56 protein-coding genes (1 of these 56 only partly in view) are annotated in these 55,064 nt (G+C 68.4%); 23 read left to right on the top strand and 33 right to left on the bottom strand.

Annotation, left to right across the window (positions count from 1 at the left end):
• Positions 1-108: 108 nt before the first annotated feature.
• A complete protein-coding gene (locus QHF83_RS01180) occupies positions 109-1,263 on the top strand; it encodes a PAS domain S-box protein (RefSeq protein WP_282415862.1) in 1,155 nt (384 codons plus the stop codon).
• A gap of 1 nt (position 1,264) precedes the next feature.
• Here QHF83_RS01180 and QHF83_RS01185 read toward each other — a convergent pair whose 3' ends face one another.
• Together QHF83_RS01185 and QHF83_RS01190 are read right to left on the bottom strand one after the other, a co-directional pair.
• Positions 1,265-2,080 (bottom strand): hypothetical protein, encoded by an 816-nt coding sequence (locus QHF83_RS01185; RefSeq protein ID WP_282415863.1) that lies wholly within the window; start codon positions 2,078-2,080, stop codon positions 1,265-1,267.
• 18 nt (positions 2,081-2,098) lie between these two features.
• Positions 2,099-2,428 (bottom strand): hypothetical protein, encoded by a 330-nt coding sequence (locus tag QHF83_RS01190; protein ID WP_282415864.1) that lies wholly within the window; start codon positions 2,426-2,428, stop codon positions 2,099-2,101.
• A gap of 194 nt (positions 2,429-2,622) precedes the next feature.
• On the opposite strand from QHF83_RS01190, the gene QHF83_RS01195 reads away from it, so the two are divergent.
• Positions 2,623-3,045, top strand: a complete 423-nt coding sequence (locus tag QHF83_RS01195) for a hypothetical protein (RefSeq protein WP_282415865.1) — start codon at positions 2,623-2,625, stop codon at positions 3,043-3,045.
• Between the two features lie 3 nt (positions 3,046-3,048).
• On the opposite strand, the gene QHF83_RS01200 is transcribed toward QHF83_RS01195, so the two are convergent.
• Both QHF83_RS01200 and QHF83_RS01205 read right to left on the bottom strand, forming a co-directional pair.
• Entirely contained in the window at positions 3,049-3,342 is a 294-nt protein-coding gene (locus tag QHF83_RS01200) for a DUF6496 domain-containing protein (RefSeq protein WP_282415866.1), read from the bottom strand.
• 48 nt (positions 3,343-3,390) lie between these two features.
• Entirely contained in the window at positions 3,391-4,023 is a 633-nt protein-coding gene (locus QHF83_RS01205) for a glutathione S-transferase family protein (protein ID WP_282415867.1), read from the bottom strand.
• Between the two features lie 101 nt (positions 4,024-4,124).
• Between QHF83_RS01205 and QHF83_RS01210 the strand changes: the two genes are divergently transcribed.
• The gene (locus QHF83_RS01210; protein ID WP_282415868.1) at positions 4,125-5,363 is read left to right on the top strand and encodes an ATP-binding protein; all 1,239 of its coding nucleotides are present in this window, start codon (positions 4,125-4,127) and stop codon (positions 5,361-5,363) included.
• 1 nt (position 5,364) lies between these two features.
• Here the strand turns inward: QHF83_RS01210 and QHF83_RS01215 are convergent, their stop codons facing one another.
• Positions 5,365-5,928 carry a zinc ribbon domain-containing protein gene (locus QHF83_RS01215; protein WP_282415869.1) on the bottom strand — a complete coding sequence of 188 codons (564 nt, stop codon included), beginning with the start codon at positions 5,926-5,928 and terminating at the stop codon, positions 5,365-5,367.
• 151 nt (positions 5,929-6,079) lie between these two features.
• On the opposite strand from QHF83_RS01215, the gene QHF83_RS01220 reads away from it, so the two are divergent.
• The 4 genes from QHF83_RS01220 (at position 6,080) to QHF83_RS01235 (ending at position 8,858) form a co-directional block, all read left to right on the top strand.
• On the top strand, positions 6,080-6,541 hold the full coding sequence (locus tag QHF83_RS01220; RefSeq protein WP_282415870.1) for a hypothetical protein: 462 nt from the start codon (positions 6,080-6,082) through the stop codon (positions 6,539-6,541).
• Positions 6,538-7,131 (top strand): hypothetical protein, encoded by a 594-nt coding sequence (locus QHF83_RS01225; protein ID WP_282415871.1) that lies wholly within the window; start codon positions 6,538-6,540, stop codon positions 7,129-7,131. The genes QHF83_RS01220 and QHF83_RS01225 overlap by 4 nt, the downstream gene beginning before the upstream one ends.
• Before the next feature lie 58 nt (positions 7,132-7,189).
• Positions 7,190-7,867: a tetratricopeptide repeat protein gene (locus QHF83_RS01230; RefSeq protein ID WP_282415872.1), complete on the top strand. Its 678-nt coding sequence runs from the start codon at positions 7,190-7,192 to the stop codon at positions 7,865-7,867.
• 427 nt (positions 7,868-8,294) lie between these two features.
• Positions 8,295-8,858, top strand: coding sequence for a YdeI/OmpD-associated family protein (locus QHF83_RS01235; RefSeq protein WP_348980417.1), 564 nt, complete (start codon positions 8,295-8,297; stop codon positions 8,856-8,858).
• Positions 8,859-8,865: 7 nt separating this feature from the next.
• Here the strand turns inward: QHF83_RS01235 and QHF83_RS01240 are convergent, their stop codons facing one another.
• The 3 genes from QHF83_RS01240 to QHF83_RS01250 are packed head-to-tail and all read right to left on the bottom strand — an operon-like array spanning position 8,866 to position 11,921.
• Positions 8,866-9,702, bottom strand: coding sequence for a hypothetical protein (locus QHF83_RS01240; RefSeq protein WP_282415874.1), 837 nt, complete (start codon positions 9,700-9,702; stop codon positions 8,866-8,868).
• Between the two features lie 9 nt (positions 9,703-9,711).
• Positions 9,712-10,767: a nitronate monooxygenase gene (locus tag QHF83_RS01245; RefSeq protein WP_282415875.1), complete on the bottom strand. Its 1,056-nt coding sequence runs from the start codon at positions 10,765-10,767 to the stop codon at positions 9,712-9,714.
• A gap of 20 nt (positions 10,768-10,787) precedes the next feature.
• A complete protein-coding gene (locus QHF83_RS01250) occupies positions 10,788-11,921 on the bottom strand; it encodes a hypothetical protein (RefSeq protein ID WP_282415876.1) in 1,134 nt (377 codons plus the stop codon).
• A gap of 186 nt (positions 11,922-12,107) precedes the next feature.
• Here QHF83_RS01250 and QHF83_RS01255 point away from each other — a divergent pair, with 186 nt between their 5' ends.
• Complete coding sequence (locus tag QHF83_RS01255; RefSeq protein ID WP_282415877.1) at positions 12,108-14,210, top strand: serine/threonine protein kinase; 2,103 nt, start codon at positions 12,108-12,110, stop codon at positions 14,208-14,210.
• 3 nt (positions 14,211-14,213) lie between these two features.
• On the opposite strand, the gene QHF83_RS01260 is transcribed toward QHF83_RS01255, so the two are convergent.
• From QHF83_RS01260 to QHF83_RS01280, 5 genes are all read right to left on the bottom strand, one after another.
• Positions 14,214-15,236, bottom strand: coding sequence for a M23 family metallopeptidase (locus tag QHF83_RS01260; protein ID WP_282415878.1), 1,023 nt, complete (start codon positions 15,234-15,236; stop codon positions 14,214-14,216).
• 96 nt (positions 15,237-15,332) lie between these two features.
• The gene (locus QHF83_RS01265) at positions 15,333-15,605 is read right to left on the bottom strand and encodes a DUF2277 domain-containing protein (protein ID WP_282415879.1); all 273 of its coding nucleotides are present in this window, start codon (positions 15,603-15,605) and stop codon (positions 15,333-15,335) included.
• 14 nt (positions 15,606-15,619) lie between these two features.
• Positions 15,620-16,900: an RNA polymerase sigma factor gene (locus tag QHF83_RS01270; protein ID WP_282415880.1), complete on the bottom strand. Its 1,281-nt coding sequence runs from the start codon at positions 16,898-16,900 to the stop codon at positions 15,620-15,622.
• Between the two features lie 107 nt (positions 16,901-17,007).
• Complete coding sequence (locus tag QHF83_RS01275) at positions 17,008-17,448, bottom strand: YciI family protein (protein ID WP_282415881.1); 441 nt, start codon at positions 17,446-17,448, stop codon at positions 17,008-17,010.
• A 71-nt stretch (positions 17,449-17,519) separates the two neighbouring features.
• A complete protein-coding gene (locus QHF83_RS01280) occupies positions 17,520-17,951 on the bottom strand; it encodes a YciI family protein (RefSeq protein ID WP_282415882.1) in 432 nt (143 codons plus the stop codon).
• A 180-nt stretch (positions 17,952-18,131) separates the two neighbouring features.
• On the opposite strand from QHF83_RS01280, the gene QHF83_RS01285 reads away from it, so the two are divergent.
• Both QHF83_RS01285 and QHF83_RS01290 read left to right on the top strand, forming a co-directional pair.
• Entirely contained in the window at positions 18,132-18,479 is a 348-nt protein-coding gene (locus tag QHF83_RS01285) for a metalloregulator ArsR/SmtB family transcription factor (RefSeq protein ID WP_282415883.1), read from the top strand.
• Positions 18,480-18,482: 3 nt separating this feature from the next.
• Positions 18,483-18,947, top strand: coding sequence for an SRPBCC family protein (locus QHF83_RS01290; RefSeq protein ID WP_282415884.1), 465 nt, complete (start codon positions 18,483-18,485; stop codon positions 18,945-18,947).
• On the opposite strand, the gene QHF83_RS01295 is transcribed toward QHF83_RS01290, so the two are convergent.
• Positions 18,948-19,811: a crotonase/enoyl-CoA hydratase family protein gene (locus tag QHF83_RS01295; protein WP_282415885.1), complete on the bottom strand. Its 864-nt coding sequence runs from the start codon at positions 19,809-19,811 to the stop codon at positions 18,948-18,950.
• A gap of 196 nt (positions 19,812-20,007) precedes the next feature.
• On the opposite strand from QHF83_RS01295, the gene QHF83_RS01300 reads away from it, so the two are divergent.
• Positions 20,008-20,859 carry a viperin family antiviral radical SAM protein gene (locus QHF83_RS01300; RefSeq protein WP_282415886.1) on the top strand — a complete coding sequence of 284 codons (852 nt, stop codon included), beginning with the start codon at positions 20,008-20,010 and terminating at the stop codon, positions 20,857-20,859.
• A gap of 4 nt (positions 20,860-20,863) precedes the next feature.
• Here the strand turns inward: QHF83_RS01300 and QHF83_RS01305 are convergent, their stop codons facing one another.
• Together QHF83_RS01305 and QHF83_RS01310 are read right to left on the bottom strand one after the other, a co-directional pair.
• Positions 20,864-22,132, bottom strand: coding sequence for a sigma 54-interacting transcriptional regulator (locus QHF83_RS01305; protein ID WP_282415887.1), 1,269 nt, complete (start codon positions 22,130-22,132; stop codon positions 20,864-20,866).
• Positions 22,129-23,895 (bottom strand): serine/threonine protein kinase, encoded by a 1,767-nt coding sequence (locus tag QHF83_RS01310; protein WP_282415888.1) that lies wholly within the window; start codon positions 23,893-23,895, stop codon positions 22,129-22,131. The genes QHF83_RS01305 and QHF83_RS01310 overlap by 4 nt, the downstream gene beginning before the upstream one ends.
• A gap of 164 nt (positions 23,896-24,059) precedes the next feature.
• Between QHF83_RS01310 and QHF83_RS01315 the strand changes: the two genes are divergently transcribed.
• The 3 genes from QHF83_RS01315 to QHF83_RS01325 all read left to right on the top strand — a co-directional run bounded on the left by QHF83_RS01315 (position 24,060) and on the right by QHF83_RS01325 (position 25,632).
• A complete protein-coding gene (locus tag QHF83_RS01315; RefSeq protein ID WP_282415889.1) occupies positions 24,060-25,013 on the top strand; it encodes a penicillin-insensitive murein endopeptidase in 954 nt (317 codons plus the stop codon).
• A 72-nt stretch (positions 25,014-25,085) separates the two neighbouring features.
• Positions 25,086-25,277, top strand: coding sequence for a hypothetical protein (locus tag QHF83_RS01320; RefSeq protein ID WP_282415890.1), 192 nt, complete (start codon positions 25,086-25,088; stop codon positions 25,275-25,277).
• An 85-nt stretch (positions 25,278-25,362) separates the two neighbouring features.
• Positions 25,363-25,632: a hypothetical protein gene (locus tag QHF83_RS01325; RefSeq protein WP_282415891.1), complete on the top strand. Its 270-nt coding sequence runs from the start codon at positions 25,363-25,365 to the stop codon at positions 25,630-25,632.
• A 17-nt stretch (positions 25,633-25,649) separates the two neighbouring features.
• Here QHF83_RS01325 and QHF83_RS01330 read toward each other — a convergent pair whose 3' ends face one another.
• From QHF83_RS01330 to QHF83_RS01345, 4 genes are all read right to left on the bottom strand, one after another.
• Positions 25,650-26,552: a hypothetical protein gene (locus tag QHF83_RS01330; protein WP_282415892.1), complete on the bottom strand. Its 903-nt coding sequence runs from the start codon at positions 26,550-26,552 to the stop codon at positions 25,650-25,652.
• A 66-nt stretch (positions 26,553-26,618) separates the two neighbouring features.
• Complete coding sequence (locus tag QHF83_RS01335) at positions 26,619-27,629, bottom strand: hypothetical protein (protein ID WP_282415893.1); 1,011 nt, start codon at positions 27,627-27,629, stop codon at positions 26,619-26,621.
• Between the two features lie 29 nt (positions 27,630-27,658).
• Positions 27,659-28,960, bottom strand: coding sequence for a FecR domain-containing protein (locus QHF83_RS01340; protein ID WP_282415894.1), 1,302 nt, complete (start codon positions 28,958-28,960; stop codon positions 27,659-27,661).
• A complete protein-coding gene (locus tag QHF83_RS01345) occupies positions 28,936-29,607 on the bottom strand; it encodes an RNA polymerase sigma factor (protein WP_282415895.1) in 672 nt (223 codons plus the stop codon). Before QHF83_RS01345 ends, QHF83_RS01340 begins: the two co-directional genes overlap by 25 nt.
• A 155-nt stretch (positions 29,608-29,762) precedes the next feature.
• Between QHF83_RS01345 and QHF83_RS01350 the strand changes: the two genes are divergently transcribed.
• The gene (locus QHF83_RS01350; protein WP_282415896.1) at positions 29,763-30,692 is read left to right on the top strand and encodes a PAS domain-containing protein; all 930 of its coding nucleotides are present in this window, start codon (positions 29,763-29,765) and stop codon (positions 30,690-30,692) included.
• Here QHF83_RS01350 and QHF83_RS01355 read toward each other — a convergent pair.
• The 3 genes from QHF83_RS01355 to QHF83_RS01365 form a co-directional block, all read right to left on the bottom strand.
• Complete coding sequence (locus tag QHF83_RS01355; RefSeq protein ID WP_282415897.1) at positions 30,676-31,944, bottom strand: VCBS repeat-containing protein; 1,269 nt, start codon at positions 31,942-31,944, stop codon at positions 30,676-30,678. The two genes, QHF83_RS01350 and QHF83_RS01355, sit on opposite strands and share 17 nt — an antisense overlap.
• Before the next feature lie 31 nt (positions 31,945-31,975).
• Positions 31,976-32,554 carry a hypothetical protein gene (locus QHF83_RS01360; protein WP_282415898.1) on the bottom strand — a complete coding sequence of 193 codons (579 nt, stop codon included), beginning with the start codon at positions 32,552-32,554 and terminating at the stop codon, positions 31,976-31,978.
• An 80-nt stretch (positions 32,555-32,634) separates the two neighbouring features.
• The gene (locus tag QHF83_RS01365; RefSeq protein WP_282415899.1) at positions 32,635-33,618 is read right to left on the bottom strand and encodes an aldo/keto reductase; all 984 of its coding nucleotides are present in this window, start codon (positions 33,616-33,618) and stop codon (positions 32,635-32,637) included.
• A 158-nt stretch (positions 33,619-33,776) separates the two neighbouring features.
• Here QHF83_RS01365 and QHF83_RS01370 point away from each other — a divergent pair, with 158 nt between their 5' ends.
• Complete coding sequence (locus QHF83_RS01370; RefSeq protein ID WP_282415900.1) at positions 33,777-35,099, top strand: serine hydrolase domain-containing protein; 1,323 nt, start codon at positions 33,777-33,779, stop codon at positions 35,097-35,099.
• On the opposite strand, the gene QHF83_RS01375 is transcribed toward QHF83_RS01370, so the two are convergent.
• From QHF83_RS01375 to QHF83_RS01385, 3 genes are read right to left on the bottom strand one after another with little or no spacing between them, the layout of a single operon-like run.
• Positions 35,100-36,683, bottom strand: coding sequence for a response regulator (locus tag QHF83_RS01375; RefSeq protein ID WP_282415901.1), 1,584 nt, complete (start codon positions 36,681-36,683; stop codon positions 35,100-35,102).
• Between the two features lie 8 nt (positions 36,684-36,691).
• Positions 36,692-38,710 carry a response regulator gene (locus tag QHF83_RS01380; protein WP_282415902.1) on the bottom strand — a complete coding sequence of 673 codons (2,019 nt, stop codon included), beginning with the start codon at positions 38,708-38,710 and terminating at the stop codon, positions 36,692-36,694.
• Positions 38,707-39,396 carry a cobalamin-dependent protein gene (locus QHF83_RS01385; RefSeq protein WP_282415903.1) on the bottom strand — a complete coding sequence of 230 codons (690 nt, stop codon included), beginning with the start codon at positions 39,394-39,396 and terminating at the stop codon, positions 38,707-38,709. Before QHF83_RS01385 ends, QHF83_RS01380 begins: the two co-directional genes overlap by 4 nt.
• Before the next feature lie 443 nt (positions 39,397-39,839).
• Between QHF83_RS01385 and QHF83_RS01390 the strand changes: the two genes are divergently transcribed.
• A complete protein-coding gene (locus QHF83_RS01390) occupies positions 39,840-41,486 on the top strand; it encodes a ribonuclease J (protein WP_282415904.1) in 1,647 nt (548 codons plus the stop codon).
• A gap of 41 nt (positions 41,487-41,527) precedes the next feature.
• On the top strand, positions 41,528-42,202 hold the full coding sequence (locus QHF83_RS01395; RefSeq protein ID WP_282415905.1) for an HAD family hydrolase: 675 nt from the start codon (positions 41,528-41,530) through the stop codon (positions 42,200-42,202).
• Positions 42,203-42,238: 36 nt separating this feature from the next.
• On the opposite strand, the gene QHF83_RS01400 is transcribed toward QHF83_RS01395, so the two are convergent.
• A complete protein-coding gene (locus QHF83_RS01400; protein ID WP_282415906.1) occupies positions 42,239-42,823 on the bottom strand; it encodes an alpha-ketoglutarate-dependent dioxygenase AlkB in 585 nt (194 codons plus the stop codon).
• Between the two features lie 122 nt (positions 42,824-42,945).
• On the opposite strand from QHF83_RS01400, the gene QHF83_RS01405 reads away from it, so the two are divergent.
• The 3 genes from QHF83_RS01405 to QHF83_RS01415 all read left to right on the top strand — a co-directional run bounded on the left by QHF83_RS01405 (position 42,946) and on the right by QHF83_RS01415 (position 46,587).
• Complete coding sequence (locus QHF83_RS01405; protein WP_282415907.1) at positions 42,946-43,587, top strand: glutathione S-transferase family protein; 642 nt, start codon at positions 42,946-42,948, stop codon at positions 43,585-43,587.
• A 207-nt stretch (positions 43,588-43,794) separates the two neighbouring features.
• Positions 43,795-44,970 (top strand): ATP-binding protein, encoded by a 1,176-nt coding sequence (locus QHF83_RS01410; protein ID WP_282415908.1) that lies wholly within the window; start codon positions 43,795-43,797, stop codon positions 44,968-44,970.
• 117 nt (positions 44,971-45,087) lie between these two features.
• Complete coding sequence (locus QHF83_RS01415) at positions 45,088-46,587, top strand: NAD(P)/FAD-dependent oxidoreductase (RefSeq protein WP_282415909.1); 1,500 nt, start codon at positions 45,088-45,090, stop codon at positions 46,585-46,587.
• Here QHF83_RS01415 and QHF83_RS01420 read toward each other — a convergent pair.
• The 6 genes from QHF83_RS01420 to QHF83_RS01445 form a co-directional block, all read right to left on the bottom strand.
• The gene (locus tag QHF83_RS01420) at positions 46,584-48,311 is read right to left on the bottom strand and encodes a S53 family peptidase (RefSeq protein ID WP_282415910.1); all 1,728 of its coding nucleotides are present in this window, start codon (positions 48,309-48,311) and stop codon (positions 46,584-46,586) included. The genes QHF83_RS01415 and QHF83_RS01420 overlap by 4 nt on opposite strands.
• Positions 48,308-49,756, bottom strand: a complete 1,449-nt coding sequence (locus QHF83_RS01425; RefSeq protein WP_282415911.1) for a SagB family peptide dehydrogenase — start codon at positions 49,754-49,756, stop codon at positions 48,308-48,310. The genes QHF83_RS01420 and QHF83_RS01425 overlap by 4 nt, the downstream gene beginning before the upstream one ends.
• 30 nt (positions 49,757-49,786) lie before the next feature.
• Positions 49,787-52,027 (bottom strand): TOMM precursor leader peptide-binding protein, encoded by a 2,241-nt coding sequence (locus QHF83_RS01430; protein WP_282415912.1) that lies wholly within the window; start codon positions 52,025-52,027, stop codon positions 49,787-49,789.
• 27 nt (positions 52,028-52,054) lie between these two features.
• Positions 52,055-52,375: a hypothetical protein gene (locus QHF83_RS01435; protein ID WP_282415913.1), complete on the bottom strand. Its 321-nt coding sequence runs from the start codon at positions 52,373-52,375 to the stop codon at positions 52,055-52,057.
• Between the two features lie 113 nt (positions 52,376-52,488).
• On the bottom strand, positions 52,489-53,379 hold the full coding sequence (locus tag QHF83_RS01440; RefSeq protein WP_282415914.1) for a PAS domain-containing protein: 891 nt from the start codon (positions 53,377-53,379) through the stop codon (positions 52,489-52,491).
• Between the two features lie 277 nt (positions 53,380-53,656).
• Positions 53,657-54,061 carry a hypothetical protein gene (locus tag QHF83_RS01445; RefSeq protein ID WP_282415915.1) on the bottom strand — a complete coding sequence of 135 codons (405 nt, stop codon included), beginning with the start codon at positions 54,059-54,061 and terminating at the stop codon, positions 53,657-53,659.
• Positions 54,062-54,257: 196 nt separating this feature from the next.
• Between QHF83_RS01445 and QHF83_RS01450 the strand changes: the two genes are divergently transcribed.
• Positions 54,258-54,662, top strand: a complete 405-nt coding sequence (locus tag QHF83_RS01450; protein ID WP_282415916.1) for a CBS domain-containing protein — start codon at positions 54,258-54,260, stop codon at positions 54,660-54,662.
• Between the two features lie 41 nt (positions 54,663-54,703).
• Positions 54,704-55,064, top strand: partial view of an aminoglycoside phosphotransferase family protein gene (locus QHF83_RS01455; RefSeq protein ID WP_282415917.1) — the 5' end (the start) only. Its footprint extends 746 nt past the window's final position; 361 of the gene's 1,107 nt are visible here — the first part of the coding sequence; the start codon lies at positions 54,704-54,706; the stop codon falls past the right edge of the window.

Consider the following 55,064-nt stretch of genomic DNA (forward strand, 5'->3'; position numbering starts at 1 on the left):
GTCAAATGGTTGGCGTGCTTTCGTGTGACAGATCGCGTAGATACGATCCATCTTTCGATACGCCTCGATTGACAACGGTTCTACTATCTGCGCAATGTCCATCGGCGCATGGGAACCGCCCGAGACGTACGCGCCCTTTCCTACGAGCGTTTCTTCCAGACCTCCGCTGACCTCCTCGCCGTGCTGGATCGGGAGGGGCGCTTCGTGCACGCCAACCAGGCGTTTCGCGACGTGCTCGGGTACCTGGTGGAGACGCTCCTCGGGCAGCCCTTCTCTGCAATCGTACATCCCGACGATACCGCCGATGTGCGCGCCTTTCTCGCGGGCGGCGGGGAGGGGGATACGACGCTCCGGGTCACGAAGCGGCTTTTGCATAGAGACCTCAGCGCTCGGACGGTCGCCCTCGCGCTGCGGCACGTGGCCGAGGACGAGGCGTTTTATGTGACCGGACGCGCGGCGCACGAGCAGGGCGACGCGGTGGTGAGCCGGAGGCGCGAGGAGGTGCTGCAGAAGATGCAGGCGACGGCCCGGGTCGGCGGCTGGGAAGTCGATAACCGGACCGGAGACCTTTACTGGACCGAGGAGACCTACCGCATCCACGAGGTGCCCCCGGGGTTTCGGCCGGTCATCGAGACGGCCATCAATTTCTATACACCCGAGGCGATTCCCATCATCACCGCCGCTGTGCAGGGATGCATGCGAGGCGAGGCGTACGACCTGGAACTGCAGATCCTCACAGCGACGGGAAAACGCCTGTGGGTGCGCGCCTCGGGGCATCCGGTGTTCGAGGACGGCCAGGTGATCCGGCTGATCGGAGCCTTCCAGGACATCGACGATTTCAAGCGTCGCGAGCTCGAGCTCGAGGAGAAGCTCGCGATCATCGAGGAGCAGCGCACGGCCATTCACGCGATGTCCGCGCCGATCATCCAGGTATGGGACGGCGTGCTCGCGCTCCCCGTGGTGGGGAGGCTCGACGAGGCGCGCGCCTCGGAGATCACCGGGCGTATGCTCTCCGCCGTGGTGGCGCACGCGGCGCATCATGCGATCCTCGACCTGACCGGCGTGGAGAGCGTCGACGAGGCGACGGCCGATCACGTGGTGCGGATCATTCATTCGATCCAGCTCCTCGGCGCGCAGAGCATCGTGACGGGCATCCGGCCGGCCGTGGCGCAGACCTTGATCTCGCTCGGCGCCGGATTTGCCGGCGCGCGGACGGTCAGTCACCTCCGCGAGGCCATCAAGATCTGCATGCGCGGCAAGTGATTCAGACCTCGGTTCGAAGGAGCCACGCCTCGTAGGCGGGTACGCCGAGGCCCGCGAGCGACGGGAGGATCACCGTATCGATCCGGCGATGGAAAGCCTCGCTGCGGGCGCGCGCGGGCGCGAGGCCGAGGTCGCCGCAGAGCTCGTCCTCCGCATCGGAATCGGAGGCGCCGTGCGCGCGATCGTAGTGGGCGAACGTTTGCGCGAGGTCGGCCGCCAGCCATTCCTGCTCGTCGTCCGTGAGCCGCGGCAGCACGAGGCGCGCGAGCGCCCAGCCGAAGCGGTCGTGCAGGATCTCGTCGCGGAGCAGGATCCGGAGCACCGCCTCGATACATGGATTTTTCGCGTGGGCCAGAAGGACCCGCAGAATGGCGACCGAGGCCGACTCGCCCACGCAGAACATCGACGTCGTCCAGCGCGCCACGAAGAGGTGCGCGGGCAGGTCGTTCCGGTGGAGGCGCAGATCGTTCGGCTTCAAAGTGAACCCCGCGTGCCCGCCGAGCGCGTCGGCGACGCGCGCGCAGAGCTCGGTGTGGCGGGCCTCGTCGGAGAGCAGGCGCGACGCGGCGGTCGTCACTTCGAGGGGCAGGCCCACCTCGGCGAACCGCGCGATGAGCTCGCCGAACACGATCATCGAGCGGTACTCGGCGACCGTCCGCGCCGCCCACGCGCTCCGGGCGATCTCCACGTCCTCGGCGTCGAGATCATCGGCCCTCAAACGATCCCACGGCGGCACCTCGTAGCCGCGATCCAGCATGCGACGGTGGAGCGTGCCGAAGAGCCGCTCCGTCGTCCCGAGGGGAACCGGCGTTCGCATGGGCGGCGTTTGTCCGGGTCAGCGCTGGTTCGGCGCCGTATTGATCGTCTGGCCGGGATCCGGCGGGGTGAGCTTGGCGCCGGTGTCCGAGGGCGGCGTGTTGACGTGGTGGATCGTCGGTTTGCTCGTGTCGGGCGCCGTCGGCGTGGGCTCCGCCGTCGGGGCCGCGGGGGGCTCGTTGTCCGTGGGCTCCGGCTCGGGGCGCCGCTCGTTGATCGTCTCCTCGGGCGGGCCGCCCATCCGATCGTTGATGATCGGCTTGGCGCACCCGGCGGCCGCCGTGGTGAGGGTCGCTGCGGCGAGGAGACGCGCGCGGATGCGTGCGAGGCGGGCCGGATCGATCGACATGGTTCCCCGAGGCTACCTGCACCGGGCCCGGAGGAGCAAGCCCGTTCCGGGCGTCGGCCCGTGGGCTTCGAGGCCGCGGCGAGGCGCATCGAGAAAAATCGACCGCGCCCTGTCACGCCTGCCGGGGGCTCGTGTTCTCTGCTCATGAAAGGACGGCGAAGAGGCTGTCCGGAATGAAACGAAAGGAGCGAGCCATGAGTGGTTTCAGCCTGGTTCAGTTCATGTGCGAGGGTGGGTTCGGGATGTGGACGGTCCTCGCCGCCGGCTGTGCGGCCGTCGGCGCGGCCGTGCGATATGCGGCGGCGCCCGACCGCGACAAACTCGCGTTCACCGCGGCGCTTTCGGTGACGACGCTGATCGCCACGATTGCCGGGGTCTGGACGAATGTCGGCGCGGTGATGTCTTTCCTCGAAGATTCGGCGCGTGTGCCCGACGCGGAGGTCACGCGGGTCCTGTTCACGGGCCTCAAGGAGGCTGGGCGGCCGGGGACGCTGGGCGGACTGCTCTTGACCCTGGTCGCAATCGTGGTGTCCGTGGGCGTGCTTCGGCGCGCGCGGCTCGGCGCGAAGGGCGGCGAGGGCGCGAAGGGGACGGAGGGTCGGGCGGCGATCGCGTGACCGTCAGGCCGCCTTCTTGCGGAGCGGGCCTTCTTTCTTCCCTTTTTCGAGATCACGTTTGGCTTGCCGCCGCGTCCGCGCCTTGGCTTTGCCCGGCGCGGGCGGCGGCACGGCCACGCCGGCGCGGCGCGCCTTGGACAGGGCGATCGCAATGGCTTGCTTGGGGTTTTTCACCCCGTGCTTGCCCTCCTTGACGTGCTCGATTTCCTCGCGGACGAACTCGCCGGCCTGCGTGCTCGGCGCCTTGCCCTCGCGCTGGTCCTGCCGGGCTCGCTCGATGGTCTTTTTCTCGGGCATGGGGCCTCCGCGCATCGCGTGGGGCCCGGCGTGGGCGTCCGCAAGGCGTTAGCTGGTCGCGTTCGGAAATTGCGTGAAGACCCGCGCCACGATCGGGTTCGTCTCGGCCCGCTCCGCGGCGGCGATGCAGCGCGGCGCGACCTCGCGAATTTTCTCGCGCCCGGGGCGCCAGCGGGACATCATCGCCGCGTACACGTCGAGGATCGTCATGGTCTCGCCCAGCAAATAGGTGCCAGGCGAAATCCCCTGCTCGATCGCGCGCCAGCAATCGAGCGTCCGCTGCACGGTCGCCGCCTTGAGCTCCTTCTGCGCGCCCTCGTCCTTCACCCACCGCGCGGGGAAATCGCCGACGGTGTACATCGGATAGATGCTGGACACGAAATACACGAGCCAGCGCAAGAACACCGGCCGTTTCGGGTCGCCGGGCGGCGGGGCGAGCTTCGTTTCCGGGTGGCGCTCGAGGAGCCAGAGGAGAATGGCCGCGCTCTCGGTGAAGACCGTGCCGTCCTGCAGCACGACCGTGGGCACCTGCGCGAGAGGATTCAGCGCGCGTAGCTCGTCGAGCGCAGGGCCCGGCGTCCAGGGCTCGACCTCCCGGCGCTCGTAGGTTTCTCCGAGGAGATCACACGCGGCCTCGACAACGACCGAGCCGCATCCCTTGCATCCGTAGATCGTCAACATGGGGGCTTTTTGGCGCGGATCGTGGCGCGATGCAAGTGCCGCGCGAGGCCGCCGGCGACAAACCGTGGAGGGTGCTCCCGCGGGAGGGAAGGAGGTCCTCTTTGGATCTGGATCCGATGTTCTTGCAGCGCGCGCTCGAGCTTCGCAGCAACGCGATCGGTTATCACCTGGGGCGAGAGCTCGAAGCCTGGGCGAGGCCGCGTGCCGTCCTCGAATTGCTGGGCAACGAGATCGACCTCCTTTCCTTCGCGCGCGCCGGGCGCTGCGAGGCGACGTTTCGCGAGGACATCCGCAACGACGCCGGCGTTCGCTGGGCCCAGCGCGGCCGAATCGAACACGAGCACGGGACCTCGTGGCTCCGCGTCATGTGGGAGGGGCACGCGCTCGAGGCGATCAGGATAGACTATACGCACGACCGTTCGAACACATTTACCCATTTCATCGTGGCGGAGAACATGGACACGGCGCGTGCGTTCGCGACGGCCCTGGCCGATTTCTGCGCGCTCCCCCCGAACGCGGCGCTCGTGTTTTCGAACGGGTGCTGGAGCCGGGATCGGTCCGGTTTCACGGCGATCCAGAACGCTCGCGCCGAGGACCTCGTTTTCCCCCCGGGGTTTTTCGAATGCATCCGCGGTGACGTGCGCCATTTCATTTCGAGTCGCGAGACCTATGCGAAATACGGCATCGCGTACAAGCGCGGACTGCTCTTCGCCGGGCCCCCTGGAAACGGAAAGACCGCTTGCATCCGCGTGCTCTTGCGCGAGCTCGGGCTACCTTGCCTCGTCGTCCGGAGCTTTCAGTCGCGGTATGGCGAGGTCGAGCAGAGCGTCGCGACCGTGTTCTCCAAGGCCAAGCGGGCCGCGCCCTGCGCGCTCGTGCTCGAGGATCTCGACGTCCTCGTCCGCGGCACCGCCCTTTCCGCGCTGCTCGAGGATCTCGACGGCCTCAGCGGCGATACCGGGATCTTGACGCTCGCGACGAGCAATCACCCCGAAGAGCTCGATCCGGCCCTCGTCGACCGTCCGAGCCGCTTCGACCGCGTCTATCGCTTCGAACCTCCGGCGACGTCCGAGCGACGCCGTTATTTCGAGCGCTGGAACGAGCGCCTCGAACCCGAGCTGCGCCTCGACGCCGCGGTCATCGCCGATCTCGTGGAGCGCACGGGCGATCTGTCGTTTGCTTTCCTGCAGGAGCTCATCGTCAGCGCGATGGTCCGATGGGTGGCCGAGCCACACCGCCACCCCATGCCCGAGCTCCTCCGCAGCGAGCTCGATTCGCTCCTCGCGCAGCGCGGCGCCGCGACGGCATCGCCGCCTCCGCCGCAGCGCCGCGAGCCTTGATCTAGGGGCTACACTTCCAGACCTCGTTCAGGTCCTTGGCGAGCGAGTACAGGGCGACGTTCGCGTGCTCGTAGAACCCGTTCGCGTACGGGTTCGGACAGCCCGCCATTCGTTTGGCCTTGCTCACCTGCTCCGGCACCTCGCTGTGCCAGAAGAACAGGTTGTAGATCGGAATGAAGATCTTCCACGGCTTGAAGTTGTCGTCCTGCGTGTAGGCCTGCAGCTCGCTCAGCATGGCCCACGCGACGTACACGCCGTAGAAGCAAAAGAAGCTGAAAATGAGGACCATCGTCGGGTCCCGCGTCGTGCCCTTCGGGCCGACCATCCCGCTGTGCGCCGTCGGCACCATGCCGAACTGGGCGGGGGCCGCGTAGTTGCCGAACCCTTGCGGCGGCGGCCCCCAGCCCTGCTGCGGCGGGGCGCCCCAGCCGGGCTGCGGCGCGCCGGGATATCCTTGCGGCGGCGCGCCCCATCCCTGGGGAGCTGCTCCCTGGAGGCGATTGCCGCACTTGATGCACGTGGGCGCGCCATCGGCGTTCGGCGTACCACAGGTCGGACAGAACACGCACCAACCTCCCTCGGGGGATTCGCGGAAAAGCGCGCAAGCACCGGCCTGCGTCGCCCTCAGAGCGTACCGAGGAAGCTCTCGCTTCACAAGCAGGAGATGGCCCCGGCCGCCGAGGTCTGCTCCTCTGCCCGGAGGAGGTCGATCGTTCATGAGACGTACAAGCGAAACGCCGCGTATCTTCGTGTTCGCCGCGCTCGTCGGGAGCCTCGCCGCGGGCGCGGGCTGCGCGGACGAGCCCACCCCGCGCTCCACGAGCGCCCCCGCGGCGGCTTACGAGGTCGTGCCCCAATGGTTGAAGCCGCCGGCCGGACAGACCCTCGGCGAGGCCGTCGGGGTCGGCGTCGACTCGCACAACCACGTCTTCGTGTTCCACCGCGCGGATCGGGGCTGGGGAAACGAAGAGATCATCGACAAACCCACGATCTGGATGGTCGAGGCCGATTCGGGCGAGGTGCTCGCCTCGTGGGGGGAAAACGTCTTCCTCGTGCCGCACGGGCTCGGCGTCGACAAGAACGACCACGTCTGGGTGACCGACGTCGGGCTCGATCAGATCTTCGAGTTCAGCCACGACGGCGCGCTCCTCCAGACCATCGGCAGGGGGCACGAATGAGACCTCGGTTTTTCCTGTTCCTCCCGGCGCTCGTCGTCGCGTGCGGCAGCCCGCCCGACGAGTTCGGCAAACCCACCGACGTGTTCCTCACGCCGAACGGCGAGCTCTATGTTTCGGATGGATACGAAAACACCCGCGTGGCGCGGTTCGATGCGCGGGGCATGTTCCTCGACGCGTGGGGCGATCCGGGGAGCGAGCCGGGGCATTTCGACATTCCGCACGGCATCGCGTCCGACGGAAAGGACCGCGTGTACGTCGCGGATCGTGGCAATGCGCGGCTCCAGATCTTCGACCTCGAAGGCACGCTCGTCGACGTCTGGAGCGGGCCCGAGATCGGGCGGCCCTGGGGGGTCGAGGTGGCCCCGAACGGGCACGTCTTCGTGATCGACGGCGGCGACCAGCTCGAAGACGCGCCGTCGGGGCGCGCGCTCGAGCTCGATCGTGACGGCAAGGTGATCACGAGCTGGGGCAGCTTCGGCCGCGAGGAAGGGCAGTTCGACACGGGGCACGATATCACCGTCGGGCCGGACGGCAGCGTGTACGTGGTCGAGCAGGTGGGGCGACGCGTGCAGAAGTTCCGCCCGAAATGATGCCTTGATATCGTGACCGCCTCTTTCCACACGCTGCGAGGGTTGGTAGATTCACCCTGTGACCCAGCGCTTCCTGCTCCTGCTCTCCGCATCGGCCCTGCTTGCCGGCTGCGGAGCAGATCCCTCCCCGCCGTCCACGCCGCCGCCCCCCGCGCCCGATGCGACGCCGGACAAGGGCCACATGGTGTTCATCCACGGCGCCGGCAATGGCGAGCGTTCGGACGAGATCACCAGGCACGAGGAGGGGTGCCAGAAAAATGACCTCGCGAGCTGCCATGCGCTCGGGCTCGCGCTGATGACGCCGAAGGACAAGCAGGGGGACAACAACAAGCGCGCGTTCGCGGCCTTCGAGAAGGGGTGCTTCGGCGGGTATGCGGCGAGCTGCAACGGCCTCGGCGTGATGTACCACCATGGGATGGGCGTCGCCCGCAACCTCGTTCGCTCGATGGAGCTCTATAAAAGAGCCTGCGGGGGCGACGTGAGCACGGCGTGCCTGCACGTGGCCATGGCCTACGAGAGCGGCAACGACGCCGTCGTGGCCGATTGGCCGTCGGCGGTCTCCTATTACGAGAGCGCCTGCAACCTCGGCGCGTCGCAAGGCTGCATGACGGCGGGCAAGGCGTTTGCAGAGGGCGACCGGGTCGAGCGGGATCCGGAGAGGGCGCGCAAGCTGTACGACCGCGGCTGCCAGGAAGAAAACGAGGACGCGTGCAAGGCGCGCGACGAGCTCAAGTAAAATCGACGCAGTGCCACACCTCGTCGGGCGGCCGCGCGCAGTAGCCGATACGCGCGCCGAGCGAGAGGAGGGCACCGTGGGTGCTGTCCACCGCATGAGGCGCGAGCCTGAGGAGCAGGCCGACGTGTTGCCGCTCGTAGGGGGTCCGCCGCCATTGGCTGCTTCCCGCACGATACGGCGGAAAGCAGCAACGCGCACATCGTCGAGGTTCGGGCCGCGGGTATCGCCAGGAAGATCGTCGACCTCACAGCAAAAGGCTACCCATGATCCTTCGCGGGTCTTGTCTTCCAAACCTTGCTTCCCGTAGAGTGGGACGCTCGGAGTGCGGGAGCGGACGATTCGCATGAAAAAGACGGTAGCGAACAAGACGACGGCCAAAACGACGACGCCCAAGAAGACGGCGGCAAAGGCGACCCCCGCGGGGGACATGCCCATCGTCGCATTCGAGCACCCGCGCGCGTGGTCGACGTGGCTCGCCTCGAACCACGCCTCGTCGCGCGGCGTGTGGCTCAAGCTCGCGAAGAAGGCCTCGGGCGTCGCGTCGGTGACCTATCTGGAGGCCGTCGACGTGGCGCTCGTGTGGGGCTGGATCGACGGACAGAAGCAGAGCTTCGACGAGGCGGCGTGGCTCCAGAAGTTCACGCCGCGCGGACCGAAGAGCATTTGGTCGAAGATCAATCGGGAGAAGGCGCTCGCCCTCATCGCGTCCGGCGAGATGCAGCCGCCGGGCCTCGCGGAGGTCGAGCGCGCGAAGCGGGACGGCCGCTGGGACCAGGCCTACGACTCGCCGAGCCGCGCCACCGTGCCGCCCGATCTATCGGACGCCTTCGCGAAAAACCCCGGCGCAGCCGCGTTCTTCGCCACGCTCGACGCGACGAACCGCTACGCCGTGTTATTTCGTATTCAGACCGCGAAGAAACCCGAGACGCGTCAGAAGCGCATCATGCAATTCGTCGAGATGCTGGCGAAACACGAAAAACTTCATCCTTGATCCCACCTCACCGGGACCGCTTCCGGCGGGTTCGCATCGCCAGAAGCGCAGGCGCCGCGAGGAGGAGCCAGGCACCCTGCGCGGCGCCATTCCCCATCGAGAATGAGCATCCGGAATCGTTCACCGGGTGGACGTTCACGGGATCGCCACCCGCGCCGCCATTGCCGCCGCTGCCATTGCCGCCGCTTCCGCCGCTCCCACCTGCGCCCGTCGAGGAGCCCGCGCCGGCGTCGTCGGGGACGCCCGCGTCCATTTCCACCGGCGCGGGCGGCACGTAGGTGCTTCCCTCGGAAACGATTGTCACGACGAACCGCACCTTCGTGGGCATGTACAGCGCAGCCGTCTCGGCGCCGACGTTGTCCGCCGAGGGTTTTCCATTCTGCGTGTCCTTCAGGATGAGCGCAATTTTACCCGACCCGAGGGTCCAGTCGACGGCGGTGCCGGGTGGCGACCAGAAATCCGAGAACTTCGTCGCCCAGTCGTAGACGCCCACGGTCGTGTACGCCGGAGCCTGCCCGACGCACGCATACGTCGGCTGCGCCTCGAAGCAGGCCTGGAAACGCGTGGGCGTGTCCGTCGGCTTCGTGTAGACCTCGAGGTGCATGTGCGCCGTGCCCGTGGTGTAATCGATCGGGCTCTTCCAGTTCGAGGGCGTCCCGGGGCGCGGCTCGACGCGGTAATGGGAGTCCGGCATGTCGGGCGTATGCTCGTACGTCTCGTCGACCACGACGAACTGTTCGGCCGCCGCGAAGGAGCTCCAGCACGAAACGAGCGCCGCGGCCGCGAGGAAAACGCCTGCGCGCCGGGGCGCGCGCGAAATCGAACCAACGCTACTATCACGCATCATTCGAGGCTATCGGATTTCCCGACGTGCGTCGAGCGGGGCGAGCGCGCGCGTCAACGTGGCGGCGTCGACCTCGGCGATCGTGCTCGTATTCTGGCCGGCCCAGAGCGGGGAAAAATCTCCGCTGCCATCGCGCTCGGCCCGGGCGCGCAAGGGCGCGACGGCCGCGGCCGCCCACGGGAACGGCGGCGCGGCGGGATTCATGGGGCCGAGCTCGCGCATGAGCCGATTCACGATGCCGCGCGCAGGTCGTCCCGAAAACAGGTTGGTGAGGGCGGTGTGGTGACCCGCGGGGCTCTTCAGCGCGGCGCGATGCACGGCGCTCGTATCGGCCTCGGGGCAAAGGAGATATGCGGTCCCGACCTGCACGCCGGCCGCGCCGAGCGCCATCGCCGCGCGGACGCTGCGCGCATCGGCGATGCCGCCGGCCGCGACGACGGGCACCTTCACCGCGTCGATGATCTGCGGCACGAGCGCGAACGTGCCCATCTGCTCGGTGAGATCATCGCTCAGGAAATGGCCGCGGTGCCCGCCCGCTTCGAGGCCCTGGGCGATGATCACGTCCGCGCCGTGGGCTTCGAGCCAGCGCGCCTCGAAGGCGGTCGTGGCCGACGAGAGAACCTTGGAGCCCCAACCTTTGACCCGCGCGAGCAAATCAGCGGAAGGCAATCCGAAATGGAAGCTCACCACGGGCGGCGCGAATTCGGCGACGATGTCGGCCACCTCGTGCGTGAAGGGCGCGCGCCCGGCGCCCGCGGGGGCGAGGCTCGGGTCGAGCCCGAGCTCTTTGTAAAAGGGCTCCAGCATCCCCCGATAACGAGCTTCCGCCGTGGGGTCCGGCGTGATCGGCGTGTGGCAGAAAAAGTTGACGTTGAAAGGCTTGTTCGTCCCGCTCCGGAGCGCCTGGAGCTCGCGGCGTAGCGCGTCGGGCCCGAGCGTCGCGCAGGGGAGGGAGCCGAGCCCGCCTGCATTCGATACAGCGATGGCGAGCCGGCTCCCCTGGACACCGGCCATGGGCGCCTGGATGATGTCGAGCTCGATTCCCAGCAGATCGCGGATCCGCATCGTTTCCCTCCCGTTTTCCCTCAACCTTTGGGCTCGTCCGGCGAGCAAACCTTTTGCGCTTCGAGCGGCTTCGGCTCGGGTTTTTTCCTGGGCACGTCCCCGCGCTCGCAATCGTCCGGCGTGAAGCCGAAGCCGCCGAGACATGCCACGTACCGAGCGTCGCACTGCGGCTCCCCCGAGAGAAAGCAGCTGAGGTGCACCCGCGCGCAGTAGCCGCAGGAGTGCCGCAACGCGAGGGCGAGGCGCTCGGCCTCGTAACGCTCTCGTTGCGCTTCGAGCGCCTCCTCCGTGATCGGCGCGCTGAAGAGCTGGGCGCGCCAACTCCCTCGTGTCGTGTTCCGGGGCGTCACGCGAAGAACGATGCGCCCGTCTTCCTGGGGGCAAAATGGCGTGATCGCCGAGACTTCGCGATAGACCGGGACCCAGATACCGCCATCATCGAAAAACTTTGCCTCCACGGCCGTCTCGGCGTCGATCGAGCCGTCGACGTCGTAGCTGCCTCGAAAGACGAGCCCGTAACAGCGGCCGCGGCGCACGGGGATTCGCAGGACCCCGGGGCTCTCGGCCTTCCGGTCGAGGGGCATGCCCTCGGGCGAAAGCTTGCCGACGAGCTGGCCGAGGCGCTCGCGGATGTTCGCCTCTTCCGCTTCGAGGTAAAGCGACATCGGGCAATCCGACGGCGAAAAACCGGACGCGCAAGTGCCCGGGTAGGGGCCGTTGCGGTCCTTCGGGACGCATTGGTTCGTCGACAGGCAGAAGCCGCAATATCCCCAGTTGTTGCACACGCCGCACTTCGTGATCGCCCTGCACGCGGCCGCGGCCTCCGCCTGATCTTTGGGTGTCGGATCCGTGCCCGGCGGGCGCGGGGGCGTCGGCGCGAGCAAGGGCCGCGGGCCCGAAGGCGGCGCCTCGAAGGGGCTCGCGCCGCGGAACGCGCCCGACGGCGAATCGTCCGCGAGCGGCGCGCTCGGAGGGTTCGCGGCGACGCCAGGGCCCGCGGGGGATTCGGGCGCGCCGCGCTGCGCCACGCGCGACGGCGATGCCTTTGCGCTCCCGTCCTGCGGTCGTGCGGGATGCGGCGCGCTCGCACACGCGGCGACGAAGGCCGTCAGCGTGAGGAAGCCGAGGGTGGGCGCGCTGGTATTGGCATGCATGGGCGCGGAGGCGTGCGGGCCGATCTTAGGCCGAGGTTGGCTGGTCGGGAAGCCTTCCCGGTGCGGTGAGATCGTTCGAGACGGGAACCCTACATCGATCCCTCTAGGCGGCCGCGCGCCGAGCAGGTACCGTATCGTCGACCTCGATACCCGAGGTCGATCCACACGCTCGATCTCGCTCCCGACATGACCTCCAAGCAACCCCAAGGCGGCACAGCGCAGGCGGACCGGGCAGCCCAAGACCGCGCACGCGGCATGATCGACCGGGTGATCTCGGATCGGTACCGCATCCGCGAGCTCATCGCGATGGGCGGGATGGGCGCGGTCTACCGCGGCGAGCACCTGCTGCTGAAGAAGCGCATCGCGATCAAGATCCTTCACCCGGAGACGGAAAACCTCCCGGAGCTCGTCAAGCGTTTCGAGCGGGAGGCGATCGCAGGCGCGCACATCCAGCACCCGAACGTCGCGAGCGCGACCGATTTCGGCAAGCTGCCCGATGGGAGCTACTTCCTCGTCATCGAGTACGTCAAGGGCAAGACGCTCCATCAGCTCTTGCAAGACGGCCCGCTTCCGCCGCGCCGCGCCGCGCGCTTGACGCGGCAGCTCGCCTCGGCCCTCGACGCCATCCACCGCCTCGACATCGTCCATCGCGATCTCAAGCCGCGCAACATCATGGTCGTCGACGGCCCGGCCGAGACCGTGAAGATCATCGACCTCGGCCTCGCGAAGGTGAAGGTCAACGAGCTCTCCGCGGGCGACCGGGAGCGGCAAGACTCGCGCGCCTCGATCGGGGACGAGGACGAGTACGGCACCCTCACCGTCGCCGGCACGATCTTCGGGACGATCGCGTATCTCTCGCCCGAGGCGGCCGACGGCATGGACGCGGTGGACGCGCGCAGCGATCTCTATGCGCTCGGGCTGATGTTCTACGAGATGCTCTCGGGCAAACACCCGTTCACCGCGGTGAACCCCGTCGAGCTCTTCATGCAGCACCGGTTCCAGCCGCCGCTGGCGATCTCCGAGCGCTGCCCGGGCGTGACGGTGCCCGCGCCGCTCGAGGCGGTCGCGCGGAAGCTGCTCGAAAAGGTCCCGGCGAATCGATATCAGACCGGGCAGGAGCTCGCCGCGGCGATCGACGAAGCATTGTGGGAGATGGGGCCCCCGGCCGAGGGCGAGGACGATGCGCCCCCGATGAGCGAGGGGTACGAGGGCGAGGCGAGCATGCGCACGTCGGTCCCCTCGATGCGGCCGCCCGCGCTGTCGCAAAGGCCGCCCCCGGTGACGCCGTCGCAAAGGCCGCCGGTGCCGTCGCAAAGGCCGGCCGCGCCGACGTTGCCCTCGGAAGGCGCGGAGGCGCCCGTCTCGAAGCCGGTGGCGAAGCCCATTCTGCCATTGGCGCAACCGCTGACCACCGAACCGGTGGAGGAGAAAGCGGCCGAGGCGCCGGCGGTCGACAAGATCGAGCTGACCGAGGCGCCGGCGCCCGCCGTTCAAAAGAAGAAGAAATCGTCGGCGGCCACCGTGCTCACCGTGGTCGTGGGCGTGGCGCTCGGTTGCGGCGCGGCGTATGCGGCCCTCGTGATGCAAAAGCGGAATGCGACGACGTCGGTCGCGCCGCAAGCGACGGTGACGGCGACGGCGACGGCGCCGGCCGCGCCCAAGCCGCCCGCGCCCGCGGCCACGCCGGCCGAGGCCATCCCCGCGGCGACGGCATCGGCCGCGCCCGAGCCTGCGGCATCGGCTGCCGTCCCGGCATCCACGTTGTCGGCGGCGGACATCGACGAGGCGAAGAAAAAATTCAAGAATGCATTCCGGTTCCAGGACTGGAGGGGCGCGAGCCGCGTGGTGATCGACCTCGGCAAAGCCGCGCCGGAGGCGTTCAAGGATCGCGAGTTCTCGCAGCTCGTGCAGGGCCTCGCGATCCAGCTCTCGCGGGAGAACGCCGATACGGAGCTGCTCGAGCTCTTCGCGAACGATCTCGGCAGCGACGGGCTCGACATGCTGTACGCGTTCGTCGAGGGACAAGGAAAGGCGCCGATCGCGGTGGCCGCGACGAAGCTCCTGCAGGACGAGAAGAGGCTCGCCAAGGCCTCGCCGGCGATGCGCATCGCGCTCGACCTGCGGAATGCCGCGTGCGTGGACAAACTCGCCCTGCTCGACCGCGCGCAGAAGGACGGCGACTTCCGCGCGCGCCTCGTGCTGGAGACGCTCGGGCGCGCGTGTTTTCCTCAGAACCCGAACGTCGAGAAGGTCATTTACGACCTCCGGACGCGGTTCCCGAAGCGGTGACGGTCATTTCTCGCTGCTGACCAAAAGCTCGGGGTCGATCCGGACCTCGAAGAAATTCATGCGCCAATCGAGGTGCGGCCCGTTCGTGCGGCCCGTCATCCCCACGCGCGCGACGGTCTGACCCTGCTTGACCTCGTCGCCCACCTTGGCGGAAAAGCCCTGCAGGTGGATGAAGGTCGACGTCAAACCCTGCCCGTGGTCGATGATGAGCGTGTCGCCGCTCAGAGGCAGGTTTTTCTCGGCGAACACCACGGTGCCGCAGGCAGGCGCGCGCACGGGCGTGCCCGTGGGCACCGCGATGTCGACGCCCCAGTGGATCCCGCCGTCCGTGCCATTGAGCAAGCGCGGCTGCCCGTAGCGCGAGGTGACCTTGCCCTTCGAGGGCCAGATGAATCCCTCCTTGAAGCAGGTCTTTTTCGTGTATTTCTTCCGGACGGCGTCGAGCTTTTGCTCGGCCTGCGTGAGCTTGACCCGCGTGGGCATGTCGAGCTCGACCATGTCCTTCGGCAGGTTGTCGATCTTGTCGGTCTCGAACGTGCGTTGTTCCACGTCGAAGACGCGTTCGAGCACCTGGCCGTCCTCGAACGTGATCGTCATCTTCTCCTGCTTCGGGGCGTTGCGCCCGAACGCGATCAAGAAGTCGCCCTCGTCGCTGACGATGGCTCGATGCCCGGGGAAGGCCATTTTCCGTAGTTTGCCGTCTAGCTTCGCGCGGAGGAGCGCACCCTGCGTGGCGCGTCCGTCGAGCGTCAGGCGGCTCGGATCCGCGACGGGGGCGGCATCCGTGCCCGCATCCGGAGGTTCGGCGCTCGCCGCGGAAGGAGCCGCGGAAGGCGCCGCGCTCGCGCTGGCCGTGGGCGCCGCGGCCGCCGCGGGCTCGGTCGAGGCGGACGGGGCCGTCCATGCGACCGGCGGAGCCATGCTGGCTGGCGGCGCTGCCGTGGAATCTGCGGGCGATCCCGAAGGACCACCGCGCTCGCATGCCGTGAGGGTCAGGGTGCAAGCGAGGAGAGCGGTGATTCGCATGAGGGCATCGTGCCAGAGCCCGTGGACGGGCACGAGACGAGAGCACGACGTCTGCGCCCTCATGTCCGGGGCGTAATGACGGAAAAGGAAAAATGATCAATCGCGGTGGAATCGCTGCCGTGAGCGCTCCCGCGCCTTGTCTGCCTCGATCTCGCGATCCCGCGGCTCGGCCGTCGTGGTGAGCGATTGCATGAGCACGCGCGCCGTGGCCGCGACGTCTTCCACGGCTTTTTCGAACGCTGCTTCGTTGGCCCGCGACGGCTTGTTGAAGCCGCTCAGCTTGCGGACGAACTGCAGCGACGCCGCGCGGATCTCCTCCTCGGTGGCGGGGGGCTCGAAGTTGAACAGGGTCTTGATGTTCCGGCACATGGCGATCTCCAGGGTCAGTCCGTGCGAACCGAGGCGCGCGCACACGCGGCGGCGCGTTCGAGCAGGAGCGCGCGTTCGCGAGCGTTTCGTGTGAGGGACGCGGCGCGCTCGAACTCGACGCGCGCTTCGGCGTCGCGGCCGAGCTTGGTCAAGAGATCGCCGCGTACGCTCGGCAAGAGGTGGTAGCTCGCGAGCGAGGGCTCCGAGACCAGCGTGTCCACGAGCGCGAGCCCCGCGGCCGGGCCGAACGCCATGGAGAACGCGACGGCGCGGTTCAGCTCCACCACGGGTGAACCCGTGACGTCCACGAGCGCCGTGTACAGCGCCGCGATGCGCGTCCAGTCCGTCTCCGCCGCGGTCCACGCGCGCGCGTGGCAAGCGGCGATCGCGGCCTGCAGCGCGTACGGCCCGAGCGCGCCCCCGAGCGCCTCGGCGCGCGCGAGGGCCGTGAGGCCGCGGCGGATGAGCAGGTGGTCCCAGAGCGCGCGGTTCTGATCGAGCAGCAGGATCGGATCTCCCGACGGCCCGACCCGCGCCCGCGCGCGTGACGCCTGGATCTCCATGAGCGCGACGAGCCCGTGGACCTCCGGCTCCTTCGAGAGAAGCTCGGCCAGGATGCGGCCGAGGCGCAGCGCGTCCTCGCAGAGCGCGGGCCGCATCAAGTCGTCTCCGGCCGTCGCCGAATACCCCTCGTTGAAGACCAGGTAAATCACCTGGAGCACCGACGACAAACGGGCCGCGAGCTCCTCCCCGCGCGGGACTTCGAACGGGACCTTCGCTTCCGCGAGGGTGCGTTTGGCGCGGACGATGCGCTGGGCCACGGTCGGCTCCGGGACCAGGTACGCGCGCGCGATCTCCTCGGTCGTCAATCCGCCGAGCAAGCGCAGCGTGAGCGCGACGCGCGCCTCCATCGACAGCACCGGGTGACAAGCCGTGAAGACGAGGCGCAGGAGATCGTCGCCCACGTCCTCGTCGATCGCGGCTTCGAGGTCGGGCGCGGCGGCTTGCTGATCGGCCTCGATCGCGTGGCCGATCTCTTCGTGCTTGCGCTCGATCCGCTTGCTCCGGCGCATGGCGTCGATCGCGCGGTGCTTCGCGGTGGCCATGAGCCAGGCGCCCGGGTTGTCCGGGATGCCCGACGCTGGCCACCGCTCGAGCGCGGCGACGAGCGCGTCCTGCGCGATCTCCTCGGCGAGGCCGACGTCCCGCACGATCCGCGCGAGGCCGGCGATGAGCTTGGCCGACTCGATCCGGAAGACTGCGTCGATCGCTCGATGCGTAGCGGAGGCCGTCACGGCCACCGATCAGAGCATCTTCTTCCGCCCGCGCAAGGTTCGGTTCACGCTTGGGGGCTTCGCTCGGACGAGCCGAGCTCCGCCCCCAACCCCCCGGTTTGCCCCCGTCACTTCTTCCCGGCGAGCCGCGCCTCCGACTCGGCGCGGAGGCGCTCCTCCTTCGCGCGGTTCTCGCCCGTGGGATCGACCGGCGCAAAATCCTCGGGCGAGAACACCTGCCGGATCTCGACCTCGCTGTCGGTGTACATCGGATTCGGCATCCGCTTGACCCACTCGATCGCCTCTTCCTTCGACCGCACCTGCCAGATCCAGAAGCCCGAGACGAGCTCCTTGGTCTCGGCGAAGGGCCCGTCGACCACGGTCCTGTCCTTCCCGGAGAACCGGACGCGGGCGCCCTTCGAGCTCGGGTGCAGCCCCTCGCCCGCGAGGAGGACGCCGGCGCGCACCAACTCCTCATTGTACTTCATCATCGCGGTGAGGAGCTCCTCGCTCGGAAGAACGCCGGTCTCGCTGTCCTTGGTGGCCTTGACCAGAATCATGAACTTCATCGTCGTTTCTCCTTCTCGCGTTTCAGCTACACGTCACGTCGAACGAACGTCCCTGGAATCGACAAACGTATCTACTTTTTTTTCCAGAACGTTCGAAGCCACGTCGGGGCCGCCTTCTCGACGATGGCCATCATCTCGGGCGGAATGTCTTCCGCGTTCGTCATCGGCAAGATGGTGAGAATGTCGTCGTGGCCGATCCCCGTGGGGCAGCGCAGGGCCCATTCGATGGCCTCTTCGCGACTGTTCACGTCGATCAGGTAAAACCCGCCGACGAGCTCCTTCGTCTCGACGAACGGCCCGTCGAGCACGACGCGCTTTCCGTCCTTGATGCCTAGGCGCGCGCCCTGCCCGCCCGGGTTCACGCCCTCGGCCGTCACGAGCACGCCCGCCTTCGTCAGGTCCTCGTTGAACTTCATGTAGGCCGCGATGAGCTCGTCGCTCGGCGGAGCTCCCTCGTTCTTCGGGGCGTTCGGATCGGGGGCGGCGCAAATCATGAATCGCATGGTCGTCTCTCCTTCTTGGCTTGCTCGGGCTGGGCTCCCCGACGGGCCTTCATCATCACGACGACCGAGCGATGCCCAGATCGACACGCCCCCAAAATTTTTTTGTCTGTCGGAGAGAACACTTAACAGTTTGCCAAACTATTTCTTGACAACCCCGGGCCGGGGACGATACTTAGGCACGTGCTTAACCAAAGCGCGTCCCTCGATCGTATGTTCCAGGCGCTCGCGGATCCGACCCGTCGGGTCATGATCGAGCGCTTGAGCCGTGGGCCGGCCTCGGTGAGTGAGCTCGCCGAGCCGCTTTCCATGTCGCTGCCGGCGGTGATGCAGCACCTTTCGGTGCTGGAGACGAGCGGCCTCGTGCGCTCGGAGAAGGCCGGGCGGGTGCGGACCTGCCGGCTCGAGCCCGCGGCACTCAGGACGGCCGAGCGATGGATCGCCGAAAGGCGAGCGAGCTGGGAGCGCTGCTTCGACCGGCTCGGCGAATACCTCGCCGAGCACCCCGACGAACCCGATCCAAAGGAATGAACCATGACCGAACGATCCGTCACGCACACCACTTTCGTCATCGAGCGGTTTTACCCGGTCTCGCCGGCGCGCGTGTATGCCGCTTTCTCGAGGACGGAGGAGAAGCAGAAGTGGTTCGGCTGCCACGAGGGCGGCACGCACGAGCTCGATTTCCGCGTCGGAGGGCGCGAGACGTATCGAGGCGGGCCGAAGGGGGGCCCGATTTATACGAATGAGACGCGTTTTCAGGATATCGTTCCGAACCAGCGAATCGTTTACACGTACGACATGCACCGCGACGAGACGCGGATCTCGGTCTCGCTGGTGACGATCGAGCTGAAGGCAGAGGGCAAGGGGACGCGGCTCGTGTTCACCGAGCAGGGCGCGTTCCTCGACGGGCACGACGCGCCGGAGGGGCGCGAGCACGGGACGAAGGTCGGGCTCGACAAACTCGCCGAGGGGCTCGCGCGAGAGGCCTCGGCCGCTTGATCAGCCCTGCCCCTCGTCGGGATCCTTGATCGAGGGGATCGGTTTTCCGCTGTCGCGCCACGTGACCGCGGCCTTCCAGCCTTGCTCCTCGCTGAGCTTCTTGAACCACATGCCTTCCGGCGAATGGCGGGTGATGCCGTCGAACAGCGTGGCGATCATCTGCGTATTGGCGAGGCCCATGTTCTCGTAGGCCTGGTTGACCAAGAGCTTCTGCATCATGAGCTGATTGCGCGGCACGCCGCTCATGCGCTCGGCGAGCGCCTCGACGCGCGCGTCGAGCCCCTCGGCCGGCACCGCGTCGAGCACGAGCCCCATGGCCTTCGCCTCGACGCCGCGCACGAGATCGCCGGTGAGGAGCATGCGTTTGGCGCCCTCGACGCCGAGCCGATACACCCACATCGCCGTCGTCGGACAGCCCCACACGCGGGCCGGCGGATATCCGATCAACGCATCCTCGGCCATCACCACGAGGTCGCAGCAAAGCGCGATGTCGCTGCCGCCGGCGACCGCGTGCCCGTGCACCTTGCAGATCGTGGGTTTGTAGCTCCGCCACAGGCTCATGAAGTCGTCCGTGAAGCGCTTCATGAGGCGATAATCGAGCATGGGATCCCAGGGCATGTCCTGGATGCCGATGGTGCGTCCCTCCCCCTCCGCGAAGAGGGTGAGGTCGTAGCCGGCGCAAAACGAAGCGCCCGCGCCGTCGAGGACGATGACGTGGACGCCGTCGTCGTCGTTCGCCCGCTCGACGGCCGCCCGGATCTCCCCGGGCATTTCGTCGGTGATGGCATTGCGACGATCGGGGCGGTTCAGCGTGATTCGCGCGATACGGCCCTCGGCGCGGTAGAGGAGCGTTTTGTAGGGCATGAGCGGAGCCATAGCACGGGACGGGTGATCGCGATCAGCCGGGTGCGCTCACCCTCCTGATCGCGACCGCTCACCCCAAGCGAGAAATCCAAGGAACATCGAGGATTTGGGTCACGGTTCGTGGTGGCACGCGGTTCGCTCGTCCCCGGGCCGCGTGCGTTCCTACCCCCGCGCGCCTGGTGCCATGCCGCGACCCATGCCCCCTTCCGTCAACTACCACCTCTGGAAGCCGTGCAACATGCGGTGTCGCCATTGTTTTGCCACCTTCGACGACGTCGCCGCCACGGTCCTGCCCCGCGGCCATTTGCCTCGCGCGGAGTCCCTCCGCGTGGTGGAGCTCCTCGCCGAACGATTCCGCAAAATCACGTTCGCCGGAGGCGAGCCGACGCTTTGCCCGTGGCTCCCGGAGCTCGTCCGGGTCGCGAAAGAGCGCGGGGCCGTGACCATGCTCGTCACGAACGGCTCCCGCCTCGCGGATGACTATCTCGCGTCTCTCCAGGGACGGCTCGATTGGCTCACCTTGAGTATCGACAGCGCCTCCGAGGAGAGGCACGTCGCCCTCGGGCGCGCCGTCAGGGGCAGCGCCATTCCCACCGTCAGGTACGTCGAGATGACCGAGCGGGCCCGCACGCTGGGAATGCGCATCAAGGTGAATACCGTGGTCACCTCGATGCACGCGGGCGAGGACATGTCCGATTTGATCCTCGCCCTCCGCCCGGAGCGATGGAAGATCTTGCGCGTGCTGCCCATCGAGGGCCAGAACTCCGGGAGCGTCGAGCCGCTCCTGTGCACGGCCGAGGCCTTTCGTGCGTTCGTGGCGCGGCACGCACGTGTCGAGGAGCGTGGCATCGTCCTCGTACCCGAGGACCACGAGGACATCCTCGGCAGCTACGCCATGGTGGATCCTGCCGGCCGCTTCTTCGACGACATGGACAGCGTGCACCATTACGGCCGCCCGATCCTGGAGGTCGGCGTGGAGGCCGCCTGGGACAGCGTTCGGTTCTCGCTCGCCCGTTTCCAGGGCCGCGGGGGACATTATGATTTTTGAGCCGTCATCCCTCTTCGGCGATCTTGCGCAGGAGCCGCAAGAGCCTCGCCCTGTCCACCCCGAGCCTCCGCGCCGCTTCGCTCTTGTTGCCCTTGCACTCCGCGAGCACGCGATTGACGAAATCGCGCGAGAGCGGCCGGGCTCCGACGTCTTCGCGAGGCCCGCCGAGGACGTCGGCGACGCCGCGCAGGGTGATGCCGCCGCTCGGCTCGAGATAGGTCACGACGAGGTCGAGATCACGCACGTTGGCGTGGAAGGGCGCGAGCATGAGCCGCTCCAGCGCTTCCACCTCCACGCGTCGTGGATCGAGCGTCGCCCCGCGCCGGCGAAAGAGATGTTCCAGGATGGAGAACAGGTCCTCGGGTCGCTCCCGGAGCGGCGGGATCTCGATGCGCGCCGGAAATCGCGCGTACAGGTCCCGCCGAAACGTCCCGGCTTCGATCATGTCCTCGATGTCGCGGTTCGTCGCGGCGACGAGGTGGACGTCCACCTTGATGGGCTTGCTCTCGCCGACGGGCAAGACCTCCCGGTTCTCGAGGAGGCGAAGCATCTTGGGCTGCAATTCGGGCGCGAGCTCGCCGAGCTCGTCCAGAAAAACCGTGCCGCGCGCGTGGGCGCGCAGGATGCCCTCGCCGCCGTCCGCGCTGCCCGAGAATGCGCCTTTTTTCCAGCCGAAGAGGTGCGCCTCGAAGACCGTGGCAGGCATCGCGGCCACATTCACGGCGGCGAAGGGTTTTCCCGCGCGGCCGAGCGCGGCCGTGACCTGCTCGGCCAAGAGCTCTTTTCCCGTCCCCGTCTCCCCCAGGATGAGCACGTTGGGCACGGGCCGATGGGCGAGCCGCGCGAGGTCTCTGCGTACGCCTCGCAATCCGAACGGCCCGACGAGCGCTCCGAGCGGTGCTTCCGGGGCGAGCGGGCCGTCGAACCGCTCCCGGAAGACGAGGAGCGTGCGGCCGATCCGCACGACGGCGCCGTCCTCGAGCGGCACGGCTTCCCGCGGTCGAAGCGCGTGGCCGCCGATGAACGTCCCGTTGCGCGAGTCGAGATCCTCGATGTGGATGCGTCCTCCGGGCCGCGAGAACCGCAGGTGCTTGCTCGAGACCTCCCCGTCGATCACGCCGCGCTGGGCGAGGAAGGCGCGGCCCAGGGGCTCGTTCGGGCCCGGCAGCGGAAGGGCGGCGAGCGTGGGGAACGCGACGAGCAGGACGGGCTCGCCGCTCGGACCGTCGTCGCGCGCCGGTGGGCGATGCTCTTCCGTGGTGGTCTGGCTCATGGCGATGGGTCGTCGAGGTAAAACGCGACGGGGATCTGCCTGTCGCCAATACGAAACTCCGTCCCGACGCACAATGCGGAGGTCAAGAGCCCGGTCGGATGAAAGACGTGGTTCCCATGGGCGACCGCCTCGCCCCGCGAATCCTTGATTGTGATCTCGAGGCCAGGCTTCTGGGAAAGCTGCCCGGCCGTCACGGAGAGACGACGCTCGCGGGCGAGCACCCCGTCGCGCGAAGCGTCTGCGCCTTGCACGGCGTCGAGACATGGCGCTTCGCTTCGGGGATCGTCGGCGCGGCGGAAGCAGACCGAGAGGCCTGTCTGTCCCCCTTTGACCCCGGCGAGCCGCAGCAGGAATTGCCGATCGCGGGGTAACATCTCCGCGCAGCGCCCGGGGACGTACGTCCGGCCCGAGCTGCATTGCGCGCATTGATCCGGCTTTTTTTCGCACCACGTTCCGCGCGTGTCCTGCCTCGAAGGGGTACACGCGGGCCCACCGCAGCAGGTGCCGGCGCGGTCTTGCTCGACGGCTTTCGGGGACGACGGTGACGACGTCGGCGAAAGCTGGTGCGCCGTCGGGCTGGGGGTCGGCGTCGGCAGCGACAGCAGCGGGACGTCGTCCGTGGTGAGCTTTCCCGGTGGCTTCAGGTAAATGGCCCCGGCGAGGAGTGTGATCGCTCCCGCCAGCGCGTACATCGCTCCCCGCGTCGAGCGCCCTGCGGGTTGGTCCCGACGCACGGGCGCGACCGGTGCCCGCGCGGCGGGCATCGGGGCCGTCCTCGCGACCGGAGCCATGGGCTCCGTGGGCGGCGCTAGGGACGGCGCCGCGGCCGGCGTGTGGGGTTCGGTGCGCGAGGGGAGGGCGCTCGAAGACGCGCGCCGGCTCGGCGGCGGCGCGCCCGTTTTCAGCACCGACGCGAGCGCGGCCCCGTGCTCTGGGCGATCCTCCGGTCGCAGCGAGAGGCACGCCGCGATGGCGGTGCCCCACGGCCCGGACAAACCCGGGCTCGGCCAGGGCCTCCGCCCCGCGTCGATGTCCGCGTACCGTTGCGCCATGGCCTCGAACGAGGCCGAAGGGCCGAGGCCTGCGGGATGCGTGCCCCAGAGGAGCTCCCACGCGATCACGCCGAACGCGAACATGTCGCGCGCGCAGCTCTCCTCGGCCGCTGCGCGTCGGCCGCCTGGGCGGAACAGCTCGGGCGCGAGATAACGTACGGTCCCGATCACGCCGCCCACGGCCGTCAAGCGCTGCGGATTGCCGATGGGAACGGCGATCCCGAAATCGATGACCTTCACGGACCCGGGCCGTTGCGGGTTTTGCCAGAACGCGTCCGTCACGAGCACGTTCGCCGGCTTCAGATCGCGGTGCGCGAGCCCGGCCGCGTGCACGTAGGCGAGCACGTCGACCACCTGCGCGAGCGCGGCGAACCGATGTCCCTTGGACATCCGCGGATCGTGCATCGCCGCGTCGAGCGTCGAGCCGTGGACGAGGTCGAGCACGACCCCCACGAGGCCCTTGTCGAGGTCCTCGAACAACGCGTGACACGCGCAGAGCCCCGGGTGAGCGAGCGCCGCCAGGATCTTCGCCTCGCGCCGCGCGCGCGCGAACGCCGCCTGCCCCGCCTCCGAGAGGTGAACGAGCTTCAATGCGCGCGTGGCCCCATCGTCCAGGGGATCGACCACCTGCCACACCGCCCCCTGTCCACCCTCCCCAAGGGGCCGGATCAGCGTGTAGCGATCGACACGGTCACCCGGACGCAAATCCACGTACTGCCGCGTACACCATTCAGCCGGCGGAGGGAAGGCGGAAGACGGGGCGAGCACCGCGTTTGTCCGATCTCTCTCCCCGGTCGGGCGGGAGAGCGCGACCGTTGGTGCTCACACCATCGGAAGTGGGCTGCCTGCGGGCGCTTTCGTCGTAGAATGGAGGCGTGAGGTCCGTGCCCCCGCGCGCCCTGGGCTCCGCGATCGTGATCGTCGCTGCGGCGTCGATCGCGGTCTTCGCCGCGCAGCGCGGGGCGCCGTCGAACACGAACGCAGGGGCTTCCGCTGCGCCGGTTTCGTCCGCGCTCCGGATCGGATCTCTCCCGGGCGTCGCGTCCGTGCTCGCCTCCGCGCCGAATGACGCGCCGCTCGGCGCGAGCCCGCCTTCGCCGCCGCCCGCGCCCGCGCGTTGCACGCCGGAGCCCGCGGTCGAGGTGCGCGCCGCCGAGCCTCCGCCCGCGGCGGAGCTCTTTCGCCTCGCCAAGGAAAAACCCGAGGTGCTCGGGTCCGCATCGGTGGGATCGCCCACGCGGGGATCGCTGTTCGGCGGCGTGGAGCTCAAGGACTCCGACGGCATCCTGCGCGCCGGTGGGTATGGCTGGGGCACCGAGCTCGTCATTCGCTCGATCGAGCGCGCGGTGCGGGAGGTGCGGCGGTGTTTTCCGGATTCGCCGCGGCTCTACGTCGGCGACATCGCCCGCGAGCGCGGAGGCTGGCTCAAGCCCCACCGAAGCCATCAATCCGGGCTCGATGCCGATATCGGGTATTACTACAAATCGCAGGCGATCTGGTATCAGCGCGCCACGGCGGAGAACCTCGACGCGGCGCGCACGTGGGCGCTCGTTCGGGCGCTGATCGAGGGCGGCAACGTCGAGATGATCTTCATCGATGTCTCGGTGCAGCGCCTCTTGCAGGCGTACATCGCGACCCTGCCCGAAGGCGAGCGGCTGCCCGAGGACGTTTTTCCGAGCCCGACGAAGCGGGACTCGATCATCCGCCACGCCTGGGGCCACGCGACGCATTTTCACGTCCGGTTCCGGGATCCGGCCGCGGTGGCGCTCGGGCAGCGGCTCGCGAACATCCTGCCGCGGCTCCGCGGGGCGCGGCGGGCGCCGCGGTGACGAGTTTTCCTTTGCTCCGCGCTTGCCGCGGGCGCATGTCGGCCCGAGATCGACGCCGGGAGGTTGCATCCGATGGCGAACCAGAATCAGGGACCAAGCAAGCCGAAGGGTGAAAGGCCCACGGAGCAGGGCGTCCGGCAGGACATCGAGACCGTCGAGAGCGAGCGCCTCGCACAGGAGCACGTGCAGCAGACCGGATACGAGGGCGACAGGCCGGCGACGGGACTCGTCAGCGATCGCGAGGACAAACCCGATCAAGGATGACGATGCCGCACGGGCGGCCCGAAGAAACGCGCGCCATGGCGCTCCGTCCCGCGTGGCCCCAGGCTCGCTCCGAGGAGGCGAGATCATGGCCGAAAATCGGAGCGGGCCCGGCAAGCCGGTAGGCGTGGAGCAAGGCCCCGGCGGGTCGCCCGCCGAATGGAACGACACGTCGAGGTCGGCGGGAGATCGAACCGACGCGACCGTGATGGGCCCGGCGACCTCGGACGCGCGCGTCGGGCCAGGCGAGCCGGAGCCGGAACACGCGCAGATCAGGGGCGACGTGCCGGGCGAGCCGTGGCGGCACGGCGTGCCCTTCGATCGTGCGCATCCGCGCGGCCGCGGCGGGCGGGGATGACGAATCGAAGCGGCCCGTCAGGGAAAACCGACGCCCTTGCAGGCGGCGGGATCGAAATACCCGTGCACGGCCCCGCACGTGCCGTCCCCCGCCGTCCCCTTCTTGATGCAATACTTCCCCGCCGTATCACCGAGCCCGACGTAGGGGACGAGCTCCTTGCACTCGAAGTCGTCCGGGCACTCGCAATAGTTTCCTTCGTCCGGGGCGCCCTCCGCGGGGCCGCAGCGGCAGGAGCAATACACCGCTTGCTCGGGAGGGCGTGACCCGCACTGGCCGCAAACGGCGCTCGAGACCGGCGCGTCCGATCCGGGGACGCAGCAGCTCTTGCCCTCGTTTTCGAGCGCGCTCGCGCCTTCGCTCTGGCAGCTCCCGGGCACGTGGCAGACGTACTTCTTGCATTGCTTCGTGGTCACGTCGCACGTCGTGCCCTGGGGGCAATGCTCGTCCGCGGTGCATTCGCACGAGCCGTGCTCCGCGTTGCATGCACCGCCGTAGTTCGCGCATTGCGAGGCGCCACCGTCGGCCGCCTGGGGATCACAAGGGACCGGGACGACGCCCGACTCGACGCACGATTGGTCCGGGCCGCAGCTCGCGTCGAGGGGGCCCGTGCACGGGGTCGGCTCGGGTTGTCCGAGCGGGCAGCTCGTGCGGCCCTGGAAGTTGTTGACCAGGCAGATCCCCGTCTCGCATTGCTGGAAGTCGTTCGTCACGATGTTGCGCTCCGTGACCTTCGTGCCGGGGAATCGGGCGTCGAGCTCGACGAAGGGCACACACGGATTCCCTACGTCGCTCGATGTCTGGATGGGCTCCGCGACGATCACGTTGCAGCCGGGCAGGAGTCCGGACGCGGCGGAAAAGAGACCGACGAGGGCGATCGATAGGACGAACGCACCATTTCGCAAACCATTTCGTAGCGACATGAGCACCTCTCCCCCGAACAGTCTCCAGAGCCCGTCTGCACGGCTCACGGGGCCGAGATTTTTATTTCAATCCCAGGAGAGCTCGGCGCCGAGGGAGGGAGAGACGAAGGGTAAACCCCAGGTCGCCGCGACGCGCCCCACGAATTCGACGACCGGCCGCTGGACCGTCACGCCGGTGAGCACGTCCGCTCGGAGTCGAAGATGCGGCGTCACCGCATAGCCGAGCCCCGCGCGAAGGTATGGCGCGAGGGTGAAGAGCGTCTCGCTCGCCCCCGCATACGAGCGCTCGGGGCGGCCCTCGAAATGGAGCAGGACCGCCGAGAGGCCGGCGCCCACGTTCGCGTTCCACGCGGCGCCGTGCGGCGCGAACGAGCCCCGGAGCCCCACGCCGAGCAGGCCGAAACGCGCGGTCGCCACGCCTTCGGGGCCGGCGAGGTTTGCCGGAACAACCGGGATCGAGACGAAGGTGCTCAGCCCGATTCGCTCGCTCGGTCGCTGGATGTGCAGGGACGTATGCAGGAGCCCCGAGGGGCCGATGCCTCCCGGGCTCATCAGCATGGAAGGCCCGAGCTCGAGCGTGAGAAAAGGCCGCCTGCCGGGGACAGGGGCGGCGCGCGGCGTTTCGGCGTGGCGAGGGGCGAGGATCTCTCGAATGGCCGCAGGCGGGGCCACCTCGCCGGGCGGAGGTCGCGGCGCGTCGAGCTCCATGAGGCTCGCGCGGAGCAGCTCCATCACCCGGAGCGCCATCGTGGCGCCGCCGCCGTGAGGAGGTTCGTCTTCCGCGACGAGCTCACGCAGCACGGTTTTTCCGGTCATTCGATCGACGATCCACACCTCGACGCCGGCGCTCGACGGAACGATACGCACGGCCGCGACCGCGTCGCCCTTGCGCGCGGCCTCCTCGAGCGGCTCGCGCGACGGCGGCCCCGCCTCCATCTCGACGTCGAGGACCTCGAAATGGAGCGCCTCGAGCTCGGCCCGGAGGCGCACCGCGATTGCCGCGTCTTTCGCGGGCGCGACGAGGACGATCCGTGGCTCGCCGCTCGCGCGCGCAGCGGCGAGAGGGAAGGAAGCCACGGCGAGCAGCACGCAAAGCGCGGCCGCCCTCATTCGTCCCCCGCCGCCGCCCGAGCGACCTCGGCGTGGGGACCGCCCGGGAAATCCCGCAGATAAGCGCGCGCCGCCTCGCGGGCGAGCGCTTTGTCACCGGAGCGCAGGCGCGCTTCGAGGAGCCGCCCCGCAGCCTCCCGGGCGAGCCTCCCGCGCGGTCGCTCGCGCAGGTACGTCGAAAACCAGCGCGCGGCCTCCGCGTGCCCGGCCTGTTTGTCGAAGGAGATGATTCCAAGGAGAAAGGCCGCCTCGGCGGCTTGCTCGTCGGCCGGAAAACGCCGTCGCAGCGCGGAGAATGCTTCCACGGCGCGCGCCACGTCACCGGTCAGGCGCGCGGCGTCGCCGAGGTCGCGGAGATCGGCCGCGCTCCCTGCCTCGTAAATGGCACCGAGCCCCTCGCGTTCCGCCGCTTCGAGCGCGTCCTTGTATCTGCCCGAGGCCGCGAGATCACGCCATGAGGGGCCGGGCGGCGCGGGCGGAAGGGGGGGTTTGCGCGGCGGCGCGGCGCGCGGGACGTTCGGCGCGGGCGGCGGCAGATCGGGTGCTTTTTCGGGCGGGTCCTCCGGCAGGGGCGGCGGCTCGGCCGCATTCTGGGGGACGTCCGGCGTCTCGCGTGTCTCCGGGTCGTCCCGGTGAATCACGAATCGCCCCTCCTTGCGGCTCACCTCCAGCGTATCGCCGGCGCGCACGGCGATCCCTTCACCGAGGATGGGACCCGAGACGGAGACCGAGCCTTCGACGAGGTGCAGCGTGAGCCGCTCGGCGGCGAGATCCCAGGCGACATGAAAACGCGTGCCCGTGACCAGGATCTCGAAGGGGCCGCTGTCGACGAGCCAGCGTGTGCCCTCGTGGTGCACGACGGAGGCCTCGAGCGAGCCATTCTCGAGGACGACGCGCCCGCCCGCCCGATGCACGGAGGCAATCCGGACGCTCGAATCGGGCTTTATGCGGAGGCTCGTCCCATCCGAGAAGACCACGGGGACCATGCGTCCTCTCGGCGTCGCGATGAAGGCCCCGGCCCTCCCCGCGTACGCCCCATCGCCCGCGCCGACCTGAAACGTGAGCGGGCCCTGGACGACGACGAAAAAGAGGAGCAGGCAAGCCGCGGCTGCCACGCCGAGAGCCGCCCCGACAAACCGTTTTCGGGTTTGTCGGGGCGGACGAGCCCGCCGCGCGGCGTCGGCGGTGAAGAGGCGAGCGCGCGCCTCGGGATCGGATGTCCGGCGGCGGAGGAGCTCGTCCTCTTCCGCGGCGATCCTGCGGCCGAGCCGCATCAGCGCTTCTTCGGAGCTCCCCATCGTGCACTCCCTTCGAGCCAGTCCGAGAGTGCCGGGTGCTCCCGCGCCTGCTCGGTGAAATGGGCCTCGGCGCGCGAAAGCCGCCGCTTGATGGTCGCGAGCGAGACGCCACACGCCTCCGCGATTTCCGTGAGCTCCATCCCCCCGATGAAACGCAGCGCGAAAGGGATCCGCTCATCGACGGGCAAACCATCGAGGATCGTGTACGTGGCTCGAAGGGCCTCGGTTACCTCGCTGCTCGGCAGCGGCGCCTCCACCTCGGGGACCTCGTACCACGGCAAGAGCCGGAGCCAGAATCGGCGCGAGCGGCGCAAGATGCAGGTCCGGGCAGTGAAAATGGCGATCGAGGTGAGCCAGGCGCGGAGCGCGCCCGGGTCGCGCAGCTCGTCGATCGAGTCGAGGGCGCGGACGAACACGTCGTGATGAATATCGGCGAGCTCGCGATCGGCGCCGAGCACGCGGACGAGCGTCCGCATGACGTGGGCCTCGTACCGGTCGTAAAGAGCCGCGATCGCCGCGCGGTTGCCCGCGCGAACGGCAGCCACCAGGACGGCGTCGTCCCCGACGAAGGGCAAGGCCCGGACGACCACGCCGCCGCCGGCCGCAGGAGGCTCGATGGTTCTGAGGGAAAGCTGCGACGTACCCACGCTGATGACGCCACAGTATCCGCACCCCATCCAGACGGCTCATCGGTTGGTCATCTCACGGGGATCCGCCCGGTCGCCCCTGCGCGTTCTGAACGTGCGCCGTGCTTTACGCTTCCCAGGAGAGCGGGTAGGGTCGAAGACTCGGGGGACATGTCATGAACGAGGGCGCCGAGAACGCGAGCGGTATCGAGGCCGAGCGCGACGAGCTGCGGGCGGAGGTCGAGCGGCTACGCCGGAGGCTCGCCGAGGTGGAGGGGACCGCGGCCTCCGGGACCGAGTCGAAGCGGGTGGAGCAGGACCTTTTGGCGCAGCAGGCCGTGCTGCGGGCGTTCCTCGACAACACGCCCGCCCTGATGTTCGTCAAGGATCTCGAGGGTCGGTTTGTCCTGGTGAACGAGGAATACGCGAAGTTCGCGGGACGGACGCCGGCCGAGCTGATGGGGCGTGTGGGGACGTCCGTGCTCGCGGCATCGGACGCGCCGAAGATGGATGCGGCGGATCGGCGCGCAATGACGGAGGGGCGGCTGCACTTCACCGCCACGCTGACCATCCCCGACGGGTCGAGGAAAACCTTCGTGACGGTGAAGTTTCCGATCCGGGATGAGGAAGATGAGCTCCTCGGCGTGGGCACGGTGGCCATCGACATGTCGCGCGAGCAGGAGGCGGAGGAGGCGCGCGCCGCCCTGCAGGAGAAAATCATCGCGGCGCAGGAAGCGACGATTCGCGAGCTCACGACCCCGCTCCTGCCCATCACCGATCACGTCGTCGCCATGCCCCTGGTCGGCACGATCAACGAGCGGCGAGCGCAGCAGATCCTCGATGCGTTGCTCGAGGGGATCACGCGGCATCAGGCGACCGTGGCGATCCTGGACGTCACGGGCATTCGTATCGTGGACACGCACGTCGCGCACGCGCTCGTTCACGCGGCGCAGGCGGCGAAATTGCTCGGGACGAGGGTCGTGCTCACGGGGATGAGCCCGGCCATCGCGCAGACGTTCGTGGAGCTCGGCGCGGACCTTCAGGGGATCGTCACCCTCGGCACGCTGCAGAGCGGTATTGCGTGGGCGATCAGGGGCCGGCGTTGAGGAGCACGAGCACGTCGCGATCCTTGAAGTTGGAGACGGCGATGTCGGGGCGGCCGTTCTTGTCGAAATCGTCGATCACGAGGCCATTCGGGGTCTGGCCGAGCGCGAGCTTCTGGAGGGGCTGGAAGGTGCCGTCACCCTTGCCGAAGAACAGGGCCAGGTCGGATGTCGTGATATTTTCGACCGCCACGTCGGCGTGCCCGTCACCGTCGAAGTCTGCGACGCCGAGGGCCATCGGCGCGCCGCCGGAGGGGTGGTTCACGGCAGCCTTGAAAGTCCCGTCGCCATTGCCGAGCAGCAAGGACATGTCATCGCTGTCCGCGTTCGCGGTGACGAGATCGACGTGCCCGTCGCCGTTGAAGTCGCCCGTCGCCACGCCGCGCGTGAGCTTCCCGGCGGGGTAGCCGGTCTCGGCGGCGAACGTCCCGTCGCCCTGACCGAGGAGGATCCTCACGTCCTCCCCTGCGGCGACCGCGAGGTCGAGCGAGCCATTGCCGTCGAAATCGGCCGTCGCGATGGCAATGGGCGCCACGCCGGCGGGATAGGTGACGGCGGGCGCGAGGGTCCCGTCGGGTTTGCCGAGGAGCACGTGCACGCCGCTGCCCGACTGGTTGGGCACGATGAGGTCGCCGAGGCCGTCCGCATTCACGTCCCGCAGGACGAGGTGCATTCCCTGGCCGAGCGTCTCGTACTTCACGCCCATGGGCTGCGGTGGGAATGTGCCGTCGCCTTGGTTCACGAGGACGGAGACCGTGCTGTGGTGCGAAAGCGCGATGTCCGCCTTGCCGTCCCCCGAGAGATCGCCGATGGCCGCGGAGAAGAGAAAAATCGTGTTCATGTTCATCTCCACGGGGAACGTCTCCGGCGGGCCGAAGGTGCCGTCGCCCTTGCCGCGGAGAATCGTGTAGGAGCTGTCGAACACGTAATTGACGGTGACGATGTCCGTCGCGCCGTCCCCGTCGAGATCGCCGCCGGCGAGCCAGCGGGGCGGAGTTTCGCTCGTGCCAACGACGTACGAGGCCGGCGTTTTGAAAAGCGCGCCTGCCCCGCCGGATCCACCCGCGCCGCCCGAGCCGCCTGCTCCGCCTGCGCCGCCTGCGCCGCCCGCGCCGCCCGTGCCCGAGCTGCTCGACGAGGAGCTGCTGCCCGAGGACGAGGTGCCGTTCGCGTCGGGATCGTTATTCGAAGCGCAGGCGCTGAACGCCGCCGCGCCGAGGAGGAAAAGAGTCGCGCCGAAGATGGGTCGAAGCAAGGGAAGCTCCTTTCTGTGCCGGCGCCGCTTTTTACTTCCAGCTCACCTCGTAACGGCAACGCGGCGCGCGTGTTTTTCGACAAACCGTGGGTTCCAGGTGCGTGATGAGGGCGGTGCGTTCGAATCGACGCGCCCAGGCCTGGATGATACCGCGATCCAGGTCGCAGTTGTAGGGCGAGTCCACCTCCATGACTGCCCGGTGCCGAGAGGAGGAGACGCACTTGTAGTGGCCGATTCCGTCCCGCATCGTGCCCGTCTGCGGATCGAACATGGGGACGCCGTCTTCGAGGTGATTGAGGTGGTATCCCGCGTCGAAGGTCTGTAGCGCCGTGACGATGTCGCTGGTCGCCCCGGGTGGGACCGCGGCGTGGTTCACGACCTGGGCGCCCATCTCGAAGCCCTTCTGCGGACCGATGACCGTGAAGAGCTCGTTCATCGCGGCAATGACCTTATCGAGCGGGCAGGCGGGCAGGATCTCGAACTCGCCGCTGGGCCCCACCCGGCCGAGCCCGTACTTCGCGAAGACGGCTTGTGGGGCGTCGGGGAACGCTTTGAACGCGTCGAGATAGCTGGTGATGATGGCCCCGCTGGCCGCGAATCTGGAGAGCATGCCGGGAGGATAGCGGACGGGCTGCGGAACACCAGAGCGGGCAGGCTTTCCGCGGGGGCGCGAGGGCGCGCCCGCGCCGATCACGCATTCACGAGGCGCATGCTCGTCTCCGGATAACGCGCCCCGACCGCGGCGCCTCGGGGCATGACCGCGTCGAGGCGCGCGAGGTCGTCCGCCGAGAGCTTCACGGCCTCGGCCGCGACGTTCTCCTCGAGGTAGCTCCGGCGCTTCGTGCCCGGGATGGGCACGATGAAATCGGCCTGCGCGAGCACCCACGCGAGCGCGAGCTGCGACGCTTTCACGCCTTTCTCGGCGGCGATCGCCTCCACCTTGGCCACGAGGTCGAGGTTCTTCTGGAAGTTTTCCCCCTGAAAGCGCGGCGAGCTGCGGCGGAAATCGTCGGGCGCGAGGTCCTCGAAGCGCTTGATTTGCCCGGTGAGAAAGCCGCGGCCGAGGGGGCTGTAGGCGAGGAAGCCAATGCCGAGCTCGCGGCAGACGGCGAGGATGTCGTCCTCCGGATCGCGCGTCCAGAGCGAGTATTCCGTCTGCACCGAGGCCAGCGGATGGACCGCGTGCCCGCGCCGGAGCGTCGCGGCGCTCGCCTCCGACAGGCCGATCGCCCGCACCTTGCCCGCCTTCACGAGGTCGGCCATCGCGCCCACGCTCTCCTCGATCGGCGTCTTCGGATCGACGCGGTGGAGCTGATAGAGATCGATCACGTCGACGCGGAGGCGCCTGAGGCTCGCGTCACACGCGTTCCGGATGTACGTGGGCGTGCCGTTGATGCCGCGCACGGTCGGGTCGCTCGGATCCCGCACGATGCCGCACTTCGTCGCGAGCACGACCTCGCTCCTCCGGCCCGCGATGGCGCGGCCGACGAGCTCTTCATTCGTGAACGGGCCGTACATGTCCGCGGTGTCGAGCAGGGTGACGCCGAGATCGAGCGCGCGGTGGAGCGTGGCAATCGATTCGGCTTCGTCGCGGGGGCCGTAAAAATCGCTCATGCCCATGCAGCCGAGGCCGAGGGCAGAGACCGTGAGGGGACCGAGCTTGCGCGTGTGCATGAGGGGCTCCTTCTTCTCGCGCCGCATGGTAGCGTCGGCGCCGCATGCGCACCATCCCTCGGGGCCCCGTGGCCCTTGCTGCTTTCTTGCTTTTCGGCTGTGCCACGCAAAACCAGCCCCGCTCCGCGGAAACCAAAAGCGGCGGGTCCGCCGATCCCGTGGACGCTTACATCCACGCCGTGATGGAGAAAAACCACGTGCCCGGCGTGGCTGTGGCCATCGTTCGTCAGGGCAAGATCGAGAGAATCACCACGTACGGCGTCGCGGACCTGGAGTCCGAGGCGAAGGTCGGGCCCGAGACCGCGTTCCAGATCGCTTCCGCGACCAAGTTGTTCACGGGCACGCTGGTGATGCTCCTCGTGCAGGAGGGAAAGATCGGCCTCGATGATCCGATCTCGAAATATCTGCCCGACGCGCCCGAGGCCTGGAAGGTGATCACGGTCCGGCACCTCGCCGCGCACGCGTCGGGATTGAAGGACGATCCCGAGGATCAGAATGACGCCGCCGCCTCGGTGGCCGCGCGGTACGAGGCCGCCAAGAAGGGGCCGCTGGCCTACACGCCCGGCGAGCGCAGCGAATACGCGCTCACGGATTTCGTGGTGCTCACGCACGTCCTCGAAACGGTCACGGGGGAACGATTCGAGGAGCTCTTGAAGCGCCGTATCTTCCAGCCGCTCGGTTTTTCCTGTACGCGCTTCGACCACGCGGTGCAGGATGGCCCGGTGCGCGTGGCCGACGTCATCCCGCGCCGGGCCACGATTTATCGCTTCGAGAACGGCAAACACGAGCGCCTGTGGTTCCTCTATCCCGCCCACACCTATGCGGCCGGGGGCATGTTTTCCTGCGTGAAGGACCTCGCCCGCTGGGCCGTCGCCATGGACGAGGGCACGCTCCTGACCCGGGAGACCCTGGCGACCGCCGCCACGGCATTCAAGCTGAACGACGGTCGCGCGGGCGAGTTTGGCGTGGCCTTCGGGGTGAGTCGATTGCGCGGCCATACGACCTTGGGGCATAGCGGCGGCGGCGCGCTCGCCGACGTGCTGCGGATTCCGGACCAGAAGCTCTCGGTGATCGTCTTGACAAACGAGCAGCGGCTCCTTCCGCTCCTCGCGCCGAACATCGCGAGCCTGTACATGCCGCCCTGGCCGGCGGTCTCCGAGCCCGGCATCCCCGACGCCGATCCCGCCCTGACGGCCACGCATCGAGGCGTGGTGGAGGGCTTGATGCAAGGCACGCTCGACCCCGCCGTCTTTGCGCTGCTGGCGAAGGAGTTGCTTTTGCCGGTGTTGCGCTCGTTCGGGACCCCGGGCAATGCCCTGCTGCCGCCCCTCCGCAAGCTCGTCTTGCTCGAAGACCACAAAGTCGGCGAGCCGGGCAAGCGCGTCTATCGCGCAATCTATGGCAAAGACACGTCGCTCCGGTGGACCTTCGGCCTGGATGCCGAAGGCAAGATCCTCGACCTCAGTTACGAGTGGGAATGATCAGGGGCGCGACGCCCGCATGGGCGGCGGGCCCGCGTCGAGCAATTCCTGCAGCTTGTGCACCTCGACCGGTTTGACGAGGTGCACGTCGAACCCGACCGAAAGCGCCGTCGTCCGTTGCTCGGGCGAGCCGTACCCCGTGAGCGCCACGAGCCAGAGGCCTTTTCCGCGCGGATCCGCCCGCAAACGCCGCACGACCTCGAACCCGTCGATGCCGGGCAGGCCGATGTCGATGAGCGTCACGTCCGGCAGGAGCTCGAGCACTTTGCCGACGCCGACGATCCCGTCCGAGGCGGCATGGACCTCGTGGCCCCACATCTCGCAGAGATCACCGAGCGCCTGCTGCGCGTCGACGTTGTCCTCCACGATGCAGATGCGACGCCGTCGGAGCTCCGTGAGCCCTCGCAGCGACGCACGCTCGCCCGTCTCCGCGAGGTCGAGCAGCGGCAGGCGCACCTCGAACTCGGCGCCATGGCCGATGCCCTCGCTCCGCGCCTCCACCTCGCCGTCGTGCAGCTCCACCAGCGTGCGCACGAGCGTGAGCCCGATCCCGAGGCCCCCACGCGAGCGGGCGAGCGTCACGCTGGCCTGCGCGAAGAGGCCGAAGATCATGGGGAGCGCGTCGGCCGCGATGCCGACGCCGTCATCGCGCACCGTGATGCGCGCGAACCTGGCGCCGCCCACGGAGGCGGGCTCGAGGCTCACGCGGATGTGTCCGCCGACGTCGGTGTACTTGCTCGCGTTGTCGAGCAGGTTCGTGAAGATCTGTTCGAGCCGCGTGACGTCGCCGCGGACCTGGATGGGCGCGTCCGGCAGCGCGAGCGCGAGCGTCTGGCCGCGCGGGTTCGTGCCGCGCTCCCGCGTCGTGAGCACGACACGCGCGAGCAAGCTCTTGAGATCCACCGGCTCGAGGCGCAGCTCGATCTTGCCCTGCGTGACGCGCGAGACGTCGAGCAGATCGTCGACGAGCCGAGCGAGGTGCACGGTCTGGCGGCGCAGCACCTCGCGCGCGCGGCGCTCGCCCTGGTTCACGGCGTCGCGCTGCTCGAGCATGGGCAGCGAGGCGGTGATCGCGGCGAGCGGGTTGCGCAGCTCGTGCGCGAGCATGGCGAGGAACTCGTCCTTGCGGCGGTCGGCCTCCGCCAGGCGATCGGCGCGCGCGCGGAGCTCGCGCTCGGCCTGGGCGAGGCGGAGGAGCGAGCGCACGGTGGCCACGAGCTCGGTCGCCTCGAAGGGCTGCGTCAAATATCCGTCGGCCCCGATGTCGAGCCCCTGCACCTTCTTGTCGAGCGAGACGAAGGTCGCCGACGTGTGAAGGATCTTCACGCCCGCGGTGCGCGGGTTCGCCTTGATGCGCCTGCAGACCTCGAAGCCGTCGATGTCGGGCAGCTTGACGTCGAGCACCACCACGTCGGGCAGCTCGCGGTGGACCATCTCGAGGGCGTCCATGCCGCTCGCCGCTTCGATGACGTCGAGGCCGGCCCTGCGGAGCATGGTGGTGCCCAGATAACGGGCGACCTCGTTGTCGTTGACGTTGAGGAGCTTGCCCACATGCTCCCGCGCCCTGCCGTTGTTCTTTTGCATGCGTCCCGTCACTCCGTGCTCGATGAGGTGCCGACACCTGCCTTCCGCAAGGCGTCGCGAATGCGGTGGATGGCGAGCTCGCGCGAGAGGCTGTCCTTCGAGAGGATCGCCTCGGTCTCGGCCACGAGCCGCTCGCGGTCGGAGGGCTCGAGCACGTGCGACGTGACGATCACGACGGGGATGCCCCGCGTGCGCGGGTCGGCCTTGAGGTCGTCGAGGACGTCGAACGCGGTGACGTCCTTGAGCAGGAAGTCGAGGAAGATGACCTCGGGACGGAGCTTCTGGGCGAGCTCAACGCCCTCGGGCCCGGTGCGCGCTTCGACGAGCTCGTAGGGCGTCTTTTCGAGCAGCTTGCGCATGAGGTACCGGGCTCGCTCGTCGTCGTCGATGACGAGCAGCCGCGTGGGCGTGCCGGGCCGCGTCACGCTCTTCAGCTTGCGGAGCAGGTGATCCTGATCGACCGGCTTGAGCCAGAACTCGTCGGCGCCGAGAGCGCGCGCGCGTTGCTCCTTGTTGGTGACGGTCACGACGAGGACGGGGATCTCGCGCGTCTCGGGGCTCTGCTTCACCTCGGCCAGGAAGTCCCAGGTGGCCTCGCCTTCGAGCATGATGTCGAGCACGATCGCCGCGGGGCGGAACGTGCCGAGGAGCCTGCGCGCGTCTTCGACGGTGCGCGCAGGCACGACCTGGAAGCCCGCGAGCGAGAGGAACTTCTCGTAGATGAACATCGTCTTGCGGTCGTCCTCGACGATGAGCACGGGCGCGCGGGAGGGATCGAGCGGGCGAGCGGCGAGCGTGGCGAGCTCGCGCACCTCGGGGTGCGTGGCGGGGATCGTGAGGGTGAAGGTCGAGCCTCGGCCGAGCTCGCTCTCGACCGTGAGCATCCCGCCGAGCAGATCGCTCAGGCGCCGCGACAGCGCGAGGCCGAGGCCGGTGCCCTTGTGTTTGCGCTGGACCGGCCCGTCGATCTGTCCGAACTCCTCGAAGATGCGATCGAAGTGCTCGGGCGCGATGCCGATGCCCGTGTCCTTCACGGTGAAGACCACCTCGTCGCCGCGCCGCACGGCGCTCGCCACGACGCGGCCCTGTTCGGTGAACTTGAGCGCGTTCGTGACGAGGTTGCGGATGACCTGGGCGACCTTGCCCTGATCGGTCTCGAGCGTGATGTCGCCCTCGGGCAGCTCGAAGAGGAGATCGACGCCGGGGTGGGAGGGGAGGAGCGGCCGGAGCATGCCGCGCATGGCCGAGAAGAAGTCCGAGACCGTGAAGGCCTCGGCGCGCAGCGTGAGCTTGCCGGACTCCGCCTTGGAGAGATCGAGCACGTCGTTGACGAGCTGCGAGAGCTCCTCGGCCGAGGTGCGGATGAAGCGGATCTGCTTCTGCTGCTCGTCCGTGAGCGGGCCGTCGGTGCCGTCGAGCAGGAGCTGGGACAAACCCAGGATCGAGTGCAGCGGCGTGCGGAACTCGTGGCTCACGTTGGCGAGGACGCGGGCGCGGACCTCGGAGGTGCGGCGGAGCGCGTCGACCTTGTCTTCGAGCTCGGCGTGGAGGGTGACCACGCCGCGGTTCGACTCGTGGAGCTCGCGGTTCGTACGGGTGAGCTCGGTCTGCTGGGTCTCGATCTCGCGTTTTTGCCGGACGATCTCGCGGTTCAGGTTGACGATCTCGGTGAGGGCGCGGCTGAGCTGCTCGATCGCGCCGCCGTAGCCTTCGGGGTACACGAAGCCGAAGAGCTCGACGCCGCCCTCGTCGTCCGGGCGTGCGCTGAACGACACCGTGGCGGGCTTGCCGTTGCAGAGGAGCGAGAGCTCCCAGTTGCGGATTTCGTTCACGGCCGCGCGTGTGAGCAGCGCGTGGGTCTTTTCTTCCGTGCCGGGCACGGAGAGCGTGATCAGCGCGGTGCCGGGCTGCGCGTGGATGAGGTTTCGTGCTCGCGCGTCGGCCCACCGGATGATCCCTTGCGCGTCACACGCGAGCACGAGTTCTCGGCTTTCCGCGAGCCAGCGCGCGTCCATTCGGTCGGTCAAGGGATCCCTCCGAGGACCTCACGCCCTGCGAGGGGTGCTGGGCGGGAGACCAGCCGGCCCACGATCCCGACGAGGTCGTGGGTGTCGCGGGCGAATCCGTCGGCGCCGAGCTCCTGCGCTGGATCCGCGAGCATGTCGCAGGCGGCGCCGCCGACGAGGATGGGCGGCGCCTCGCCGAAGTCGGACCGGAGCCGCGCGACGGTCATGCGCAGCGAGCGCAGGTTGAAGCTCATGGTGGCCGAGAGGGCGACGACGTCCGGGCGCTCCCTGCGGATCATCGAAACGAGGGATTCGGTGGGGACATCCGCGCCGAGGAAGCGCACGTCGTAGCCCGCGAGGTCGAGGACGTCGGCGGCGAGGCGGGCGGGGAACTCGTGGTGCTCGCCCTCGACGCAGCCGAAGAGGACGAGTTTGTCGAGGAGAGGCGACGCGGGCGACAGCCGGTAGAGGTGCGCGAGGACGACCTGCGCAATCGCGGTGGCGAGGTGCTCGTCGGCGACGCTGATCCGATTGTCCTGCCAGAGCTCGCCGATCTTGCGTTGCGCCGTCTGGAGGACACGCAAAGCGATTTCCGAGGCCGGCGCGCCGCGCCCGACGCCCTCCTCCATCACGAGGCGCAGCGCTTCACGCCGATCGCCTGCGAGTTGAGCCTGTACGAAACGCGCGCACAGATCGTCGAGGTCCATGAGACCCTCGAGGTGTTGCACGGTGGACGCCCGCGGCAGGGACGAACGAAAGGCCTGATCGCTGTTTTGCGACACCTCGCGTTCCAGAGCTGCACCCTCGGAAATCATGGACTCGCGTCTTCTTGGAGCATCGTCACGGTCGGGAAAGGCAAAACGGTTCACGAATGGGCCTCCGGGAGCCGGGCGATCGCGGGGGGTTCGTCCGGCTCGTGGGAGCCGTGACCAGGACGGGAATGATTCTTTGCATCCGAGCCTGCCCGTGTGGCATTGATTTCTGCGTCAGGTCGCTCCGTAGGGACACGCCCGAACTCAACGAGTTATTTGCAACAGCAAGCGGACGAACTGAAATCGCCGTGTAGCGAGCGTTCGTGCCGTGCACTCACGCTGCAATGGTGCAGGACGCGTGCTGCCCGCGAGGGATGGGGACGATTAGATTTTCGAGCATGGCGGTTCGCATCATTCCGCTCGGCGGATTGGGGGAGGTCGGCATGAACGCGATGGTCATCGAAGAGGATGGCCGCCGCGTGCTCGTCGATTGCGGGGTGCTCTTTCCGAACGATCAGGTGCTGGGCGTCGAGGTGGCCATCCCCGATCTGCGTTATTTGCGCGAGGCGGGCGGTCTCGACGCCGTGCTCCTCACGCACGGGCACGAGGACCACATCGGCGGCCTGCCCTCGGTCTTGCGCGAATTCCGGGTCCCGGTGTACGGGACCCGATTCACGCTCGGGCTCCTCCAGGAGCGGCTCGTCGAGCTAGGAATCTCGGCTCCGCTGACGGAGGTTTGGCCCGGCGAACGTTTCCAGGCGGGGCCCTTCCGGGTCGAGCCGATCCGCGTCACGCATTCGATTCCGGACGCGGTGGGCTTCGCCCTCGAGACGGGCGAAGGGATCCTCGTGCACACGGGAGACTTCAAGATCGATCTGACGCCCGTGGGCGGCGAGCGCCTAGATATCGCGCGTTTCGCCGAGTATGGCAGGGCGGGCGTGGCCGCGCTCCTCTCGGACTCGACGAACGCCGAGCGAGAGGGTTTTTCCGTGAGCGAGAGCGCGGTGGCCGAGGCCTTCGCGCGGCGCTTCGGCGAGGCGAGGGGACGGATCGTCGTCGCGCTCTTCGCCTCCAACGTGTACCGGGTGCAGAGCATTCTCGACCTCGCGGACGAACTCGGGCGCCGGGTGACGCTCGCCGGCCGCAGCCTCTGCACGAACGTGCGGATCGCAGAAGCGCAGGGGCTCCTCGACATCCCCGACGGTGTGCTGCTCGACGTCGACAAGGCCGCGGGAATGCCGCCCGAAGAGCTGATCGTCCTCACCTCGGGCGCGCAGGGCGAGCCGAACAGCGCGCTCGCTCGCATGGCCACCGGCGACCACCGGCAATTGCGCGTCGAGGCGGGCGACACCGTGATCTTCTCGTCACGCGCGATCCCGGGCAATGAAATCGCGGTCGGTCAGATCGCCAATCGCCTCGCCAAGCGCGGCGCGGTGGTCGTGGATCGAGCGTTCGATCCGATCCACGTGAGCGGGCACGCGCAGATGGAGGAGCAGAAGATGCTGATCGACGCCGTGCGGCCGCGGCATTTCGTGCCCATCCACGGCGAATACCGGATGCTGCTCGCGCACGCGCGCACGGCGCTCCGGATGGGGCTCTCGGCGACGGACGTCTTCGTGATCGAGGACGGCGAGGTGCTGTCGATCGAGAGCGGCCAGATGCGCCTCGGCGCGCCGGTGCCGAGCGGGCGCGTTTGGCTCGACGCGCGGGGAGGCCTCGACGTATCGGAGCTCGTTTTGCGCGAGCGGGAGGTGATTTCGGAGCAAGGAATGGTATTGGTGCTCGTGGTCGCGGATCGCAAGACGGGCGAGGTCGTGCGAGGGCCGGACCTGCTCGCGCGTGGCGTGGCGCATTTCGACGAAGGGAGCGAGCTCCACGCGAGGGCGCGGCGAAACGCGGAGGAGGAGCTCGCGCGGCTGTCGGCGCCGATGCGGACCTTGGCGCCGGCGCTGGAAGACGCGCTGAGCCGCGGCGTGCGAGCGGCGTTTGCCCACCGGGAGCGAGGCAAGAGGCCGGCCGTCTTGCCCATCGCGATGCTGCTGTAGCCTTGCCGGGCAGGCCTCGAATTTGCCGGCGACGGAGCGTCATGAACCAAGCGGCATTGCTCGACGTGGACGGGACGCTGATCGACACGAACCTCCTGCACGTGCTCGCCTGGCGGCGGGCCTTCGAGCGGCTCGGGAGGGAAATCGAGGCGAACCGGATTCTGCACGCCATCGGAATGGGCGGAGACAGGCTCGTGCCCGCGATTCTGGGAGAGGTCCCGGACGACGTCGCCGAGCAGGCGAGCGCCTTTCACACGGAGGAATACGTCGAGACGGGCCTCATCGAGCACGCGCGTGCTCTCCCCGGCGCGACGCGGCTGCTCGAAGCGCTGCGCGAGCGAGGCGTGCGCATCGCGCTGGCGAGCTCGGCGCGCCGCGAGGAGCTCGATCGGCTCCTCGCCAAGCTCGGCCCGTCCGCGAAGCACGTGGACGTGATCATCTCGAAGGACGACGTCTCCACGACGAAACCCGCGCCCGATATCTTTGCGCAGGCGCTCTCGGCGCTGGGGCAGCCGGCCGAGGCGTTCGTCGTGGGCGATACGGTGTACGACATCGTCGCGGCAAAGCAGATCGACCTGCCTTGTTTGTGCGTGCTCACCGGCGGAATCGAGCGCGACTTGCTCGAGCAGGCGGGGGCGGCCGCGATCTATTCGACCGCGCAGGCCCTCGCCGACGATCTCGAGCAGGCGCTCGGATCGAGCCGTCGCGCGGCATGAGGTCGGTCCGCGGTGGCCGTCTCTCCGGCCGCGGAATCAGCCGTGAAACGCCCGGATCGTCACCGAGATCCTTCGCCCGCGCGAGCCCTTCGGCGCCGGGACCTCGTGGGTCCAGGCTCGATTCGTGTTCCACGGAATGACGATGACCCCCGCATGCACCGCGGGGACGTCGACGAACCCTTTTCCTCGCCACGGCCGCATGCGGAACACCCGCTCCTCGCCGAACGAGAACGTGACGATCGGCGAGCCCTCGACGCGGTTGATGTCGCTGTCGCGATGTTTGCCGATGTAATGCCCCTCGGCGCCGTCGTACCAGTTGAAGAGCAGGCCGTTCAGCCGCGGATCGAAGGTCTCGCGCGCCCAGCCGAGCCAGACGTCCATCTCTTTCGTCAGCGGGAGCGCGCGGTTCGTGTTGCCCGTGTAGCGGTAATCCGCGCCGTAGGCCTGTTGCCATCGCGGTGTGCGCACGAGGCGGCCGTGCATCTTGATCTCGTGGAACACGTCGGGGTGCAGCGCCCAGAGCGCCTCGAAGCCGGCCGCGTCCGGGACCAGGGCCTCCGGCAGGGCGCCGACCTGCACGTGGTGCGTCTCGTCGAGCGCGATCGTGCGGAGCGGGATCATGGGCTGATCATACGTTCAGACGGAGCGGAACACAAGAGAGTAGTTCTCCGGCGGTTGACCTCCCCCTTTCGAGTGGTTTTACTCGGGGCCCGGCCGCGTTCGGCTGAAGGAGGTTCGTTTCGATGTCGCTCACGTTTTATTACGGCTCCGGATCGCCGTACGCCTGGAAGGTATGGCTCGCGCTCGAGCACAAGAAGCTCGACTACGAGTGGAAGCTGCTCACGTTCGATCGCGGCGAGACGCGTGCCCCCGAGTTTCTCGCGATCAACCCGCGCGGCAAGGTGCCCGTCCTCGTGCATGACGGACTCGCCATCGCCGAATCGAACGCGATCGTCGAGTACCTCGAAGAACGATTCCCCGATTCCCCGCTCTGGCCGAAAGACGCGGCCGCGCGCGCGAAGGCCCGCCAGCTCGCCGCCGAGGCCGACGGCTACATCGCCCCGGTGCAGCGCCGTCTGTTCCAGGAAACTTTGTACACCAAGGAAGAGGCGCGAGACGCGACGAAGATCGCCGAGGCGCACGCGGCGATCCTCGAAGAGCTCGCGCGATGGGACGCTCGGCTCACGGGGGATTGGCTCGCGGGGGAGCTCTCGCTCGCCGATTTCGCAGCCTACCCGCACATCCGGGCCATCCGCCGCGTCGACGACCGGCTGCCCGCGCACGGCCTCGGCGACCGCTGGCCTGCCCGCATCAACGCCTGGATGAAGCGCATCGAGGCGTTGCCCTATTACGAGAAGACGATTCCCCCGCACTGGAAAGGCTGAGCTTCCGCAGATCCGCGGGAGAGCGCCGACCGGGCGCGTCTCCCGCGGCGGTCGGGCGCGGCGCTCGGCGGCGCTCGAAGAGCAGGCTCGAGCTCGCGGCCATCGGCATTGCGACCGCTTGCGCTGTGGGAGCATGGCTCGAAGTTCGCCCCTGACTCGCTTTGCGTTGCGACCGGCGTCGCCGGGACCCAGCTTCGAGGTATGCCCGTGACCGGCAAGACCCGCACGCGTCTTCACCGAGCCGAGCAGGCCTTGCAGGAGAGCGAGGCGAGGCTCCGCGCCTGTACGGACACAGCCGAGAGGCGCGCCACCGAGCTCGAGACGTTGACCGACATCATGATCGACCCCGTTCTCGTCATCGATGTCGTCGCGTGGGTCACCCTGGCGAATCCCGCAGCCTTGCGCCTGTTCGGCGTCGAGCGGGGGAGCGACGTGCCGCGGGATCTCGGGCTCCTCATCGATTCCATGCAGCTTCGCCACCTCGACGGGCGGCGGATCACGCGCGAGGAAATGCCGCTCCTCCGTGCGCTCGAGGGCGAGACCGTCCGGGGGGAACGGGTCATCGCGCGCCTGCCCGGCATGTCAGGCACCGCGTACATCGAGCGTAGCGCGGCGCCCATTTTCAATCGGAAAGGAGACGTCCGCGGCGCGGTCTGGATCGGACGCGACGTGACCCCCTACGTCCAGCTCGAGCGGCTCAAAGAGGAGTTCGTCCAGGTCGCCGCCCACGAGCTGGAAACGCCGATCGCCGTGATGAAGGGTCACGCAGAGCTCCTCCTTCGCCGCGCGCCGGCTGATCTGACGCCGCGGTCGCGCAGCGCGCTCGAGGCCATCAATCGAGGGGCGAGCCGTATCGACAAGATCGTCCAGGATCTGCTCGACATCTCGCTGCTCCAGACGGGCAAGCTCGATCTCGTGCGGGAGCCCGTGGACCTGGCCGCCCTCGTGCGGGAGGTCACGGGTCGCTTCGCGTCCGGCCGGTCCCACGCGATCCGGCTGCGTACCGAGGGGGAGGTGATCCTCTCGGCAGACCGTCGGCGCCTCGAATCCGTGGTCTACACCGTGCTCGACAATGCATTTCGTTACTCACCCGCGGGGAGCGAGGTCGAGGTCGAGGTGATCGTGGACGGTCGGGAGGCTCGCGTGTGCGTCCAGGATCGGGGCGTCGGCATTCCGCAAGCGCGGCAAGGGCGTATCTTCGAGCGATTCTACCGCGCGCACACCGGAACGCCCCACGATTCCGGTGGGATGGGCGTGGCGCTCTTCATCGCGCGCGCGATCGTCGAGGCGCACGGAGGCGGGATGTGGTTCGGGAGCGAGGAGGGCCGCGGCAGCCTATTTTGCTTCCGCCTGCCCCTGGGAGGCGCCGATGAGCGCCGATAGCTGCGGCCGTGTGCTCGTGGTGGAGGACGAGGAGGAGCTGCGCGCGCCGGCTCGCCAGCCAGGCCGTGTCCTGCTATCGTGGGGCCGTCCGCGGGTCGTGACGAGCAGGTGCGAGAGATGTCCGAACATTTCGACGTGATCATCGTGGGGGCAGGGTTATCGGGGATCGGGGCGGCCCACCACCTCACGACCCGATGCCCCGGCAAGAGCTTCGCGATCCTCGAGGGGCGCGAGGCCATCGGCGGGACCTGGGATCTCTTTCGTTATCCAGGCATTCGGTCCGACTCCGACATGTACACGCTCGGCTATTCGTTCAAGCCGTGGAAGGACCGGAAGGCCATCGCGGATGGCCCGTCGATCCTCGCGTACATCCGCGAGACGGCCAACGAGCTCGCGCTCGAATCGAAGATCCGGTTCGGCTGCCAGGTGAAGCGCGCCACGTGGTCGAGCGAGCGCGCGGCCTGGACGGTGGAGGTCGAGCGCGGACCGTCGAAGGAGATCGTCCGCTTCACGTGCAATTTTCTTCTCATGTGCAGCGGCTATTACGACTACGAGAAGGGCCACGCGCCTGAATTCGCGGGCATCGAGCGCTTCGAGGGCCGCGTCGTGCATCCGCAATTCTGGACGGAGGACGTCGAGTATCGCGGGAAACGCGTGGTCGTGATCGGCAGCGGCGCGACGGCCGTCACGCTCGTGCCGGAGCTCGCGAAGGAGGCCGCGCACGTGGTGATGCTCCAGCGCTCGCCGACGTACGTGGTGTCGCTCCCGTCCCAGGACGCGATCGCGCGCTGGCTACAGGAGCGGGTCCCTTCGCACGTCGCCTACGAGGTCACGCGCTGGAAGAACGTGCTCCTGGGCATGTTCTTCTATCAGCTCGCGCGGCGGAGGCCGGAGAGCGTGAAGAAGCGCATCGTCGACCTCGTGCGACGAAAACTCGGGCCCGACTATGACGTCGACAAACATTTCACGCCTCGATACAATCCCTGGGATCAGCGCCTTTGCGTCGTGCCGGACGGGGATCTCTTCAAGGCCGTGAAGGCGGGCAGGGCGTCGGTCGTCACCGATCACATCGAGACGTTCACCGAAAAGGGGATCCGGCTCGTGTCGGGGCAGGAGCTCGAAGCGGATCTCGTGGTCATGGCGACGGGGCTCAGGCTCCTCTTCCTCGGCGGCGTGGAGGTCGTGGTGGACGGTCGCCGCATGGAGCCGTCGAAGCTCCTCAGTTACAAGGGCGTGATGTTCAGCGACGTGCCGAACCTGGCGTGCGCGTTCGGATACACGAATGCGTCGTGGACGCTGAAGGCCGACCTCGTCGCCGAATACGTTTGCCGCCTGCTGAACCACATGGACGAGATCGGCGCGCGCCGGTGCACGCCGCGCCGCAAGGATGCCGACGTGGAGGAGCTGCCGTTGCTCGACTTCTCATCGGGTTATGTGCAGCGCTCGGTCCACGCGTTTCCGAAGCAGGGCTCCAAGAAACCGTGGAAGGTCAATCAGAATTACTTGCTGGACATCGCGGCGTTGCGATTCGGAGAGGTCGACGACGGCACGATGGAGTTTGCTGGGACGAACCCCGCCGGCGTCGAGGTAGGCGCCCGTGCGGGGGCGACTTCCTAGACGCCGTAAGCCTTGCGGAGCGCTTCGAGCAGCGCTCGCCCGCGGGGCGCGCCGAGCCCGGTGCAGGCGTTCCAACCTGCTTCCGGCGAGGCGGCATACCCGCCGTTGTTGCCGGCGACGATGGGGCGGAAGACGTTCGCCCCCTCCTCGAGTTGCAATCGATAGAGCAGTGGATTGAGAAAGCCGAGGCGTCTCCCCACGCCCTGGCAGAGGCGGGCGACGAGGGCCGCGATGAGGGGCGCGGACGCGCTCGTGCCGCCGCCGTAGCGATACGCGCCGTCCACGAAGATGCGATATCCCTCGAGGAAATCGGCGTGGGCTGCGACGTCGGGGCAGCCGCGGCCGGCGAACGTGCTCGCGGGCTCGGTGAAGACCCAGTCGCGGAACGTGGCGAAAGTCCGGGACGGGACGCCGGCGTGCGCCTGCCATTCGGGGCGCTCGAAGTAATGGCTCACGCCGCCGCTGCTGCTGCCGAGGTTGGCGATTCTGCCGGCATTGCCGTAAGCGAGGAACATGGTGTCGGCGAGGCGATTCCACACCACCTCGTCCTTCCGGGCGCCCTGCTCGTCGAGGATCAGCGTCGTGCCGCCGCAGCAGAGGACCCAGGGGCTGGAGCCGGGGAAATAGACGAGCGAGGGGGCCGAGAACATGCCCTGCGCCATGGGGAAAATGGATCCGGAGTCGCCCGAGGGAAGGCAAATCGTGATCCCCAGGATCGCGGCGATGATGAACAGTTCGTTGATGCGCGTGGCTTCGGCCCGGGTCCACACGCCGGGTAGATCCTCGGGGAGCCCCGCGCTGAGCGTGAGCACGGAGGGCCGGTTCACCGTATCGAAGAGCGCGGTGTTGAAGAGCTGGAAATAGCTGTAGCTGGTCGTGTCGTCGTTCCCGCGCGCGTTCGAAAAATAAACCACGGGCCGGACGCCGGGCGCGCAGGAGAAGGCGATCTGCGCGTCCATGCTGACTTCGTAATTGGCCCAGGCGTCGTGCCCGGTCGCCCAGCGGTTGGTCCCCACGGTGACGATGTCCGGCGCGCGCATGCCCACGCCTTCGAAAAAGACCCGCATGTCGTCCGAGGAGAAGCCGCCGTAAAGCGCGAGCACCCCGAGGCAGACGCCTTCCCCCGTGAGCTCCTCCGGGAAATCGTAGGCTTCCGCGAAGCGGGTCGGCGGGTGAAATCGCCAGGGTTTGTCAGGAGCGTCGGCAGGGGGAGCTTCGGCGACTTCGGCGCGCCTTCGAGGCGGCGGGACGTCGTCCACGACGGGCGCGTGGCGGGGCAGGAAAACCCAGAGGATCACGCCTTCGAGGTTCGCGGGGACGGAGAGGGACGCGTCGTGGGTGATGTCCACTTCCCCCTTGTAGGCATGACGTTTCAGCTTCACGCCGAATGCCGCCTGGAAAGTTTTGGCGGTCCCCCGGAGCGTCACCGCCCGCGCAGCGCGATGGATGTCGACCACCGAAAGATCATGCGCGCGGGCAAACGCCTCGATCCGCGCGAGGTCCTCCGGGCTCGCGGCGTAGGTGGCCGCATAACGCTCGTGTGACCAGGGCTCGCGGGTTCGGACCACGTCCCAGGCGGTCTCCACGAGCGGTGGAGAGCCTTCCGGGATGCGCAACCAAAGCACGGCGGTCACGGTTTCGTCAGGGGAGACGTCGCCCTGGAGCACGGCGCCGAACAGGGGCGGGCGGGCGCTGCCCTCGATATCGACACGATCGCCCATCATGGCTCGTCTCCCTCGGGACGGCTGCCGAGCACGAGTTCGCCCACGGTCGTCTCTGCATAATAATCGGTGCCGGCGGCCTTGCAAAAGAGGTCCGAATCGCCACGCCCCACGCCGCTGCACGCGAGGTCCATCGCGGTCGCGACCAGGTAAAACGTCTGGTAAAGCACGCCCGCGTTCTTGAGGGTGACCGAATAAGAAATGCCCTCGTAGCTCCAGGACACGCGCTGGAATCGGCTCGCGAGGCAGACGAGCACCTGCGGCAATTCGGTGCGGCGCGTCGCGAGCGCGGCGCTCGTGAGCAGGGCCGTGACCTCGGACGTGCGGCCCTGGATGCGGGAGAGGGCGTGCGCGGCCGGATCGTAATGGTAGAGGCCCGAGTCGAGGCCTCGGCAGCGATCGACGGCGAGGTAGATCTCGAGGTCGTGGCAAGCGCCGCCGGAGGGGGAGGGGCGCAAGGTGAAGTCGTAGCCGGATTGGGGCGTCGCGGGGATGTGCGCGCGGACCCCCGCCGACCGATGGAGGAGCTCGCCGAGCTCTTCGACCGAAATGGGCTCGCGCCCCTGCACGTACACGCTGCGCCTGTCCTCGAGCACGGCCGTGAAGGGGCGGTCGCTCGCGCGGAGCGCGTCGAGGTCCGGGCGGTAAAGCGCAAAGGGAGGATCGGCCGAGGCGCGAGGCGGCCGCAGGGCGGGCGGCGGTGGGACGCGATCACGGAAGGGGTACGTCTTGCCGCAAGGCCCGAGATGGCGGCCGGGGCGGCTGCGCGCGTGGAAGAGCAGGTCGTGGAAGGACCAGCTCGCGAGCTCGAATGCCTGCTCTTCCTCGGTTTCTCCCGCATCCTCGGCCGGGATCACGAATCCGGCCGCGATCAGCATGCCGACGAGGGTGGTCATTGCCTCGGGGCTCGCCCCGCGCACGGCGAGGTCCGCGGGCGCGGTCGGGCGGGCGAGCGCGAAGCAAAGGGCGGCGGTCCGGGCGTCTTCGATGCAGAGGAGCGCATGACAGCGGGGTGATTCCAGCACGAGGCCTTCACCGACGCGACGTTGATATGCGAAGCGGGAGAGCACGTAACGGCGCTCGGGGGCGATGGCTCCGCTGCCCAGCGAAAACCACGGCGAGATCGGTTGCAGCACCGCGATCGTGGTATTCCCGTCGCGCACGGCATAAGCGAGCAGCGCGAGCTGCTCCAGGCGGCGGAGGTGGTGGAGCAACGTCGCCACCACGAGGGGGCCGTCCTGCGCGGCGACACCTTCGGCGAGCGCCTCGATCGTGGGGTCCTCGGCGCCGAGGCGCTCGAATGCGGCGAGCAATGCCTGCGGCAGCGCTCCGAGCGGGATCGGGGGAAACGTGGGCGAGGTCAATCGAGCGGCGCCGTGCTCGTCATGGCTCCACGTCACCCCCTCGCGGAAGCGGAGGCCGAGCCGTCTGCGCCAGGTTTCCATCATGGCAACGTCACCTCCGCGGCACGGACGATACTAGATGAACATCGGGTGGGGATTCATGGACTCCTCGGGCAAAGGCGCTTCGAGTCGGCCCATGGAGACGGGCACGTCGTAAAGCCGGCCGGGGCCGAGGCGGGCCCAGAAATGGCGGAGCCCCGGCATGATCACCTTGACCACCACGAGGCCCGTGTCGGGCCTGGTTTGATCGAGCACCAGGGTTTCGAGCCCGCGGTCGCGGGCGCGCTCCACGCAAAACGCCACGGCCTCGCGGAGGTCCTCGCCGACGGGCAGCGCGAAATCACGCGGCGTGCGGAGCGGCGCGACGCTCGGTTGCAAATACGGTTCGGACTCCACGGTGGCCTGTCGCAACCAATCGACGATCAGCCCGCCCGGCGAGGGTTTGTCCGCGTCGCCCGTGAAGGCAAACGGGATGAGCTGGTTGTGCTCGGTGACTGCACGGAGCAAGGCCAGGCGCGCGTCGAGGTGCGCGCCGAAGCCAAACATGATGGCTGGAAATGGCCCATCGAGCCGTCGTGAAATCGCCGCGAACGTGGGAATGCCGAGATCACTCGTCAGGTCGAGGGCCCAGAGCTCGCGCCCTCGGGCGCGCCAGTGCAGGGCGGTATCGAGCAGATAAGGCTCCTCGAAGCTCCCGAGGTCCACCCCTGGCACGCGCAGGCGGTTGTACCACCAGAGCGCGACCGCGTCGCGCTCCACGAGCTCCAGGAATCCCTGCAGCACGGCCTCGGCGCGCGTATTGCCCGCGGCGTTTCCATTCGAATCCGCCCGCGTGAACAGGCGGCTCTCGCGGAGCGGATAGAAATAATAACAGAATCCCGTGGGCACGAAGCGTCGCCGCCGCTCGGTCAAGGACCATACCGGGCTCCATTCGATCGCCTGCGCAGGATCGAAGGGCTCGGGGACCCACGTGCACACTTCGTCGTGCCGATTCCACCACGCGCGCTCGGCATATTGACGCGCGCTGTACCCCATCAAGACGACCGGGTCGATCGCCTCCTCGCCGAGCTCCGCCTGGACGGCGCGGATGCGCGCCTCGTCGCCCTGGAAGACGCCCGCGTATCGCTCGATCGATTCGCAAATGGCCCCGGTCTTCGCCTGGATGTCCGTCCGGCCTTTGCCCCCGGAATAGCTGCGCAGGCTGCTGCGGAGCGACGAGAGGTCGTGCGCCATCTGGGCGAAATTGTGGTCGGTCGAATACGAAAAGACGAGCCGAGGGTCGTCCTCGGGGCGCACGGTGCGGTGCAGGCGGCTCACGATGCCCGTGACGGGGCTCAGGTGATGCGCGAGCCGCTCGTACGTGTCCTCGGGCGTCGCCTGCCGGACTCCGCCGTCGGCCGAGAACGTGCGGGGCGTGAATTCGAGGACGACGGGAGAGGCTTGTCCCCGCGCGACCATTTCACGATCCCCGCACGCCGGGCACTGCGGGCGCCGCACGAGGGTATGCGTGCGGCTTTCGAATGTGTTCGTGTCGAGCGTGATGACGCGCCCTTCGAGGGCCGGAATGCCGCCCAGAGCGGCCCAGCGCGCGACGGCGGTGGCCATCGTCGAGGCGAAGGCGCGGCGCGTGGAGGGGAGCGCGGCGAGGACCGGCGGATGAACGGGTTTGCCCGTGCGGCGCGAAAGATATTGCTCGACCCGGCGATGCCCCTCCAGGCGATGCGCGAGGCAGCGCCAGCATCCCGTCTTGCCCGGAATGAAAAACGGCCCGAGCCAGCCCTCGCTGCCGGTCGGTCGAGCGAGGAGCCACGGTTTTTCACGTTCGAGCTGGGCCCGGTTCCACGCGTCGAGCTCGGGGCGCAGGTAATCGTCCACGACGACGATGGGCAAATCCCCGTCGGGGCCCGTTTCCAGGGAGAGCTCGGCGAGCGCCTCGGCGAGCGCGCTCGTTTCGACGTCGCCCATGGGGACGAGGGCGGCGCGGGCCCGGCGCAGGCGCTCCTCTGCCTGCGCGGGCGGGGCGCCGAGCGCCTCCCAGAAGGCGGCCTCCGCGCGAGGCATCTCCGCCGCGTCGTTCGTGATGAACCCGCCTTTGCGGAGCATGGTGATGGCGTAAAAGACCTCGGCGGGCGAGGCCTCGGGCTCCAGGCGCTCGCAAATCTCCTGTTCGGTCAGCGTCCCGGTCAGGAGAGGGGCCAGCACCTGATAGGTTCGGCCGTGGAGCACGTGGCTGCCACCCTCCCAGAGGAGGTAGACGCCTTCGCCCTCGATGATCTCGACGCGATAGGAATGCTTGAAACGTGGGCGCGTGAGCATGTTCGGTCGGGCGGCGCCCACCTTGGTTCAGTTGCCCCTCTCGCTCGTATGCACGTCCCCCGCGGTCGCGCACCCGGTCCCCGTCGCGCTGCCGGTCGCCGTCCCGGGCGCCGGGCCGGGCCCCATTCCCAGCGTGAGCGCCTCAATGCCGAGATCCGCCGGGGGCAGTGGCAAGTCCATCGGCAGCGCGACGTCGTGCTCGATCTCCAGGCCAAACTGCTGTTTTGCGAAGATCTTGATCGCGCTCGACGGATCCTGCTCGAGCTGTTTACGGAACGATGCCTCCGTCCAGGCATGCGCCACGAGGAACCCCCACTGCACCTTGTCGAGCGTATGCGGCTTATCCATGATGCACCTCGAAACCCCATACATCAGCACATTTTGACTTCGCTCGCCAGCAAAGATCTCAGGAGCGCGCTCGCGTCGAGGTTCGTCCGAACTTCCGTAAAGGAACATTTCGTTCATCCCATGCGGGCACGACGCATCGCCCGGGCGATACCCGTTTGCAGGGTGCTGTGCGTCCCGATCCCAGAGAGGTCGATCCCCATCGAGACGAGCGTCTGCGCCACCTCGGGGCGGATGCCCGTGAGCATCGGCTCGGCCCCGAGCATCGCGACCGAACGCGCAGCGCGCACGAGCGCGTCGGCGACCTCGGCGTCGACCTGCGGGACGCCCGTGATATCGAGGATCGCCACGCTCGCCCCGCTCCGCGCCATGCCTTCCAGGAGAACGGTGATCGCCCGCTGCGCGCGCGCCGGATCGATGTCCCCGACGAGCGGCATGACCATCACCGCGTCACTTACGGGGATGAGCGGCGTGGAGAGCTCGAGGAGCGTCGCCTCTTTCGCGCGGAGCGCCTCCTGTTGAAGGAGGGCCTCGGCACGCTCCTGGTCCGCGCGTACGGCGGCCGTGACGTCCATGATGATCCCGCGGAGCCCCACGGTGCGCCCGTCGCCCTCGCGCACGCACACCGTCTGGGCTTCGATCCAGAGGACCGAGCCGTCGCGGCGAACCCAGCGGAATCGAAGGACCGAGCGGCCGTTTCGTTCGAGGTGCTGGTTGCCGGCGAGCACGTAGTCCTTGTCCTCCGGGTGCGCCAGATCCGACCAGAGGCCCGGCTGCGCGAGCCACTCTTCCTGTGTGTAGCCGGTGATGTCTCGGATCTGCCGGCTCACGTAACCAACACGCCCGCGGCTCGGATCCTCGACGAACCAGCTTTCCCAGACCGCCCCGGGCACGCAGTCGATGAGGTCCCGGAGCATGCTGCCGCGCATCTCGGCCTCCTGCAGGCGCGCCCGCAGCGCCGCCACCTCCGAACGAAGCGCCTCGGCGCTCAGTGCTTGCTCTTCCATGTGTTTTTCTCCCTCGGCCCGTGTGCCGCAGAAGCGGCGCTCTCGCGCGCGCTCTCCCCCGCGGCCATGATACCGCCGATCCGGGCGCCGCTTCAATCCTCCGTCAATCGGGGTGTGGAGAGGCCGCTCGTGCTGTACATATGAATGGGTGACGTCGGGTCATGCGCGCGCGCCGAAGGGCGCGCGGGCAGCTCTCGCGCCTGATGAATGTCGAGCCGATGTGAGTGAGCTTGCCTCATTCGGGTGGTATTGCGTGCTACCACACGGGAGAAGTCGATCATCGCGTGATGCGGCATTGCCTCATCACGCTCTCGCGCATTCGATCCGTGGCCTCCTTGTACGAGAGCAGCCCCTGCACCTCGCGGCTCGCGGGATGGGCGAGCATGTACCCCTCGACCTCCTCGTACGCGAGCAGCTCCCGCGCCACCCTCGCCGCATGGAACACCGCGGCCTCGTAGGTATCCTGAACCTCTCGATACGCCTCGTCCTCGTCGTACTGGCGTGAATGCCACAGGTTCGCCGTGAGCTGCGCCGCGATGATGACGCGCAGCCCGACATCGGTCGCGGCGACGGCGCGGGCGACGTCGTCGACGCGGTTCTTCCACGGATGCGTGGCGAGCATCGCGAGCGCGCGCCGGAGCGCGCCGGCCAGGTCCTCCAGTCGATCTTCCGGTGCTTTCATGGGCTCTCGATTGCCATTGTGCCCGGCACGCTCGGGCGCGACAAGCGAGGCGGGAGGCCGGACCCGAGGAGGACCACGAGGCGCACCGACTGCGCGACGGCGCATTTTTGGCGCCTCGTCGGCCGCGTTTTTTCGCGAGGAGCCACGCGAACGCGTCTGGTCACGGTCTTGCTAGCGCTTCGCCGCCGAGGACCCCATGAACACGAAGACCCCCACCGTCTCGGACTACATGACCCGGAGCCCCCACTCGATCGGGTTCGATCAGACGCTCGTACGGGCGCACGAGCTCATGCGCGAGCATCAGATCCGGCACCTGCCCGTCCTCCGTGGCGGCAAGCTCGTCGGAATGCTCTCCGAGCGGGATCTCGCGTTCGTCGAGGCGCTACGCGACGTGGATCCGCAGAAGCTCCGCGTCGAAGAGGCCATGACCCCGCTGCCGTTCACGGTCGCGCCGGACGCCCCGCTCGCGGGCGTTTCGCGCGAGATGGCGGAGCAACGCTACGGCGCGGCCGTCGTGATGAGGGACGGACACGTCATTGGTGTCTTCACGACGACCGACGCACTGCGGGCCCTCGCGGACGCGCTCGACGGGAAAGGATGACGGCGTCCGCTGCGCATCCAGCACATTTCGGAGGTGACGTGATGACGAGAGCCAGGCCGCCCGAGATCGAGGACGAGATCCACGAGCTCGTCGCCGGCGTGATGCCGGGCGCGGCCGTGTTGCGGGTCTCGCGCCTCGGCCCTGACGAGGACGACGACGGCGGCGCGACGGGCAAGGCCATCGGATACGGCGTGCCCTTGCGAATCCGGGTGCGCCGGCCCGACGGCGCGGAGAGCGACCTCTGCCTGCACACGGCCGGCCCGGACGAATTCGGGCACGATCGGCGCGCGGACCGGGCCGCGAACATGCTGCTCGCCTTCGATACGTTCCCGAAGATCCCGCGGCACGTGCGCGCGCTCGACGTGGGCGCTGTCCTCGACGACGGCCGCCTCGCGTCGCTGC

Origin of the sequence: Polyangium sp. 15x6 (assembly GCF_029960785.1) — a bacterium.
Lineage (GTDB): Bacteria > Myxococcota_A > Polyangia > Polyangiales > Polyangiaceae > Polyangium.

Coding starts and splice junctions, on each gene's coding strand:
- QHF83_RS01200 (WP_282415866.1), bottom strand. CDS start 3,342: ATGCCCGAGAAAAAGACCATCGAGCGAGCCCGGCAGGACCAGCGCGAG.
- QHF83_RS01390 (WP_282415904.1), top strand. CDS start 39,840: ATGGCGGTTCGCATCATTCCGCTCGGCGGATTGGGGGAGGTCGGCATG.
- QHF83_RS01420 (WP_282415910.1), bottom strand. CDS start 48,311: ATGATGGGCGATCGTGTCGATATCGAGGGCAGCGCCCGCCCGCCCCTG.
- QHF83_RS01245 (WP_282415875.1), bottom strand. CDS start 10,767: ATGCGGATCCGCGATCTGCTGGGAATCGAGCTCGACATCATCCAGGCG.
- QHF83_RS01290 (WP_282415884.1), top strand. CDS start 18,483: ATGACCGAACGATCCGTCACGCACACCACTTTCGTCATCGAGCGGTTT.
- QHF83_RS01305 (WP_282415887.1), bottom strand. CDS start 22,132: ATGAGCCAGACCACCACGGAAGAGCATCGCCCACCGGCGCGCGACGAC.
- QHF83_RS01295 (WP_282415885.1), bottom strand. CDS start 19,811: ATGCCCTACAAAACGCTCCTCTACCGCGCCGAGGGCCGTATCGCGCGA.
- QHF83_RS01280 (WP_282415882.1), bottom strand. CDS start 17,951: ATGCGATTCATGATTTGCGCCGCCCCCGATCCGAACGCCCCGAAGAAC.
- QHF83_RS01430 (WP_282415912.1), bottom strand. CDS start 52,027: ATGCTCACGCGCCCACGTTTCAAGCATTCCTATCGCGTCGAGATCATC.
- QHF83_RS01205 (WP_282415867.1), bottom strand. CDS start 4,023: ATGTTGACGATCTACGGATGCAAGGGATGCGGCTCGGTCGTTGTCGAG.
- QHF83_RS01320 (WP_282415890.1), top strand. CDS start 25,086: ATGGCGAACCAGAATCAGGGACCAAGCAAGCCGAAGGGTGAAAGGCCC.
- QHF83_RS01405 (WP_282415907.1), top strand. CDS start 42,946: ATGTCGCTCACGTTTTATTACGGCTCCGGATCGCCGTACGCCTGGAAG.
- QHF83_RS01185 (WP_282415863.1), bottom strand. CDS start 2,080: ATGCGAACGCCGGTTCCCCTCGGGACGACGGAGCGGCTCTTCGGCACG.
- QHF83_RS01195 (WP_282415865.1), top strand. CDS start 2,623: ATGAGTGGTTTCAGCCTGGTTCAGTTCATGTGCGAGGGTGGGTTCGGG.
- QHF83_RS01375 (WP_282415901.1), bottom strand. CDS start 36,683: ATGCAAAAGAACAACGGCAGGGCGCGGGAGCATGTGGGCAAGCTCCTC.
- QHF83_RS01350 (WP_282415896.1), top strand. CDS start 29,763: ATGAACGAGGGCGCCGAGAACGCGAGCGGTATCGAGGCCGAGCGCGAC.
- QHF83_RS01325 (WP_282415891.1), top strand. CDS start 25,363: ATGGCCGAAAATCGGAGCGGGCCCGGCAAGCCGGTAGGCGTGGAGCAA.
- QHF83_RS01275 (WP_282415881.1), bottom strand. CDS start 17,448: ATGAAGTTCATGATTCTGGTCAAGGCCACCAAGGACAGCGAGACCGGC.
- QHF83_RS01265 (WP_282415879.1), bottom strand. CDS start 15,605: ATGTGCCGGAACATCAAGACCCTGTTCAACTTCGAGCCCCCCGCCACC.
- QHF83_RS01300 (WP_282415886.1), top strand. CDS start 20,008: ATGCCCCCTTCCGTCAACTACCACCTCTGGAAGCCGTGCAACATGCGG.
- QHF83_RS01240 (WP_282415874.1), bottom strand. CDS start 9,702: ATGCGTGATAGTAGCGTTGGTTCGATTTCGCGCGCGCCCCGGCGCGCA.
- QHF83_RS01445 (WP_282415915.1), bottom strand. CDS start 54,061: ATGAAAGCACCGGAAGATCGACTGGAGGACCTGGCCGGCGCGCTCCGG.
- QHF83_RS01190 (WP_282415864.1), bottom strand. CDS start 2,428: ATGTCGATCGATCCGGCCCGCCTCGCACGCATCCGCGCGCGTCTCCTC.
- QHF83_RS01425 (WP_282415911.1), bottom strand. CDS start 49,756: ATGATGGAAACCTGGCGCAGACGGCTCGGCCTCCGCTTCCGCGAGGGG.
- QHF83_RS01260 (WP_282415878.1), bottom strand. CDS start 15,236: ATGCGAATCACCGCTCTCCTCGCTTGCACCCTGACCCTCACGGCATGC.
- QHF83_RS01235 (WP_348980417.1), top strand. CDS start 8,295: ATGCCCATCGTCGCATTCGAGCACCCGCGCGCGTGGTCGACGTGGCTC.
- QHF83_RS01440 (WP_282415914.1), bottom strand. CDS start 53,379: ATGGAAGAGCAAGCACTGAGCGCCGAGGCGCTTCGTTCGGAGGTGGCG.
- QHF83_RS01220 (WP_282415870.1), top strand. CDS start 6,080: ATGAGACGTACAAGCGAAACGCCGCGTATCTTCGTGTTCGCCGCGCTC.
- QHF83_RS01395 (WP_282415905.1), top strand. CDS start 41,528: ATGAACCAAGCGGCATTGCTCGACGTGGACGGGACGCTGATCGACACG.
- QHF83_RS01435 (WP_282415913.1), bottom strand. CDS start 52,375: ATGGATAAGCCGCATACGCTCGACAAGGTGCAGTGGGGGTTCCTCGTG.
- QHF83_RS01365 (WP_282415899.1), bottom strand. CDS start 33,618: ATGCACACGCGCAAGCTCGGTCCCCTCACGGTCTCTGCCCTCGGCCTC.
- QHF83_RS01400 (WP_282415906.1), bottom strand. CDS start 42,823: ATGATCCCGCTCCGCACGATCGCGCTCGACGAGACGCACCACGTGCAG.
- QHF83_RS01180 (WP_282415862.1), top strand. CDS start 109: ATGGGAACCGCCCGAGACGTACGCGCCCTTTCCTACGAGCGTTTCTTC.
- QHF83_RS01385 (WP_282415903.1), bottom strand. CDS start 39,396: ATGGACCTCGACGATCTGTGCGCGCGTTTCGTACAGGCTCAACTCGCA.
- QHF83_RS01250 (WP_282415876.1), bottom strand. CDS start 11,921: ATGCATGCCAATACCAGCGCGCCCACCCTCGGCTTCCTCACGCTGACG.
- QHF83_RS01225 (WP_282415871.1), top strand. CDS start 6,538: ATGAGACCTCGGTTTTTCCTGTTCCTCCCGGCGCTCGTCGTCGCGTGC.
- QHF83_RS01450 (WP_282415916.1), top strand. CDS start 54,258: ATGAACACGAAGACCCCCACCGTCTCGGACTACATGACCCGGAGCCCC.
- QHF83_RS01340 (WP_282415894.1), bottom strand. CDS start 28,960: ATGGGGAGCTCCGAAGAAGCGCTGATGCGGCTCGGCCGCAGGATCGCC.
- QHF83_RS01255 (WP_282415877.1), top strand. CDS start 12,108: ATGACCTCCAAGCAACCCCAAGGCGGCACAGCGCAGGCGGACCGGGCA.
- QHF83_RS01415 (WP_282415909.1), top strand. CDS start 45,088: ATGTCCGAACATTTCGACGTGATCATCGTGGGGGCAGGGTTATCGGGG.
- QHF83_RS01360 (WP_282415898.1), bottom strand. CDS start 32,554: ATGCTCTCCAGATTCGCGGCCAGCGGGGCCATCATCACCAGCTATCTC.
- QHF83_RS01330 (WP_282415892.1), bottom strand. CDS start 26,552: ATGTCGCTACGAAATGGTTTGCGAAATGGTGCGTTCGTCCTATCGATC.